Annotated in this window: 54 protein-coding genes, 1 tRNA gene and 1 riboswitch (1 of these 56 running past the window's edge); of the genes, 33 read left to right on the forward strand and 22 right to left on the reverse strand. The window is 28.8% G+C overall.

Annotation, left to right across the window (positions count from 1 at the left end):
* Nucleotides 1–54: 54 nt before the first annotated feature.
* The 24 genes from HMPREF0202_RS00025 to HMPREF0202_RS00140 all read left to right on the forward strand — a co-directional run bounded on the left by HMPREF0202_RS00025 (nucleotide 55) and on the right by HMPREF0202_RS00140 (nucleotide 24880).
* Nucleotides 55–1272 (forward strand): FtsW/RodA/SpoVE family cell cycle protein, encoded by a 1218-nt coding sequence (locus tag HMPREF0202_RS00025; protein ID WP_023049556.1) that lies wholly within the window; start codon nucleotides 55–57, stop codon nucleotides 1270–1272.
* A 160-nt stretch (nucleotides 1273–1432) separates the two neighbouring features.
* A complete protein-coding gene (pnp, locus tag HMPREF0202_RS00030) occupies nucleotides 1433–3544 on the forward strand; it encodes a polyribonucleotide nucleotidyltransferase (protein ID WP_023049557.1) in 2112 nt (703 codons plus the stop codon).
* Between the two features lie 95 nt (nucleotides 3545–3639).
* A complete protein-coding gene (rimO, locus tag HMPREF0202_RS00035; protein WP_023049558.1) occupies nucleotides 3640–4980 on the forward strand; it encodes a 30S ribosomal protein S12 methylthiotransferase RimO in 1341 nt (446 codons plus the stop codon).
* Nucleotides 4981–5004: 24 nt separating this feature from the next.
* Nucleotides 5005–5574 (forward strand): CDP-diacylglycerol--glycerol-3-phosphate 3-phosphatidyltransferase, encoded by a 570-nt coding sequence (gene pgsA / locus HMPREF0202_RS00040; RefSeq protein ID WP_040405889.1) that lies wholly within the window; start codon nucleotides 5005–5007, stop codon nucleotides 5572–5574.
* A 9-nt stretch (nucleotides 5575–5583) separates the two neighbouring features.
* Entirely contained in the window at nucleotides 5584–5838 is a 255-nt protein-coding gene (locus tag HMPREF0202_RS00045) for a YggT family protein (RefSeq protein ID WP_023049560.1), read from the forward strand.
* A 49-nt stretch (nucleotides 5839–5887) separates the two neighbouring features.
* Nucleotides 5888–6826 carry a 16S rRNA (cytosine(1402)-N(4))-methyltransferase RsmH gene (rsmH, locus tag HMPREF0202_RS00050; protein WP_040405906.1) on the forward strand — a complete coding sequence of 313 codons (939 nt, stop codon included), beginning with the start codon at nucleotides 5888–5890 and terminating at the stop codon, nucleotides 6824–6826.
* 18 nt (nucleotides 6827–6844) lie between these two features.
* Nucleotides 6845–7117, forward strand: coding sequence for a hypothetical protein (locus HMPREF0202_RS00055; protein WP_023049562.1), 273 nt, complete (start codon nucleotides 6845–6847; stop codon nucleotides 7115–7117).
* 18 nt (nucleotides 7118–7135) lie between these two features.
* On the forward strand, nucleotides 7136–8497 hold the full coding sequence (rlmD, locus tag HMPREF0202_RS00060) for a 23S rRNA (uracil(1939)-C(5))-methyltransferase RlmD (protein WP_023049563.1): 1362 nt from the start codon (nucleotides 7136–7138) through the stop codon (nucleotides 8495–8497).
* A gap of 12 nt (nucleotides 8498–8509) precedes the next feature.
* On the forward strand, nucleotides 8510–9112 hold the full coding sequence (plsY, locus tag HMPREF0202_RS00065; RefSeq protein ID WP_040405908.1) for a glycerol-3-phosphate 1-O-acyltransferase PlsY: 603 nt from the start codon (nucleotides 8510–8512) through the stop codon (nucleotides 9110–9112).
* Between the two features lie 13 nt (nucleotides 9113–9125).
* Nucleotides 9126–10127, forward strand: a complete 1002-nt coding sequence (locus HMPREF0202_RS00070) for an NAD(P)H-dependent glycerol-3-phosphate dehydrogenase (protein WP_023049565.1) — start codon at nucleotides 9126–9128, stop codon at nucleotides 10125–10127.
* 127 nt (nucleotides 10128–10254) lie between these two features.
* Complete coding sequence (locus tag HMPREF0202_RS00075) at nucleotides 10255–11079, forward strand: sigma-70 family RNA polymerase sigma factor (protein WP_023049566.1); 825 nt, start codon at nucleotides 10255–10257, stop codon at nucleotides 11077–11079.
* Between the two features lie 16 nt (nucleotides 11080–11095).
* Entirely contained in the window at nucleotides 11096–12217 is a 1122-nt protein-coding gene (dnaN, locus tag HMPREF0202_RS00080; protein ID WP_023049567.1) for a DNA polymerase III subunit beta, read from the forward strand.
* Nucleotides 12218–12317: 100 nt separating this feature from the next.
* Nucleotides 12318–12854 carry a DUF116 domain-containing protein gene (locus HMPREF0202_RS00085; RefSeq protein WP_023049568.1) on the forward strand — a complete coding sequence of 179 codons (537 nt, stop codon included), beginning with the start codon at nucleotides 12318–12320 and terminating at the stop codon, nucleotides 12852–12854.
* On the forward strand, nucleotides 12851–15706 hold the full coding sequence (locus HMPREF0202_RS00090; RefSeq protein WP_023049569.1) for a tetratricopeptide repeat protein: 2856 nt from the start codon (nucleotides 12851–12853) through the stop codon (nucleotides 15704–15706). Before HMPREF0202_RS00085 ends, HMPREF0202_RS00090 begins: the two co-directional genes overlap by 4 nt.
* The gene (locus tag HMPREF0202_RS00095; RefSeq protein WP_023049570.1) at nucleotides 15703–16035 is read left to right on the forward strand and encodes a hypothetical protein; all 333 of its coding nucleotides are present in this window, start codon (nucleotides 15703–15705) and stop codon (nucleotides 16033–16035) included. Before HMPREF0202_RS00090 ends, HMPREF0202_RS00095 begins: the two co-directional genes overlap by 4 nt.
* A 37-nt stretch (nucleotides 16036–16072) precedes the next feature.
* Nucleotides 16073–16684: a MotA/TolQ/ExbB proton channel family protein gene (locus HMPREF0202_RS00100; protein WP_023049571.1), complete on the forward strand. Its 612-nt coding sequence runs from the start codon at nucleotides 16073–16075 to the stop codon at nucleotides 16682–16684.
* Between the two features lie 12 nt (nucleotides 16685–16696).
* The gene (locus HMPREF0202_RS00105) at nucleotides 16697–17137 is read left to right on the forward strand and encodes an ExbD/TolR family protein (RefSeq protein ID WP_023049572.1); all 441 of its coding nucleotides are present in this window, start codon (nucleotides 16697–16699) and stop codon (nucleotides 17135–17137) included.
* 10 nt (nucleotides 17138–17147) lie between these two features.
* On the forward strand, nucleotides 17148–18059 hold the full coding sequence (locus tag HMPREF0202_RS00110; RefSeq protein ID WP_023049573.1) for an energy transducer TonB: 912 nt from the start codon (nucleotides 17148–17150) through the stop codon (nucleotides 18057–18059).
* 33 nt (nucleotides 18060–18092) lie between these two features.
* On the forward strand, nucleotides 18093–19484 hold the full coding sequence (locus HMPREF0202_RS00115) for a sigma-54-dependent transcriptional regulator (protein WP_023049574.1): 1392 nt from the start codon (nucleotides 18093–18095) through the stop codon (nucleotides 19482–19484).
* 24 nt (nucleotides 19485–19508) lie between these two features.
* Entirely contained in the window at nucleotides 19509–20966 is a 1458-nt protein-coding gene (gene dnaX / locus HMPREF0202_RS00120) for a DNA polymerase III subunit gamma/tau (RefSeq protein WP_023049575.1), read from the forward strand.
* A gap of 57 nt (nucleotides 20967–21023) precedes the next feature.
* Complete coding sequence (locus HMPREF0202_RS00125) at nucleotides 21024–21821, forward strand: hypothetical protein (protein ID WP_023049576.1); 798 nt, start codon at nucleotides 21024–21026, stop codon at nucleotides 21819–21821.
* Between the two features lie 20 nt (nucleotides 21822–21841).
* The gene (gene rplI / locus HMPREF0202_RS00130; RefSeq protein WP_023049577.1) at nucleotides 21842–22288 is read left to right on the forward strand and encodes a 50S ribosomal protein L9; all 447 of its coding nucleotides are present in this window, start codon (nucleotides 21842–21844) and stop codon (nucleotides 22286–22288) included.
* 6 nt (nucleotides 22289–22294) lie between these two features.
* Nucleotides 22295–23635 (forward strand): replicative DNA helicase, encoded by a 1341-nt coding sequence (gene dnaB, locus HMPREF0202_RS00135; RefSeq protein WP_023049578.1) that lies wholly within the window; start codon nucleotides 22295–22297, stop codon nucleotides 23633–23635.
* Nucleotides 23636–23650: 15 nt separating this feature from the next.
* On the forward strand, nucleotides 23651–24880 hold the full coding sequence (locus HMPREF0202_RS00140; protein WP_023049579.1) for a peptidase U32 family protein: 1230 nt from the start codon (nucleotides 23651–23653) through the stop codon (nucleotides 24878–24880).
* A 34-nt stretch (nucleotides 24881–24914) separates the two neighbouring features.
* On the opposite strand, the gene HMPREF0202_RS00145 is transcribed toward HMPREF0202_RS00140, so the two are convergent.
* From HMPREF0202_RS00145 to recQ, 8 genes are all read right to left on the reverse strand, one after another.
* Nucleotides 24915–25700 carry a peptidylprolyl isomerase gene (locus HMPREF0202_RS00145; RefSeq protein ID WP_023049580.1) on the reverse strand — a complete coding sequence of 262 codons (786 nt, stop codon included), beginning with the start codon at nucleotides 25698–25700 and terminating at the stop codon, nucleotides 24915–24917.
* Nucleotides 25701–25745: 45 nt separating this feature from the next.
* Nucleotides 25746–26519 (reverse strand): ABC transporter permease, encoded by a 774-nt coding sequence (locus tag HMPREF0202_RS00150; RefSeq protein WP_023049581.1) that lies wholly within the window; start codon nucleotides 26517–26519, stop codon nucleotides 25746–25748.
* On the reverse strand, nucleotides 26512–27357 hold the full coding sequence (locus tag HMPREF0202_RS00155; RefSeq protein WP_023049582.1) for an ABC transporter permease: 846 nt from the start codon (nucleotides 27355–27357) through the stop codon (nucleotides 26512–26514). The genes HMPREF0202_RS00150 and HMPREF0202_RS00155 overlap by 8 nt, the downstream gene beginning before the upstream one ends.
* Entirely contained in the window at nucleotides 27358–28476 is a 1119-nt protein-coding gene (locus tag HMPREF0202_RS00160) for an ABC transporter ATP-binding protein (RefSeq protein ID WP_023049583.1), read from the reverse strand. It abuts the gene before it with no gap.
* Between the two features lie 130 nt (nucleotides 28477–28606).
* The gene (hpf, locus tag HMPREF0202_RS00165) at nucleotides 28607–29167 is read right to left on the reverse strand and encodes a ribosome hibernation-promoting factor, HPF/YfiA family (protein ID WP_023049584.1); all 561 of its coding nucleotides are present in this window, start codon (nucleotides 29165–29167) and stop codon (nucleotides 28607–28609) included.
* A gap of 52 nt (nucleotides 29168–29219) precedes the next feature.
* Entirely contained in the window at nucleotides 29220–29900 is a 681-nt protein-coding gene (locus tag HMPREF0202_RS00170; RefSeq protein WP_023049585.1) for an ABC transporter ATP-binding protein, read from the reverse strand.
* The gene (locus HMPREF0202_RS00175) at nucleotides 29893–31059 is read right to left on the reverse strand and encodes an ABC transporter permease (protein ID WP_023049586.1); all 1167 of its coding nucleotides are present in this window, start codon (nucleotides 31057–31059) and stop codon (nucleotides 29893–29895) included. Before HMPREF0202_RS00175 ends, HMPREF0202_RS00170 begins: the two co-directional genes overlap by 8 nt.
* 15 nt (nucleotides 31060–31074) lie before the next feature.
* Complete coding sequence (gene recQ / locus HMPREF0202_RS00180; RefSeq protein WP_023049587.1) at nucleotides 31075–32994, reverse strand: DNA helicase RecQ; 1920 nt, start codon at nucleotides 32992–32994, stop codon at nucleotides 31075–31077.
* A 131-nt stretch (nucleotides 32995–33125) separates the two neighbouring features.
* On the opposite strand from recQ, the gene mnmH reads away from it, so the two are divergent.
* On the forward strand, nucleotides 33126–34166 hold the full coding sequence (gene mnmH / locus HMPREF0202_RS00185; RefSeq protein WP_040405891.1) for a tRNA 2-selenouridine(34) synthase MnmH: 1041 nt from the start codon (nucleotides 33126–33128) through the stop codon (nucleotides 34164–34166).
* On the forward strand, nucleotides 34129–34704 hold the full coding sequence (locus HMPREF0202_RS00190; protein ID WP_023049589.1) for a hypothetical protein: 576 nt from the start codon (nucleotides 34129–34131) through the stop codon (nucleotides 34702–34704). Before mnmH ends, HMPREF0202_RS00190 begins: the two co-directional genes overlap by 38 nt.
* Here the strand turns inward: HMPREF0202_RS00190 and HMPREF0202_RS00195 are convergent, their stop codons facing one another.
* The 6 genes from HMPREF0202_RS00195 to HMPREF0202_RS00220 are packed head-to-tail and all read right to left on the reverse strand — an operon-like array spanning nucleotide 34705 to nucleotide 41447.
* Nucleotides 34705–35271: a xanthine phosphoribosyltransferase gene (locus HMPREF0202_RS00195; RefSeq protein WP_023049590.1), complete on the reverse strand. Its 567-nt coding sequence runs from the start codon at nucleotides 35269–35271 to the stop codon at nucleotides 34705–34707.
* Nucleotides 35268–36545, reverse strand: coding sequence for a selenium cofactor biosynthesis protein YqeC (gene yqeC, locus HMPREF0202_RS00200; RefSeq protein WP_023049591.1), 1278 nt, complete (start codon nucleotides 36543–36545; stop codon nucleotides 35268–35270). The genes HMPREF0202_RS00195 and yqeC overlap by 4 nt, the downstream gene beginning before the upstream one ends.
* A 27-nt stretch (nucleotides 36546–36572) precedes the next feature.
* Nucleotides 36573–38825, reverse strand: coding sequence for a xanthine dehydrogenase family protein molybdopterin-binding subunit (locus tag HMPREF0202_RS00205; protein WP_023049592.1), 2253 nt, complete (start codon nucleotides 38823–38825; stop codon nucleotides 36573–36575).
* Nucleotides 38812–39276 (reverse strand): (2Fe-2S)-binding protein, encoded by a 465-nt coding sequence (locus HMPREF0202_RS00210; protein WP_023049593.1) that lies wholly within the window; start codon nucleotides 39274–39276, stop codon nucleotides 38812–38814. The genes HMPREF0202_RS00205 and HMPREF0202_RS00210 overlap by 14 nt, the downstream gene beginning before the upstream one ends.
* Nucleotides 39276–40070 (reverse strand): FAD binding domain-containing protein, encoded by a 795-nt coding sequence (locus HMPREF0202_RS00215; RefSeq protein WP_023049594.1) that lies wholly within the window; start codon nucleotides 40068–40070, stop codon nucleotides 39276–39278. The genes HMPREF0202_RS00210 and HMPREF0202_RS00215 overlap by 1 nt, the downstream gene beginning before the upstream one ends.
* 27 nt (nucleotides 40071–40097) lie before the next feature.
* Entirely contained in the window at nucleotides 40098–41447 is a 1350-nt protein-coding gene (locus HMPREF0202_RS00220) for a uracil-xanthine permease family protein (RefSeq protein ID WP_023049595.1), read from the reverse strand.
* A 142-nt stretch (nucleotides 41448–41589) separates the two neighbouring features.
* Nucleotides 41590–41687, reverse strand: a riboswitch (purine riboswitch).
* A 417-nt stretch (nucleotides 41688–42104) separates the two neighbouring features.
* On the opposite strand from HMPREF0202_RS00220, the gene HMPREF0202_RS00225 reads away from it, so the two are divergent.
* Complete coding sequence (locus HMPREF0202_RS00225; protein ID WP_023049596.1) at nucleotides 42105–43004, forward strand: aldo/keto reductase; 900 nt, start codon at nucleotides 42105–42107, stop codon at nucleotides 43002–43004.
* A gap of 52 nt (nucleotides 43005–43056) precedes the next feature.
* Here the strand turns inward: HMPREF0202_RS00225 and HMPREF0202_RS00230 are convergent.
* The 3 genes from HMPREF0202_RS00230 to yedF form a co-directional block, all read right to left on the reverse strand.
* Nucleotides 43057–43150 (reverse strand) — tRNA-Sec (locus HMPREF0202_RS00230).
* Between the two features lie 28 nt (nucleotides 43151–43178).
* On the reverse strand, nucleotides 43179–43454 hold the full coding sequence (locus HMPREF0202_RS00235) for a putative Se/S carrier protein (RefSeq protein ID WP_023049597.1): 276 nt from the start codon (nucleotides 43452–43454) through the stop codon (nucleotides 43179–43181).
* Nucleotides 43454–44041, reverse strand: coding sequence for a sulfurtransferase-like selenium metabolism protein YedF (gene yedF, locus HMPREF0202_RS00240; protein WP_023049598.1), 588 nt, complete (start codon nucleotides 44039–44041; stop codon nucleotides 43454–43456). The genes HMPREF0202_RS00235 and yedF overlap by 1 nt, the downstream gene beginning before the upstream one ends.
* A gap of 166 nt (nucleotides 44042–44207) precedes the next feature.
* Between yedF and HMPREF0202_RS00245 the strand changes: the two genes are divergently transcribed.
* On the forward strand, nucleotides 44208–45632 hold the full coding sequence (locus HMPREF0202_RS00245; RefSeq protein WP_040405895.1) for an amino acid permease: 1425 nt from the start codon (nucleotides 44208–44210) through the stop codon (nucleotides 45630–45632).
* 40 nt (nucleotides 45633–45672) lie between these two features.
* Here HMPREF0202_RS00245 and HMPREF0202_RS00250 read toward each other — a convergent pair whose 3' ends face one another.
* The 5 genes from HMPREF0202_RS00250 to aroB form a co-directional block, all read right to left on the reverse strand.
* Nucleotides 45673–46140: an SRPBCC family protein gene (locus HMPREF0202_RS00250; RefSeq protein ID WP_040405898.1), complete on the reverse strand. Its 468-nt coding sequence runs from the start codon at nucleotides 46138–46140 to the stop codon at nucleotides 45673–45675.
* Between the two features lie 66 nt (nucleotides 46141–46206).
* Nucleotides 46207–48048 (reverse strand): selenocysteine-specific translation elongation factor, encoded by a 1842-nt coding sequence (selB, locus tag HMPREF0202_RS00255; RefSeq protein ID WP_023049601.1) that lies wholly within the window; start codon nucleotides 48046–48048, stop codon nucleotides 46207–46209.
* Nucleotides 48049–48050: 2 nt separating this feature from the next.
* On the reverse strand, nucleotides 48051–49436 hold the full coding sequence (gene selA / locus HMPREF0202_RS00260; RefSeq protein ID WP_023049602.1) for an L-seryl-tRNA(Sec) selenium transferase: 1386 nt from the start codon (nucleotides 49434–49436) through the stop codon (nucleotides 48051–48053).
* A gap of 10 nt (nucleotides 49437–49446) precedes the next feature.
* Complete coding sequence (gene selD / locus HMPREF0202_RS00265) at nucleotides 49447–50424, reverse strand: selenide, water dikinase SelD (protein ID WP_211231148.1); 978 nt, start codon at nucleotides 50422–50424, stop codon at nucleotides 49447–49449.
* A gap of 96 nt (nucleotides 50425–50520) precedes the next feature.
* Complete coding sequence (gene aroB / locus HMPREF0202_RS00270) at nucleotides 50521–52500, reverse strand: 3-dehydroquinate synthase (RefSeq protein WP_023049604.1); 1980 nt, start codon at nucleotides 52498–52500, stop codon at nucleotides 50521–50523.
* Between the two features lie 141 nt (nucleotides 52501–52641).
* Between aroB and HMPREF0202_RS00275 the strand changes: the two genes are divergently transcribed.
* The 5 genes from HMPREF0202_RS00275 to HMPREF0202_RS00290 form a co-directional block, all read left to right on the forward strand.
* Nucleotides 52642–54234, forward strand: a complete 1593-nt coding sequence (locus HMPREF0202_RS00275) for an FAD-binding protein (RefSeq protein WP_040405899.1) — start codon at nucleotides 52642–52644, stop codon at nucleotides 54232–54234.
* Between the two features lie 105 nt (nucleotides 54235–54339).
* Nucleotides 54340–55176: a zinc metalloprotease HtpX gene (htpX, locus tag HMPREF0202_RS00280; protein WP_023049606.1), complete on the forward strand. Its 837-nt coding sequence runs from the start codon at nucleotides 54340–54342 to the stop codon at nucleotides 55174–55176.
* 65 nt (nucleotides 55177–55241) lie between these two features.
* Entirely contained in the window at nucleotides 55242–55394 is a 153-nt protein-coding gene (locus HMPREF0202_RS15025; RefSeq protein ID WP_023049607.1) for a hypothetical protein, read from the forward strand.
* Nucleotides 55395–55485: 91 nt separating this feature from the next.
* Nucleotides 55486–56334, forward strand: a complete 849-nt coding sequence (locus HMPREF0202_RS00285; RefSeq protein WP_023049608.1) for a DUF2156 domain-containing protein — start codon at nucleotides 55486–55488, stop codon at nucleotides 56332–56334.
* A 12-nt stretch (nucleotides 56335–56346) separates the two neighbouring features.
* Nucleotides 56347–57671, forward strand: the 5' portion of a protein-coding gene (locus HMPREF0202_RS00290; RefSeq protein WP_023049609.1) for a leucyl aminopeptidase. It continues 94 nt past the right edge of the window; 1325 of the gene's 1419 nt are visible here — the first part of the coding sequence; it begins with the start codon at nucleotides 56347–56349; its stop codon lies off the right edge, out of view.

Raw genomic sequence — 57671 nt, forward strand, 5'->3', positions numbered from 1 at the left:
AAGAAGCGCCATTTTTTTATTTTTTGTAAAAAGAATTTTAAGGGGAGAATTTAAATGGAAAATACAACTGGACAATTTTTTCAAGAAAATTTAAAAAATCAACAACAAAAAATTAAAAATAAAATGATTAGATTAAGACAGAGACGATTTTCATTGTTTTTTATAATAGTAATATTGATGGTTTTAAGTTCAATTAATATGGTTAGTGCAGCTTTTTATATGAAACCTGAAAATATAAAAAAACACTTTGTATACATATTAATTTTTTTTATAATATATCTTTTTATTGGTAATGCTGGAAAAATTAAAAAATTAAAATTGACATATAAAATTTTAAGTAATAGAAAGGTAAATGGATTTATATTCCTAACAAGTATTTTTATTTTATTAGGAATGTATATCGGAGGAAAAATGAATTTACCATTTATTCCCAAGATAAATGGAGCCTATGGTTGGATAAATCTAGGGCCAGTTTCTATTCAACCAGCTGAAATTTTAAAATGTGCATTTGTTATAAATATGGCAAATTGCTTGGCAAGAGCGGAAGATAATGATTTGAGTGAGAGCGTAACAATAATAAATGCTTTAATATACCTAGGAGTTTATGGTGTGTTAATTTTAGCTCAGAAAGATATGGGAACAGCAATTCACTACTTAGCAATTTGGTTATTTATGATATTCATGAGTAAATTAAAAGATAAATGGATTTTAAGGGTTAGTTGTTTAGGAGGAGTATTAGGTATAGGTGGACTAGCAGCGGTTTATAAATATGCCAGCGAAGAGGGAGCTTCCTATAAGATAATGAGAATAAAAAGTTATATAGATGGATTATTTTTTGGAAACTACTCAGATGATTACGGTTATCAGGTGAAGCAATCTGTTTATGCTTTTGGTAGTGGAGGGTTATTTGGAAAAGGGTATGCTAATGGTGTTCAAAAGTATAGTTACCTTCCAGAGATACATACAGACTTTATAATGGCTACTTTTGGAGAAGAGTTTGGAATAATGGGTATGTTTGTAGTTGTTGGATTATTTTTTGCATTATATCATTTTATAATGGTAACAGGAAGAGAGTGTAAAAATTATTTTGGAAAATACTTGGCCTTAGGAATGGGAGCTCAAATAATAACTCAAGTAATAATAAATATATTTGTAGCTGTTGGATTACTACCAGTTTTTGGATTACCAATGCCATTCTTCAGTTATGGAGGAAGTGCAATGGTAACTATGGGAATAGCTCTTGGTTTGATTCATAATATGAATGTTGAATAAATATATTTTGATTTTTATATGTAAAAATGATATACTTTAATGTAAGAATATAGAGGATAAATATAAGGTAAGTAGTAAGAGATTAAAGCTAAAATCTTTAGTTTTAGTTCCTTATTATTTGCTATATTTATCCTCTACCAATTTAAAAGGAGGAAACTTAATGTTTAATGAAGTAAGCTTAAGCTTAGAAATAGGTGGAAGACAATTAACGTTAAAAACTGGTAAAATAGCAAGACAATCAAACGGAGCTGTAATGGTTCAATATGGTGATACAATTTTATTAAGTACAGTTAACAGAAGTAAAAGTGCTAGAGAGGGAATAGACTTCTTTCCTTTAACAGTAGATTATGTAGAAAAATATTATGCAGCTGGGAAATTCCCAGGAGGATTTAATAAAAGAGAAGCTAGACCATCAACAAATGCTACACTGATAGCTAGATTAATAGACAGACCAATAAGACCAATGTTCCCAGAAGGGTTTCATTACGATGTTCATATTGTAAATACAACACTTTCATATGATGGAGTATGTACTCCTGATTTCATGGGAATTGTTGGATCATCAGTAGCTTTAACAGTATCTGATATTCCATTTATGGGGCCAGTAGCTGGAGTAGTAGTTGGAATGATAGATGGAGAGTTTATTTTAAATCCAACACCAGAGCAATTAAAAATAAGTGAATTAGATTTATCGGTGGCTGGAAGTATGGATGCCATCAACATGGTTGAAGCAGGAGCAAAAGAAATTGATGAGGAAACAATGTTAAAAGCTATAATGTTTGCTCATGATAATATAAAGAAATTATGTCAGTTCCAAATGGAGTTCCAAGCTTTAGTTGGTAAAGAGAAGATAGAGTTCCAAGCACCTGAAGTAATGCCGATAGTTAAAAACTTTATCGATCAAAATGGAGCTACTAAGTTAAAAGAAGCTGTTTTAACAACTGGAAAAAAAGCTAGAGAAGAAGCTGTAGATCAATTAGAAGAAGTTTTATTTGAAGAATTTGTAAATACAAACTTTGGAGAAGAGGAAGTTCCTGCAGAAGTAGTTGCAGAATTTGCAAAATATTATCACGATTTAATGAAAGAGCAAGTTAGAGATGCTATTTTATACAATAAACATAGAGTAGATGGAAGAGCTACAACAGAAATTAGAGACTTAGCAGCAGAAGTAAATGTTTTACCAATTGTACATGGATCAGCTTTATTTACAAGAGGAGAAACACAAGCGTTAGTTGTAGCAACTTTAGGAACTAAAGAGGATGAGCAATTAATAGATGGGCTAGATGAAGAGTATTTTAAAAAATTCTATCTACACTATAATTTCCCTCCATATTCAGTTGGAGAAACAGGAAGAATGGGTGCACCTGGAAGAAGAGAACTAGGACATGGATCTTTAGCAGAGAGAGCATTAAGCTATGTAATGCCGTCAGTAGAAGATTTCCCATACACAGTTAGATTAGTTTCAGAAATAACAGAATCTAATGGATCGTCGTCTCAAGCGTCAATCTGTGGAGGATCATTAGCATTAATGCATGCAGGAGTGCCTATTAAAGAACATGTAGCTGGAATTGCAATGGGTCTAATCAAAAAAGATGATGATTATGTTGTGTTAACAGATATAATGGGTCTAGAGGATCACTTAGGAGATATGGACTTTAAAGTTGCAGGAACTAAGACTGGAATAACTGCTTTACAAATGGATATGAAGATTGCAGGAATATCAGAGGACATTATGAGAATAGCTTTAAAGCAAGCTTTAGACGCTAGATTACAAATATTAGAATTAATGAATAGCACAATATCAAATACAAATGAATTAGCACCAACTGTTCCAAGAATTCACCAAATGGTAATTCCAAAGGATAAAATTGCAGTTTTAATAGGACCTGGTGGAAAAAATATAAAAGGAATTATAGAAGCAACAGGTGCAACTATTGATATAGAAGATGATGGAAGAGTATCTATATTCTGTAAAGGATTAGATGTTTTAGAGGATACTATAAAGTTAGTAAATGGATATGTTAAAGATGTTGAAGTAGGAGAGGTATATTTAGGAAGAGTGGTAAATATAGCTAAGTTTGGAGCTTTCATGGAAATATTACCAGGGAAAGAGGGACTTCTTCACGTATCAGAAATATCTTTAGAAAGAGTAGCTAATGTTGAAGATGTATTAAAAGTTGGAGACACATTTGAAGTAAAAGTAATTTCTACAGAAAATGGAAAAATCAGTTTAAGTAGAAAGAAATTATTACAAGAAATGGCAGCTGAATAATTTTAAAATTAAGGGGGATAACACAGAGGACTTCAACCTCTGTGTTATTTTTCCGTATAGAAATAAAAGCAACAAAAAATGAAGGATGGTAAAAAATGAAATTAGGTTTAATAAGTTTAGGTTGTAGTAAAAACTTAGTTGACAGTGAGCACTTAATAGGGCTAATGGTAGCTAGAAAAGGATTTGAAATAACAAATGATTTAGAAGAGGCAGATGTTGTTTTAGTAAATACATGTGGATTTATTGGAGATGCAAAAGAGGAGTCAATTCAAGCAATATTAGAAGTTGCAGAAAAGAAAAACTCTGGAAAAGTAAAAAAAATAATTGTTGCAGGATGCTTAGCACAGAGATATGCTGATGAATTAATTTCAGAAATTCCTGAAATAGATGCTGTAGTTGGTACAGGTGAAATACATAAAATAGAAGAGATCGTAGATACAATTTTAGAGGATTCTAAAATTGTGAGATGTGATTCTTTTGAATTCTTAGCAGATGCAGGAACAGAAAGAATTTTAACAACAAATCCTCACACAGCTTATTTAAAAATAGCTGAAGGATGTAATAGAAGATGTACGTATTGTATTATACCTCAACTTAGAGGAAATTTAAGAAGTAGAACAATAGAGGATATTGTAGAAGAAGCAAAAGCTTTAGCAGCAAATGGAGTTAGAGAAATAAATTTATTAGCTCAAGAAACAACAGAGTATGGAATTGATTTATATAAGAAGAAAGCTTTACCTGATTTATTAAAAGAATTAGCAAAAGTAGATGGAATAGAGTGGATTAGATCATATTATATGTTCCCTAACTCATTAACAGATGAACTAGTTGAAGTTATAAAAAATGAACCAAAAGTTTGTAAATATTTTGATATTCCAATTCAACATATTTCAGGAAATATACTACAAAATATGGCTAGAGCAAAATCAGGTGATCATATAAAATCAATTTTAAATAAAATAAGAACTGAAATTCCTGAAGCAACAATCAGAACTACTGTAATTGTAGGATTCCCAGGAGAAACAGAAGAAGATTTTGAAGAGTTAAAAGATTTTATAAAAGAGTTTAAATTTGATTATGTAGGTGTATTTAAGTACTCTAGAGAAGAGGGAACTGTTGCACATGATTTAGAGAATCAAGTTCCAGAAGAAATAAAAGAAAAAAGATGGGCTGAATTAACAAATTTACAAGCTGAAATTGCAGAGATAAAAAATAGAGCAATGATTGGAAAAGTTGTTGAAGTTATGATTGACGGTATTTCTTCAGAGAGTGAGTTTATGCTAGAGGGAAGAACTAGAGGACAAGCCTTAGATATAGATGGAAAAGTTTTAACAAATGATGGAACTGCAAAACAAGGGGAAATAGTAAAAGTAAAAATAGAACAAAATTTTGAATATGACTATATAGGGGCAATTGTAGAAAACGAAATAAAATAGTTTTAAAATAAGGAGGAGTCAGTCTTGAATTTGCCAAATAAACTTACAGCAATTAGATTAATATTAGCAATACCTTTTATATACTTTTTACAAGAATCAGCAGGGACTACACATCATACTTTGTATAGAATGATAGCGTTTGGTATATTTATTTTTGCATCGCTGACAGATTGGTTAGATGGATATATAGCAAGAAAATATAATTTAATAACTGATTTGGGTAAGATAATGGATCCTTTGGCAGATAAAATACTTGTTATATCAGCATTGGTAATCTTTGTAAAATTAGATTATATTCCAGCATGGATGTCTATAGTTGTTATAGCAAGAGAATTTTTAATTAGTGGGATAAGAACTATAGCTGCAGCAAAAGGGGAAGTGATTCCTGCAGGAATTTTAGGAAAATATAAAACAACTACTCAAATGATTGTGATTATAATTATGCTGTTCTTTGGGCTAGGAAATACTCCTGAAAAAGAAACTTTGTATAAAACAATTTATTTTTATATGACATTAATTCCAGTTGTTTTAACAATTTGGTCTGGATGGGAATACTCGGTAAAAGCAAAACATTACTTTTTAGGAGAGAAATAAGGAGAAAATATGGGTTTAATTTACAGAATTATAAATTTAGCTTTTGAAATTATGAATATACTTATATTAATAAGAATAGTAATCTCTTGGTTAGCTCCATATTCAAGAAATGACTTTACAAATCTTGTATATGCTTTAACAGAGCCAATTTTAAAACCTTTTAGGACTTTGATACCTATGGGAAATGTTAGAATAGATTTGTCACCAGTATTGGCTTATTTTGCTTTGAAGATTCTAAGATATATTATTTTTTATTTATTATAATAGAATAGAGAGGCCAATGGCTTCTCTATTTTTTGTAGGAGGAACAAAAATGCACGAAATAGAAAGTGAATACCACATACCAGTTTTATATTATGAAACATTAGAAAATTTAATAACAGATAAAGATGGTATATATGTAGATTGTACTTTAGGAGGAGGAGGACACTCTGAAGGTATATTAAAAGAAATTAGTGATAAAGGAAGATTAATTTCTATAGATCAAGATGATCAAGCAATAGAATTTGCAAAAAAAAGACTTGAGAAATATGGAAAAAAATGGTCTGTATATAAAAGTAACTTCGAAAATATAGAAACAGTTCTGTATATGGCTGGGGCTAATGAAGTTACAGGAATTCTTATGGATATTGGAGTTTCATCTACTCAACTTGATGATCCAGAAAGAGGGTTTTCATATAGATATGATACAAAGCTTGACATGAGAATGAATAGAGAAGAAGTGTTGTCAGCTTATGAAGTTGTTAATGAATACGAAGAAGGAGAATTAGTTAGAATTTTCTTTGAATACGGAGAGGATAGATTTGCTAGAAAGGTAGCTAGATTGATCTGTCAAAGAAGAGAGGAAAAGCCTATTGAAACAACTGGAGAACTTGTAGAGATAATAAGAAAAGCTTATCCACCAAGAAGTGAAAAACATCCAGCTAAAAAAGTTTTCCAAGCTATTAGAATTGAAGTTAATAGAGAATTAGATGTATTAAAAAATGCGATAACAAAATCTTTTAATAGTTTAGAAAAAGGAGGACGTTTAGCAATAATAACGTTCCACTCTTTAGAAGATAGAATTGTAAAAAATATGTTTAGAGATCTTTGTACAGGATGTAAATGTCCAAAAGAGATTCCAATATGTGTATGTAACGAAAAACCTAAAGGTAAATTGGTAAATAGAAAGCCAATAACTTCAGGTCAAGATGAGTTAAAATTTAACAATAGAGCGCATTCAGCTAAATTAAGAGTTATCGAAAAATTATAAAAATAAAAGGAGGACCTGATGAAGAGAAAAAAAGTTTTATTAACACTTGTTGGTATAATTTTAATCTGGTCATTTTATGGGTACCTTATAAGAACAATCTCATATTTAGAAAAAAGTAATTTGAAGATTGAAAGAGAGTTAAGAGAGCTTGAAAAAGAGAGAAGTAAAAGAATATATGAATATGACTTACTCATGGATTTAAGTAAAATAGAACAAGAAATGAATAAACAAAAAAATATGGTTATTTCTGAAAAGATAAATTTCTTTAAAATAGATGATAGCTCTTTTTAAAAATAAAGGAGAGTATTTATGAAACTAGAAAAAGGACAAATAGTTGAAATTAAGATAGAAAAAATAGTCTACGGTGGAGAGGGATTAGGTTATTACAATGGCGAGTTTGCTATGTTTGTGCCTATGTCTGTCCCTGGAGATATTTTAAAAGTTGAGATAATTTCTTTAAAAAAGAGTTATGGAAGAGCTTTAATAAAGGAGATTATAACTCCTGGAGCTGAAAGAATTAAAGATTTAAATCATGTAACTTTCGAAGATTTTCAAGGGTGTGATTTTGGAATGCTAGATTACACTGCTCAGTTAAAATATAAAAAAGAGATGGTAGAGGATGTAATAAGAAGAATAGGTAAAAATAGTGAAGTTTTAATAGAGGACACATTAGAATCACCTATTGAAAAAAACTATAGAAATAAAGTTATTGAACCATTTTCTTTTAATGGACAAGAAATTATAACTGGATTCTTTAAAAGAAAAAGTCATGATGTATTTCAAGTAGAAGATAATATGTTGAATTCAGTATTAGGAAATAAAATAATCACAGAGTTAAAAAATGTTTTAAATAAAAATAAAGTAACTGTGTATGATGAAAAAAAACATTCAGGAATATTGAGACATGTAATGGTTAGAACAAACTCTTTTAATGAAGCTATGTTAGTTTTAATAATAAATGATACAAAAGTTTCTGAAAAAATTAAAAGTATTTTGAAAGAGGTAATGGATAAGTTTAAAGAGATTACATCGACTTATATTTCGTTAAATGATAGAAAAACGAATGTAGCTTTAGGCCATAAAAATCTACTTATTTTTGGAGAAAAAACAATTAAAGAGGATATTGATAATATTCATTTTAATATATCTCCAACATCTTTTTTCCAGATAAACTTGGATCAAACAAAAAGATTATATAGTTTAGCTATAAGTATGTTTGAAAATATAGAAAACAAAAAAATTGTAGATGCTTATGCAGGAACTGGAACAATAGGAATGATTCTATCTAAAAAAGCAAAGAAAGTTTACTCAATAGAAATTGTAGAATCAGCTGTAAAAGATGGAATTCAAACTGCAAAAGAAAATAATATAGAAAATGTTCAATTTATATGTGGGGATGTAAATAAAGAGCTAGGAAAATTAATAAAAGCAGAAAAAGTGGATTCAATAATATTAGATCCACCAAGAAAAGGGATTGATGAGGAAAGTCTAATAAATATATCTAAAGTTGGAATAGAAGAGATTGTATATATATCTTGTAATCCATCAACTTTTGCTAGAGATATAGAAATTTTAGAAAGAGAAGGATATAAGTTAGTTAGAGTAAAACCAGTGGACATGTTTCCTCAAACAAGCCATATTGAAGTAGTGGGAAGATTAGTTAAAAAATAGGAGGGCTTTATGATAAAGTTTTTAATATTTGCAGTAATTGCATATATATTTGGTTCACTTCCTTGTGGTGTTTGGTTAGGAAAGGGAGTTAAAAATATTGATATAAGAGAATATGGAAGCAAAAACTCTGGTGCAACAAATGCTTATAGAATTTTAGGACCAAAGTATGGTATAATGGTTCTAATATTAGATGCTTTAAAAGGATATATTCCACTTTATATAGCAAGTTTATTTGATATTGGTGGCATATATATTATATTATTAGGTTTGGTAGCTATACTAGGTCACACTTTTTCATTCTTTTTACAATTTAAAGGTGGAAAAGGGGTAGCAACAAGCTTAGGAGTTTTTCTTTTCTTAATGCCAAAAGTGGTAGGCGTTTTGGTATTGGTATTTATACTTGTGGTAGGAATTAGTAAATACATCTCTTTAGGATCAGTTATATGTGCAGGGTTATTACCAATTTTAGCATATTTTATGCCTGTAAGAGATGACGCAACTAGACTTCCATTAGTGGTAATATCTCTAATAGTTGGAATATTTGTAATTTATAAACATAAAGCAAATATTCAAAGGCTCATGGAAGGGAAAGAAAATAAATTTAATTTAAAGTAAGGAGATAAATTAAATGGAAAAAGTAGTTGTAATAGGAGCAGGAAGCTGGGGAACAGCTTTAGGAATGATTTTAGCAAAAAAAGGTTATGAAGTTGTAATGTGGGAACATAATAAAGAGATTGCTGAAAAATTAAATCTGGAAAAAGAAAATAAGAGATTGCTTCCAGGAGTAAAATTTCCGGATAATCTGAAAGTTACGTGGGAATTAGATGGACTTTTGGCTAATGTTAAATATGTCATTTTCTCTGTACCATCACAAGTATTAAGAGGTGTAATGGCGATAGTATCTTCACAAATTGAAGAGGGTATGATATTAATAAATACAGCAAAAGGAATAGAAGTTTTAAGTGGAGAAACGTTATCTCATGTTATGAAAGATGAGATAAAAGGAAAATACCATAAAAATATAGTGATTTTATCTGGTCCAACTCATGCAGAAGAAGTAGCTCAAGAGCTACCAACAACTATAGTTGCAGCAGGAGAGCTAGAGAATGCTAAAAAAGTTCAAGAACTGTTCAACACAGAAAACTTTAGAGTTTATGTAAGTGAAGATATAGCAGGAGTAGAGCTAGGAGGAGCAGTAAAAAACTGTTTAGCAATAGGAGCAGGAATCGCAGATGGATTAGGTTATGGAGATAACGCAAAAGCTGCTTTAATAACAAGAGGAATCGCAGAGATGATAAGATTTGGAAAAGTTATGGGAGCTGATGAAAGAACATTTTCAGGATTGACTGGGATTGGGGACCTAGTTGTAACTTGTGCTAGTCAACATAGTAGAAATAGATATGTTGGTGAAAGACTTGGAAAAGGTGAAAAAATAGAGGACATCTTAAATAGTATGGTAATGGTTGCTGAAGGTGTACCTACAGTTAAGGCTGTGTATGCTAAAAAGTTAGAGTTAGGAATAAGCATGCCAATAGTTGAGGCAATTTATGAGATAATATACGAGGGAGCAAACACAAAAGAAAAGGTTAAAGAGCTAATGACAAGAGAGTTAAAAGAAGAATTTTATTAAAAAGAAATTTTGCAAGTTATACTTAAATTATTAATTACATTAAAAGAAATTCATAAATAAAAAAATTAAATAAGCAACACGGAGATTCAAAATAGAAAAAGATAACTAATGAGGGTATGGGGTGTGTATGACAGAAAAAGATTTAGTTTCATTTTATCTAGATGATATAAAAGAGTATGAAGTGTTAGGAAAAGATGAAGAGATATTACTTTTAAGAAAAGCAAAAAATGGTGATATTGAAGCAAGAGAAAGATTAATTTTATGTAATTTGAGATTAGTAGTTAATGTAGCCAAGAAATATGGAAGTAAAGGTATGAGTTTTATAGACTTAATTAGTGAAGGTAACTTTGGTTTAATTCATGCAATTGAAAAATTTGATGTAGAGAAGGGGTATAGATTCTCAACATATGCTGTTTGGTGGATTAAACAAGCTATAAGTAAAGCTATAATAAGCAAAGGTAGAGAGATAAGGATACCGTCATATAAACATGATATGTTGAATAAAATAAATAAATTTATAATGGATACCGTTATGTTAAAAGGTGATTATCCAAGTATATATGAAATATCAGATGGATTAAGTATAAATTTAGAAAAAGTTCAAGATTTAATGCTGGAGTTTCAAGAAACAATATCTCTTAGTTCTCCAATAGGAGAAGATATATGCTTAGAAGATACTATAGCTAGTGAGATGCACAATGATTTAGAGGATAATCTAATTAGAGAGATGAGTACATCTCAGATAAAAGAGATATTAAATAAATTAAACGATCGAGAAAAACAGATATTAAAACTTAGATTTGGATTTGATGGAAACCAAATTCATACTTTAGAAGATATTGGGCAAAGTTTTAGCATAACAAGAGAAAGAGTAAGACAGATTGAGCAAAAAACATTAGAAAAATTAAGAATACGTTATAGTGACTTACTAAAAGGAAACTATTACTATTAAAAGCAAGGAGGTTAAATTGATTTTAAAAGTTAATAGATTAGAATTTCTAAAGAAGATAAAAATAGTAGAAAAAGCAATCAATGAAAATAAAATTAGACCCATAATCTCTTATGTTTATATGGAAACAAGAGAGAATAGATTATGGTTTTGTGGAACAAATTTAGAGTTAACAATATCAACACATATGGAATGTGATGTAATAGCAGAGGGAAAGGCTGTTTTTCAACATAATTTAGTAGAAGAGTACTTAAAGGAAATCAAAGATGAAGAGATTACTTTAAATATAAAAGAAGATGTTTTAACAATAGAAACATCAGATTCAGCTTCTGAGTTTATGTTAATGAATGCAGAAGAGTTTCCTAAAATTCAAGAATCAGAGTTAGAAGATAACGAGTTCGAGTTTAAATTAAAAAAATTAGATTTAGCTGATTATTTTGATAAAGTAAAGTTTTCAGCTTCGATGTCTAGTGACAATTTATCAATAAATTGTATAAGAGTAGAGATTGAAAATAATAAAATAAAGTTTATATCTACAGATACTTATCGTTTAACATATTTAGAGCACGACTATTTAGATAGTGACGGAACTTTTAAAGTTAGTATCCCGATAAATACAATAGATGCAATGTCTAAATTATTAAGAAACGGAAATGAAGAAGAGATTGCATTTACACAAAAAAACAAGCAGTTATACTTTAAGTTAGGAAATATCTCAATAATAAGTAGAGTTATTGACTTACCATTCCCAAACTATAAAACAATATTAGAAGCTAGTGGATATAACAAGAAATTACAAATAAATAGAGTTGAATTCGAAAAAATGTTAAAAAGAATTCAAATTTTTGTAAAAAACAATTCAGAATCAAAGTTTGGAGCAATATTTACCTTATCTGGAAATGATATTGAAATTGAAGGAATAGGAGAGATTGCAAAGGCTAAAGAGATTGCAAAAGTAAATTATGAAGGAGATAATCTTAAGATTTCTTTAAATGTGAAGTTCTTATTAGAGTTTGTTCAATCAAGTGATAAAGATATTATCACATTGGAGTTTACAACATCAAATAGTGCTGTAAGAACAAGAAATATACAAGAAGATAATTATACTTATATAGTAATGCCTTTAGCTTTGAAAGACTAGATCATAAAAACTAGCTTACAGAGTGAGCTAGTTTTTATTTTGCAAAGATAAATTCTTTATGGTATAATTTGGATAATATTTTTTCATTTAAGGAGAAATAATGAGCAAATTTTATATACTAAAAATTATATATGAACTTCAATACTTCAGGTATTTACTATTGGAATATATAACTAAAAATCCATATGATAATAATAGCGCAAAAAAGTTTATAAATTTTAACAATAAGAGAGTCTTAAAAAAAATAAAAAAAGAGAAAATAAAAAAGATAGCAATATTATTACCTCACTGTATACAAAAGTATGATTGTAATTTAAAAATAACAAATAATATAGAAAATTGTAAAATGTGTGGATTGTGTGATATATCTGAAATTATAAGATTAAAAGATGAATTTAAACATATTAGCATAAAAGTGGCTACTGGTGGAACATTGGCTAGATTATACTTAAAAGAAGAGAGACCTAACTTAGTAATAGCTGTAGCTTGTAAAAGGGATTTAACTTCTGGAGTTAGAGATTCATTTCCAATACCAGTTTACGGAGTTTTTAATAAAATTATAAATACGCCGTGCAAAGATACTAGAGTAGCCGTAGATGAAATAAGAAAGGTATTAAGAGAGGTGGGGACAACGTGAGAAAATTAAAACTATTTATTGCTGGACTTTTAATATGTTCTGGGTTAATTGCCTCAGAAAAAGAGGATATTAAATTTTTGGATGAGCTGTTTATTCAGAGAAAATATTCTATGGCACTTCAAGAGTCTAATAATTTTATAACAAAATATCCACGTTCTAAATATATAAAAAATATAAAAATAAGAATGGGACAAGTTTATTACGTAGAGGGAAGATATCAAGAAGCAATAAACACTTTAAACGGGTGTTTAAAAGATTTAAAATTAAATCAAAATGAAAGTAATAATATATATTTATATTTAACTAAATCTTATATAGGGTTAAAAGATTTTGATACAGCATCTAAAGCAGCAAATTTAATAGTTAGAACGACTCCTGAAGGGAAAAATGACTATGAAGAAGCTTTATTATCAATAGGAAAGGGTTATATGGATAATAAAGATTATATCAGGGCTCAAAGGGAGCTTACAAGTGCTTTAAGTGTACAAGGAAAGAACTATGAAGATGTTGTGCTAAATCTTGCTTTAGCAGCATATAATAACTCTCAATATATAAAAACTATAGTTTATTTAGATGAATATTATAGAGGTGCAAAAGTTGGTACAAATAGAGACTTAGTTAATTATCTATATGGATCTTCTTATTATAAGACAAATGAAACATCAAAAGCATTGGAGTATTTCAAAAAAGTAAAAAATAGCAATGTAAGTTCAGAATATAAAACTCTATCAGTTTTAACAATGATAGAGATTTACTTAAAGCAGGGTAATGCTAAAGAAGCTGAAAATATATTATCTAGTTTATCATCGGATCCAAAATTATATAATACAGCATTAAAAAGTTTTGGTGATTTCTATTTAGTTAGAGGATCAAGTGATGTCGCATTATCTTATTATAATAAAATAACAACTAAAGATATAGATGTGTGGTATGGAATAGCACTTTCTCAATATAGGTTGAAAGATTATAAAAATTCTTTAGAAAATTTTAGAAAATTATACCCAACAAAATATAAAAATGAAAGTATATACTATCAATTATCTATTGAGTATTTAAATAAAAATTATAAGTGGGTTTTAAATAACAGAAACTTAGCAGTTGGATTAAATTTAAGTAGAGAAGAAGAGATTGCAATAAATAATCTAATTGGAACTTCGGCTTTCCAAGAGGGAGATTTTAAAATAGCAGAAGAATATTATGCTAAAAATTATAATATATCTCCTAATAAAGAATCTCTTTATAAAATGATTGTAACCTTGAGTAAAACAAAGGATAGAGTAAAGTTAAATAATCTGATAAAAGAGTATAATACAAAATATCCAAGTGACCAAGAATATAAGAAAAATATAACGATAATAACTTCAGATAATTTACTAGCAGAAGGCAAAGGAGAACAAGCTATAAATCTTTATAAAGAATATTTAGCAGTAAATAGAGATCCTGAAATTGTTTCTAGTTTGATAGAAGTTATGATAGCTCAAAAAAAATACAGTGATGTAATGCAATATTTAAACATTCAAGATGCTTCTTTAGAAAATACTTATCAAAAGGGAATTGCTACTATGGGAATGGGAAGATACGATGAAGCAGAAATGTATTTTAATCAAATTTTAAATAGTGGAGATAACGTTGATAAATCTCTTTATGAAAAATCAAAATACAATGTAATAAAAAATTATTTTTTATGGGAAAAGTATTCAGATGCAATAAATTCAGGAGAGGCTTATATAGCTGGAGATAACTTATATGCATTAGAGGATGTTGTTGATAAAGTTGCAATTAGTTACTTTAGACTAGATAATCCAGAAAAAGCAAGAGAGTATTTTGAGAAGTTAAAATTAGTTTCAAATATGGGAGATTATGCACAGTTTCAAATAGGAGAAACATATTATAGTGAAAAGAGATACCAAGATGCAATAGATGCATATAGAATAAGTGCACAAAACTCAAAAAATCCAGAATATAAAGAAAAAGGATTGTATTGGGAGATTTCATCTTTATATCTACTAAAAAATACAAATGAGTTTGATGCTAAAAGTAAAGAATTTTTTAAATCATATCCTAACTCAAAATTAAAAGATAATATTCTTTTAATGGAGGGGGAGCTATATGGAATTCAAGGAAATAATACAAATAGTTTAAAAACTTATGAAAAACTATATGGTGAAACTAAAGATGATGTTTTAAAAGAAAAATCTCTTATGAAAATAATAGAGTTATCTGAAAATACTAAAAATATTCAAAAAGAATTAGAGTGGATAAATAAAATAACTAATGATAACAAAAAAAGTTACTATATGGCAAAACATCTTCAAAGAGAGAAAAAGCATGAAGAAGCAAAAGTTGAATTTGAAAAATTAATAGTAACCAATGATTATAAAGATTTTGGAGCATTAGGACTAGGAGATTATTATTATTCTAAAAAAGATTTTTCAAAAGCAAAGGAATATTATGAAAGTATATTAGTTTTAGAAAATAGTGCATATAAAGATAAAGCATTGTATCAAGTGGCTAATATTGAAAAAAATACTGGATTAACAAAAGAAGCTGTTAGAAATTATACTAAACTTTATGTTTTATATCCTACAAGTGAATACGCACTAGAATCAAAAATAAGATCAGCAGAGGGATATGAGAATTTAAATAATTTTAAAGATGCAATAGCTCAATATGATGAATTGTTAAGAACAGAAAGTAAAAATAAAGATTATTTCTTAGAGAAATTAATATTTTTAAATTTAAAAATTGAGAAAAAAGATTTAGCAAAAGTATATTATGAGCAGTTAAAAAGAGAGAATTTAAAACTTTCTGAAAAATATAAAGATTTTTTTAACGGAGGAGAGAACATATGAAGAAATTAGTTATTACAGGTTTAATGGTTTTATCTTTAGGGGTTTTTGCTAATGAGGATGTAGTTATTGATAAGCAGGTAACTGGTGTAAATAAAGAGCAACTAGAAAGTTATCCAAAAGAAAGTAATGTACAGTTAGAAAAAAAAGTTATAAAAATAGATGATAAAAATATAACTGCAGATAAGTTTAAAGATCAAAAACAAGTTATTCAAATAAATGAAACAAACGATTCAATGAATAAGAGTCTAACTGAAACTGATAGCGGAACTCCAATTTGGAAGTACATAATAGGAGTAGTTGCATTAGTTACATTGGGAATAGCATTATAATTAAAATTACAACACAAAAGATTAGGAGGTCTATAGAATGTACTGGTTAGTTAATGGTGGAATACTTATGTATTTTATAGTTTTTATGTCAATATTAGGGTTGTATGTAATAATAGAAAGAGCAATTTATTTTAGAGTAAATGAGAATATAGATATGTCTAGAATAAGACCTATATTACGTAGTGCAATTGAAAAGAACGATATTAAAGGGGCAATTACAACTTTAGGAAATCAAAAAAGTTCAACTGCTAAGGTTATAAAGGAAGTTTTAATCTATTGGTACAAAACAAGAAGTACAAATGTAGAGACATTAGAAGAGAAAGCTAGAGAAGTAGCTTTAGCTCAAGTTCCAAAATTAGAAAGAAATATGTGGCTTTTATCAGTAGTTGCTCATACAACACCATTAATTGGTTTATTAGGAACAGTTACAGGTATGATAAAAGCATTCCAAGCTGTATCATTACATGGAACAGGAGATGCATCTGTATTAGCAAGTGGAATATCTCAGGCTCTATTGACAACTGCAGGAGGATTATTTGTTGCTATTCCATCAATTATTTTATATAACTATTTTAATAAAAAAATTGATGATCAGATTAATGATATGGAAAAGGGTAGTGCAGAGTTAATAAACTACTTTAGAAAATAAAGGAGGGGGAGCATGAAACTTAATAGAATTAAAAGAAGATCAGGTAATTCTTTAATACTTGAATTAACTCCCTTAATAGACGTAGTATTTCTGTTGCTAATATTCTTTTTAGTTGCTACAACTTTTGAAGATGTTAATAGTAGTATAAAAATAGATTTACCTACATCTACGGTAAAAAGTACTAAGCCAGTTAATGAGTTGCAAGTTATTGTAACGAAAGATAAAGAATTTTTTATAAGTTATAAGGATAAAGGAAAAAGTAAGAGGGAAAAAGTAAGTGCAAAAGATTTAAAAGAGGAACTTGCACAAAAGCTTATTGAATCAGAAGGTAAAAATGTTATCATTAGTGCTGACAAAAGTGTTAATCATGGTATAATTGTAGATACGATGACAGCAGCTAAAGAGGCAGGAGCTATTTCTTTAGATATAGATACAGCTTCGCCTGGAAAGTAGGTGCGAATCTATGAATAGACAAAATAATGATTTAAAAATATTTATAGCATCGGTAATCATAAACCTTCTTATTTTATTTTTGATTCCTGGAATTAAAATAGATGAAATAGTTGATAAAAAGTTAAAGGTTGGTTTAGTTTCTCTTGAAACAAATACTAAAAGAACAACAACAAAGCCAGAGCCAAAGAAAAAAGTTACTCCTATAAAAGAGGAGAAAAAAGAGGAAAAGAAAGTTGTTAAAAAAGAGGAACCTAAACCAGTAGAGCAAAAACAAGAGATAAAAGAAACTAAAAAACTTTCATTAGATGATTTAGCAAAAAGTATTTCAAAGAGAGAGACAGAGTTCTTAGCCATTGATAAACCTTCAACTAGAGAGATAAATAGTGATTTAAAGAATGAGTTATTAAATAAAAAAGATTTGCAAGAAGCTGAAAAAAAATCTTCAATAGATCCAACTAAAGATATAACAATATCTAAAGATGATACAATTTTAGATAAAAGCGTAGATTATCAGTTAGATGAAAGTAGTAAAGATTTAGCTTTTCAAGGAGAGGGAGAAGAGGAGCTAGGATTTAAAACTATGGTAGAAAAAAACGGAGCTGATGGACTTCCAAGTGGTTATAGATTAGGAGTAGAAGATGGAGATGTAGTTGCTAAATGGGATCAAGGAAATAGAGAACCTAGATATCCAGAAGCTGCTCAGCTAAGAGGTATGCAAGGTAAAGTATTATTAAAAATACAAATAGATGAAACAGGTAAAGTTACATCAGTATTTATAGAAAAGGGTAGTGGAGTTCCAGAAATAAATATGGCTATAGAAGAAATTGCAAGAACTTGGAGAATCTATTTAACAAAAAATGGATTAAATATAAAAGGGAATGTTAATTTAGAATATAGTTTTAAACTTTTAGGAGCTTCATAAATAGAAGTAAAAATTAGAGGATGGTGAAGAGATTTGACTCTTTTAGGATTTAGATTAGAAAATGAATTAAAAGATGAGTTAGAAAGTAATTTTGAAAATGAATTAAGGTTTGCAGAAAATATTAGTTCTTTTATGGAGCTATTAAAAGAGAGAAAATATGAGGCTGTTGTAATTGATGAAACAAATTTACAACAAGACGCATTAGTTAACCTTGTTAAAAAAATTACAGAAACACATAAAAGATCAGTAATTATAATAATGGGAGAAACTTCAAACTTAAAATTAGTTGCAGGTGTGATAAAAGCAGGTGCTTATGACTATATTTTAAAACCAATTAGTCCAAAAGATGTTAATAAAATCTTAGAAAAAGCAGTAAAAGATCACAAACTTTTAGCTGAAAGAGTAGACAGAAATAAAAATACTGGAGACAAATTAATAGGACAAACAAAAGAGATTGTAGAAGTATATAAGATGATTGGAAGAGTTGCAAATAGTAGAATTCCAGTTTTAGTAGTGGGAGAGAAAGGAACTGGAAAAAGTAGTGTGGCAACAGCGATACATCAATTTAGTGATTGGAATACAAAGCCATTTTTATCAGTAAATTGTACATCTTTTCAGAATAATCTTCTAGAAAGAAAGTTATTTGGTTATGAAAAAGGAGCCTTTGAAGGAGCAGCGTTTTTACAAATAGGAGATTTAGAAAAAGCTAATGGAGGAACGCTGCACCTAGGAAATATAGAGTCTTTAAGCTTAGATATGCAATCAAAGATTTTGTATTTATTACAAGAGGGAGAATTTTTTAGAATGGGTGGATCTGAACCTATCGAAATGGATATAAGAATAGTAGCTACTACAAGTGAAAATTTAGAAGAATTAATTAATAAAAAATTATTTATTGATGAATTGTATAATAAATTAAAAATATTAGAGATTAATATACCACCACTAAGAGAGAGAAAAGATGATATTCCATTTATAATAGATCATTATTTATCTAGTTGTAATGAAGAGTTACATAAAGCTGTAAAAGGTGTAAGTAAACCTGCAATGAAAAAAATAATGAGATACGATTGGCCAGGAAATGTAAATGAATTAAAAAATGCTATAAAGTCAGCAGTAGCTCTTTGTAGAGGAAGCTCTATTCTAGTTGAAGAATTACCTGGAAATGTAACAGGAAATAAAATATCTAAAAGAAAAGGAGATAACCAAAGTTGGGTATTAACTGATTGGATAGAGGGAGAGCTTCTAGGATTAAAAAATAATAAACAAAATAACTATTATGGGATAATAATATCAAAAGTAGAAAAAGAGTTAATACGTCAGGTTTTAGAGATAACAAGTGGTAAAAAAGTTGAAACAGCTGAACTACTTGGAATAACAAGAAATACATTGAGAACAAAGATGAATAACTATGGCTTAGAGTAAAACTCTAGGCCTTAGGAGGAAAAAATGCACGTAACATTATATAGAAAATACAGACCAAAAGGTTTTGAAGAGATTGCAGGAGAGCAAGAGATTGTTCAGACTTTAAAAAACTCATTGAAATCTAATAGGTTAGCACACGCTTATTTATTTACAGGACCTCGTGGTGTAGGAAAAACATCTATAGCTAGACTTATGGCAAAAGGTGTAAACTGTTTAACAAATGGTATAACAGATACACCTTGTAACGTATGTGAAAATTGTAAAGAGATTTCTATGGGAAATTTTTTAGATTTAATTGAAATAGATGCAGCTTCAAATAGAGGAATCGATGAAATAAGACAATTAAAAGAAAAGATAAATTATAGCCCAACTAAGGGAAGAAAAAAAGTTTACATAATAGATGAAGTTCATATGTTAACTAAAGAAGCTTTTAATGCTCTTTTAAAAACTTTAGAGGAACCTCCAGAGCATGTTCTATTTATTTTAGCTACAACAGAGCCTGATAAAATTTTACCAACTATCATCTCAAGATGTCAGAGATATGATTTTAAAAGTGTTAATTATAGAGATATGAGAGAGAAATTACTATATATAGTAGATAGCGAAGGATATAAAATAGATGAACCTAGTTTAGTCGCTATTTATGAAGCTTCTGGTGGAAGCATGAGAGATTCAATATCAATTTTAGAAAGACTTATGATAAATACAGAGGAAAAAAATATTGTAATTGAAAAAACAGAGGATGTATTAGGAATAACTCCTTTGAAAACTATAGATTTATTTATAGAAGCTATAGAGAATAAAAATCAGTCTCAAGGAATTGAACTTTTAGAAGATATCTGGAAAAATTCTATAGATATAGAGTTATTTTTTAAAGATTTAGCCAAAAGAGCTAAAGATAGAATTATAAAAGGTGATTTAGAAACTGAAAAAGGTCTAGAAATAATTGACACAATTTATGATATTTTATCGAAATTTCGTTATGAAGAGGATAAACGTCTAATTGGATATGTTATTTTAAATAGATTAACAGAGAGAAAAGAAAAAGAGGTTATAGTTGAGAAAATTATAGAAAAAGTTCAAGAAGTTGATAAGGATGTAGTAGACATTTCAGAAAATGATGTTAATCAAGAAATTGTATCTAAAGTAACTTATGATGAAGTAAAAAAATCTTGGAATAAAATAATAGAAGAGTCTAAAAAAGTAAAAATGACATTTGGAGCATTTTTAATTAAAGCATATTTTAAAGATTTTTCAAACAACACTTTAACTATTGGGTTTCCAGAAGATCAGGGATTTGCAAAAAATATGATGGAAACAGAACCTTATAGAACATTGTTCTTAGATGTAGCAAGAAAAGTTCTTAAGTCAAAAATTATGATAAAATATGAATTGCAAGAGGTTAATAAAAATAAAGATAGAGGAGAAACTGAGGATTTTTCTAAAAAAATAATAGATTTTTTTGGAGGAGAAATAATATAGCTTAACAAAACTCTACCTTTATGGTATAATTATCCTGATAAAGTTTTAGGAGGATTAATGTTTTTAATAACAGGAATAATAATAGCAGCATTATTTTTAGTTTCTACCTCGATGCCTTTTTTAAGTTGGATTTTACCATATTATAAAATCAAAAAATTAGAAAATGCAGATTTAAAAACTAAAATTATAGCCAATGTAGTTGCTTTAGTTGCTATAGGTTGGATAGATATACATTTTTTAGTAACTTATATTGGAGTTTTTGTTTCAATAGAAGTTCTTTACTATATATTAAAAAGATATGACAGAAAAACACAATATTTTGATAGAATATTTATAACAAGCTTATTGATAGGTATTGGAGTTTGTATATACATATATTTTAATAGAGTTGGGTTAAATATAGGATTTGAACAATTAAAAAGTTTATATTTACAAAAAACAACATTTACTCAATATGAAGTAGATATGGCATTTAAGTATATTAAAGATAATTTTACATATTTAGTATTTGCGTATTTAAATATGACAGTATTTTTAACATATTACTTTTTAAATAAAGAAGATTTCTTTAAGTGGGAAGCTTCATATTTATGGTTAATTCCTTATATAGTTGTATTTTTTATAGAGAAATATACTTCTTTTGGAGGAAATTTAACAAGTAATATATTAGAAGTTTTAAAAATAGTTTACATAATGTATTTTATGAAGATTGTTGCAAGTATATTAAATGAAAAAGTAAAAAAACAATCTTTATGTTTTACAGTAGGTGTATTTTTAGCTTTAATATCTCCAGAATTTGCATTTATTTTTGGAGCATTAGCTAGTGGAATAAAAATTAAAATAGTAAAATCATAAAATAATTAGGAGGAGTTTTTATGTCAAAAATACAAGTAATTTTAACAGCGGATGTGGCAGGACAAGGAAGAAAAGGAGAGATTGTAAGTGTTTCTGAAGGGTATGCAAAAAACTTCCTATTAAAAAATAATAAAGGAATTGTAGCAACTCCAGAGGAGTTAAAAAAGATAGAGAATAAAAAAATAAGAGATGCTAAAAAAGCTGAAGAAGAAAAGAAAAAAGCGATTGAAGTAAAAGCATTATTAGAGAGTAAAAAATTATCAATAGTTGGAAAAACAGGAGATAATGGAAAACTATTTGGAGCAATAACAAATAAAGAGATTTCTGCTGAATTAAAAAAAGAATTTGGACTAGATATAGATAGAAAAAAAATAGAGTGCACTATTAAGAGCTTAGGAGAACATACAGTAATTGTTAAATTACATACAGATGTAAAGGCTGAGGTTTTAGTAGTTATAAAAGGATAGTGAAATATGGAAGATATAGAAAAACTTAGAAAAATTCCAAGTAGTTTAGAAGCTGAAAGGTCGGTTCTAGGTGGTATTTTTTTGAAGCCAGATATTTTTAGTGAGGTAATAGAAATTATTACCTCAAGTGATTTTTATAAAATGGCTCATAAATTGATTTTTGAAGTTATGCAAGAGATATATGGTTCTGGGGAATCAATAGATCCAATTATAGTTATGGATAGATTAAAAAGAAAAGATAAGTTTGATGATATTGGTGGAGAAGCTATCTTTTATGAAATTATAGAAGAAGTGCCAACAGCAGCAAATATCTTGACTTATGCAAGAATTATAAAGGAAAAGGCAACTTTAAGAAAGCTTGGAGATATTGGAACTAAAATAGTAGAAATGACTTATGAAGGATATGAAGATGTGGATACTATATTAGATAAAGCTGAAGGAATGATATTTAAAGTTGCTGAAAGTAAAGAGTCAAAAGACATTGTTAGTTTAAAAGAGGTTGTAACAAATGAATTTGAAAGATTGGAACAACTTTTACAAAATAAAGGTGTAACAACAGGAATCTCAAGTGGATTCAAACATTTTGATGAAATGACAAGTGGATTTCATCCATCAGATTTAGTAATTTTAGCTGCTAGACCATCTATGGGAAAAACAGCCTTTGCGCTAAACTTAGCTTTAAATGCAGCTATGAAAGCTGAAAAAGGTGTTTTAGTATTTAGTTTGGAGATGTCGAGTTCCCAATTATTACAAAGACTTTTAGCTATAGAAGCTGGTATAGGATTACAAAAAATCAGAAATGGATTTTTAGGAGAAGATGATTGGGGAAAATTAGGAATTGCCAGTGGTAAATTGGCAAATGCTGAAATAAATATAGCAGATGTTCCCAATGTAAATGTTTTAGAGATTAGATCTATAGCAAGAAGATTAAAAGCTGCTGGAAAATTAGACATGATTTTAATTGACTATTTGCAACTTATAAAAGGAACAAGTGGAAAATCAGATAACAGACAGCAAGAAATCTCAGATATCTCAAGATCATTAAAAGGGATAGCTAGAGAGTTAGATATACCGATAATTGCATTATCACAGCTTTCTCGTGCTCCAGAACAAAGAGCTGATAGAAGACCAATGCTATCAGACTTAAGAGAATCAGGAGCAATTGAGCAAGATGCTGATATGGTTGTATTTTTATATAGAGATGATTATTATAATGATGAGTCTGAACAAAAAGGTATAACAGAAGTTATCATAGGAAAGCAAAGAAATGGACCAGTTGGAACTGTAAACTTGAAGTTCTTCCACGAAATTACCAAGTTTGGAGATTACACAACTAAGGTTGAATAGAAAGGTGAGAAAAAAATGAAAAGAGCAGAATTATTAGCTCCAGCAGGAAATATGGAAAAGTTAAAAATGGCTTTCCATTATGGAGCAGACGCAGTATTCTTAGGAGGAAAAATGTTTAACCTAAGAGCTGGAAGTCACAACTTTAATGATGAGGAGTTAAAAGAGGCTGTTGAATATGCACATTCAATGGAAAAAAGAGTATATGTAGCTCTTAATATAATACCTCATAATAATGAATTAGAGTTATTACCAGATTATGTAAAATATTTAGAAGAGATTGGAGTAGATGGTGTAATAGTTGCAGACTTAGGAGTATTCCAAGTTGTAAAAGAACACACTAACTTAAATATAAGTGTAAGTACTCAAGCAAGCAATACTAACTGGCGTTCAGTAAAAATGTGGAAAGATTTAGGAGCTAAAAGAGTAGTTTTAGCAAGAGAAATATCTTTAGATAACATTGCTGAAATAAGAGCTAAAGTACCTGATATTGAGTTAGAAGTATTTGTTCACGGAGCAATGTGCATGTCAGTTTCTGGAAGATGTTTACTAAGTAACTATATGACTGGTAGAGATGCTAATAGAGGAGATTGTGCTCAATCATGTAGATGGAAGTATAATTTAGTTGAAGAAACAAGACCAAATGAGTATATGCCTGTTTATGAGGATGAAAGAGGAACGTATATATTCAACTCAAAAGATTTATGTACAATAGAGATTATAGATAAAATTCTTGATTTAGGAGTAGACTCTTTAAAAATTGAGGGTAGAATGAAAGGTATTTATTATGTTTCAAATGCTGTAAAAGTATATAAAGAAGCAATAAATAAATATTATGCAGGAGAATATGAGTATGACCCAACTTGGATGGAAGAGATTCAATCAACATCTAATAGATCATACACTCAAGGGTTCTATCATGGGCAACCAGGAGCAGAAGCTAATAACTATAATGATAGAAATTCTTATAGTCAAACACACCAATTAGTTGCTAAAATAGAGGAAAAAATTGGAGAAAATGAATATGTTTTAGGAATTAGAAATAGAGTTTTAGCAGGAGAATCTTTAGAAGTTATAACTACTTCAGGAAAACCTAGAGTTATTGTAATGCCTAAGATGACTTTAATAACTAAAGCAGGAGAAGAAGTTGTAGAAGCTGCTAATCCAAATTCAACTGTAAAGGTAGTTTTAGAGGGTGGATTTGAAGCTATGGATATGATTAGAAGAGTTAAAGAAACTCAAGAGTAATAAAAAAAGAGGCAATGCCTCTTTTTTTATTTAATTAATTATTTTTTGAATCTTTTATTTTTTTCTCAGTAGCTCTTATAAATCTAGGAATGAACCATTCCTTTTCTTCTTCTTCTTTTTGATCTTTCTTTGTATAAATTCTTTGAAGCTCATCATAGTATGCTTGAGATTCTCCACTGAATTCATTTTTATCCTTTATAGGATATTTCTTTAAATTTGGGAAATTTTTATCTAATGTAGCATTCCACTCTTCTACTTGTGCTTTATGTAAAGATAAGAATAAATCAACATCTCCTGTAAATTTAATCTCTTTAATAACATCTCCAACTTCTAATTTTTTGATATTGTTGAAATCTTTTTCTTCAATATATTCTCCAAATATAGTATGCTTATTGTTTAGCCAATCAGCAGGATAAAGAGTAAAGAAGAATTGAGATCCTCCTGTTTCAGGTCCTGTATTTGCCATTGCTAACATTCCTGGTTGATAGAAATCTAACCATTTAGAGAATTCATCAGGAATAGAATAACCAGGTCCTCCATCTCCTCTTCCAGTAGGGTCTCCACCTTGAACCACAAAATTTTCTACAGCTCTATGAATTTTTGTATTGTCATAGAATCCTCTTTTTGCAAGGTTTATAAAATTAGCTACAGTTACTGGGGAAGCTTCTGGATATAAATAGAAACTAATATCCCCTTGTGTTGTTACAAAAGTAGCTCTAATATCGTTATATTTTACTGCTTGAGTTTTACTAGTAGATGAACAACTCACCATTACAGCTAACATCACTACTAGAGATAGTAATTTAATGATTTTTTTCATATATGCCCTCCTGTTTTTTCTGCTAGTATTATACTATATAAAAACCTATTTTACAAAGTACTTTTGTAAACTTTTTGTAGATAGGGTTAAAGCTATGGATAAAACAATAAGTAATACAGACAATGCATTTACAACTGGAGAAACTCCTAACCTTATCATAGAGTATATTCTTAATGGTAATGTAGAAGATCCAGGTCCAGCAACAAAGAACGTTGTAACGAAATCATCAAATGATAAAGTTAAAGCCATTAAAAATCCAGATATTATAGCAGGCATTAACATAGGTAAAATTACCTTTTTCAATGTTTGAAACTCATTAGCACCAAGATCATAAGCAGCCTCAACAATAGAGTAGTCAAACTCTCCAAGTCTAGATAAAACAATAAATAAAACAAAAGGTATATTAAATGTTGTATGGGCTATAAAAATACTAGTTAATCCTAATTCTAACTTTACTGTAGCAAACATAATTAAAAGAGAAACTCCTAGAATTATATCGGGAATAACTAAAGGTAAAAAAGTAATAACTTTTAAATAATTTTTATGTTTAAAGTTATACCAATGTATACCAATAGCTCCTAAAGTTCCAATTAGTGTCGATATTGTACTAGATAAAACTCCGATTATTAAACTATATTTAAAAGCTTTCCAAATATTATCAGAATATAAAAATAGCTCTTTATACCATTTCATTGAGAACCCTTGCCAAGTACTAGATCTACCTTCGTTAAAGGAATACATAACAAGAATTACTAGTGGTAAATAAAAGAATATCATAGAAAGAATAAAGAAAAATAAAGATGTTCTTCTTCTATTCATCACTTACCTCCTTAGACTTTTTTTCAGCTCTCATAAAAATTAATAGAGCAATTGATGTAACTAAGATAAGCATAGCAGATATAGCAGAGGCTAAAGGCCAGTTTCTTGTTACAGTTAAATGTTGGGCAATGATATTTCCAAGCATAGTAGCCTGAGTACCACCCACAAGCTTAGGGATTGCGTATGATCCCATTGCAGGAATAAAAGTAAATAAAATAGCTGTAATGATACCAGATTTAATATTTGGTAAAAATACTTTTCTAAAAGCTTGACTATTAGTAGCTCCTAAATCTCTTGCAGCTTCAACTAGAGAAAAATCAAATTTTTCAATAATTGCATAAAGTGGTAATATAGCAAAGGGTAAACTAGTATAAACAGTTATTAAAATAACCGATCCAGTATTATATAATAGCTTTAATGGAGTTTCAATTATTCCTAATTTAATTAAAAATGTATTTAAAAATCCATTTGAACCTAAGATTGATATCCAAGCATATATTCTAATTAGAAAATTAGTCCAAAATGGAATAATAACAAGGATAAGTAATTCTTGTCTAAATTTAGACCTAGCAATAAAGTATGCAGTAGGGACAGCTAAAAGTACTGTTATAAAAGTCACAGCTATAGATATATATATTGTTCTAAATAATATTTTCAAAAATATAGGCTCAAAAAATACATTGAAATTTTTGAGAGTGAAGATCATTTGAACTCCACCATAAGTTCCTTTTGTTAAAAAAGCATAACTTAAAACAATAAGCATTGGAATGACAAAGAATACAGACATCCAAAGAGTTAAAGGAATACTGTAAAAACTTCCAGAAGATATTTTTTTCAATTATATCACCTCAACTAAGAAGCTATCATCAGCATGCCAAGATATATAGGCATCTTCATCCCAGTGTATTGTATCATTGTCTTCTTCATCAAAATAAACAGCGTGCTGTTTAAAAGCTTTAAATAGAATATTCTTATCACCATTTACCCAAACAAAATATTTACTTTGGAATCCTGAGTAAATAAGTTCGTCTACATAAACTTTTAAAGTATTGTGTTTATTTGAAAGTCCAGTAGGTATATGTTTAGAAACTCTAATTTTTTCAGGTCTTATTGAAACTCTGATTTTATCTCCAACTTTAACAGGTTTATCTAATTCAAAAATTAATTCACCTAGAGATTCACTTTGAATTTTTCCATATGTTTCATCAAAAATTTCAGTTACCACACCTTCAAAAAAGTTATTTTCACCAATAAAATCAGCTACAAATGAATCAGCAGGAGCTTCATAAACTTCAGCAGGAGTTCCTACTTGTAAAATCTCTCCTTTATTCATAACTGCAATACGATCAGAGATCGATAGTGCTTCTTGTTGATCGTGTGTAATGAAAATAAAAGTTATTCCTACTTCATCATGAATATTATCAAGCTCAATTAAAAGATTCTGTCTTAACTTAGCGTCTAATGCTGATAAAGGTTCATCTAACAGTAAAACACCAGGTTTATTGATAAGAGCTCTAGCAATTGAAACTCTTTGTTGTTGTCCACCAGAAAGTTGATTAGGCTTTTTGTACATATGATCTTTTAAATCAACAAGTTCGATGAATCTTTTTACTTCAATATCAATTGTTTTCTCATCAACCTTTTTTAACCTAAGAGGAAAGGCTACATTTTCATAAACTGTTAAATGAGGAAACAAAGCATATTTTTGGAAGATTGTATTTACGTTCCTTTTATTTGGGGCTAATTCAACTATATTCTCATCTCCTAAATAGATTGCTCCACTATCAGGAGTTATAAATCCTGCAATCATTCTTAAAAGAGTAGTCTTACCACATCCAGATGGACCCAAAATAGAAAAAAACTCTCCATCTTTAATATTTAAGTTAATATTTTTTAAAACATCAACTCCGTCGAAACTTTTCTTAATATCGACAATTTTAATATCTGTTTTTTTCAATTTTACCTCCTAATATATAATAAATTTGTTCACAATAATAATATTCTATCACATTTAACAAATAAAATAAACCAGTTTATTTGTTATAAATAAAAAAGAATCCTAGCTAGACTAGGATTCTTAAATTTTTTTAGAAATGAGCAGGTTCTACGTGACCGTAATCTCCATTTCTTTTTTTATAAACGATATTCATATCACCAGTTTCTGAATTTGTAAAAACATAGAAGTCTTTATTTAAAGCTTCTAATTGTAATATAGCTTCTTCTACATCCATAGGTCTAGGATTAACTGTGATACTCTCAATTTTTTTCGTAAATTCAACAGTAATTGAGTTATCAGAAGATTCGAATGTAATTTTTTTAGCAGTAGGAATATTAGGTGAAGAGTGGTTATTATCTCTTAATTTTTCCTTATGCTTTTTAATTTGTTTTGCTAAAATTTCAGTTACACGATCTATTGCATTATAAAGGTCGTCATCTGTATAAACACCTTTAATCACATTTCCGTTTACATGAACTCTGGCATCGACTCTTTGTAGAGGTCCTGTTTTTGATTTTGTAGCAGATAAAGTAACGTTTACAGTTAAGATGTTATCGAAGAATTTTTTTAATTTAGAAAAATTCTTTTCACAATGACTTTTGATGGCGTCAGTAATAACAAGATCTCCGTTAGTATTATAGTTTATTCTCATACAAACCACCCCTTATGGATATTTATGTAGCTTTCTTACTCTATCTATACCTTTATTCTGAAAGAATTCCTTTTTTTAAGAATAATTTTTTATTAGATATCTCAGCAAGCTCTCTTGAATGTGTTACTGTTATAATTGTTTGACGTTTTTTGCTATTAATTTGTTTGAAAATATTAAAAATTTTTTCACTTGTCTCATTATCTAAGTTTCCAGTAGGCTCATCTAAAAGTAAAATTTTAGGATTGTTTATTAGAGCTCTAGCAATAGCCACTCTTTGTTTCTCTCCACCAGAAAGTTCAGTTGGTTTATGATTGGCTCTATGATCGACTCCAACCTCTTTAAGAAGTTCAAGAGCTCTTTTCTCAATCTCTTTCTTTTTAGAATAATCTTGAGTTAGAGCGGGTATCATAACATTTTCTAAAGCAGTGAATTCTGGTAAAAGATAATGAAATTGAAAAACAAAACCAATTTTTTTATTTCGTACTAAATCAATATTAGAACTATTTACAGAAATATTTTCATTATCAATATAAATATTTCCAGAAGTAGGAGAATCTAAAAGACCAATTAAGTTTAATAAGGTAGTTTTTCCTGAACCAGATTGTCCAAGAATAGATATAAAATCACCCTCTTCAATTTGTAAGTTTAAGTTTTTAATAATTTCTAAAGTTTCTGTTTTAGTTGAATAGTTTTTACAAATATTTTTTAATTCAAGTACAATGTTTTTAGTCATGTCTTAAAGCCTCCACAATTTTTAATTTTCCAGCTCTATATGCAGGAAATACACTAGATAAGAATATCAATAATATATTAGCTCCTACAATAGTTAGTAACTCTTTTAACGATAACTCTATTGGAACTTTTGTTAAATAATATATAGAAGATATACCTGGAAGAGAGTATGTTTTAATATACCAAAGTAAAAACAAAGATATAGCAACTCCGAAAACAATTCCAGTTAAACCTAAGATTATTCCTTGGATTAAAAATATTTTAATAATAGAGCTATGAGATATTCCAACTGATCTCATAATTCCTATATATCTAATTTTTTCTCTTACCATTGTATTTAGAATTACCCAAACTACAAACCCAGCTATAATAACAATTAATGAGAAACCTATAATCATTACTGTTTTTTCAAGAGTAAGAGCTTTTAAAAGATTCTGATTTAGACTTCCCCAAGTTCTATTATAAAGACCTGTATCAGAATAAATTTTATTAGAAATTTTATCAGCATCATATGGATTTTTTAAAATTAAATCGATTGAACTAATTGTTCCATCTCTTTCTGTTATATACTGGGCAGTTTGAAGAGGTAAAATAATCATTGATAAATCATAATCGTAGTATCCACTTTGAAAAGTTCCCATTATTTCTAATTGTAATTCCTTATTATTTGCAGAAATTATATTAATAGGATCTCCAATGTTACCACCAATTCTATTTAAAAGTTCTTCTCCAATTAAAACACCTTTTTTATTTGATAAATCAATACTTCCTCTTTTTATTTTACTTTCTAAATTAAGAGCAGGAATAGCTTTTTTTAAATCTAATCCATCTAGTTTAACTCCAGAAACATAAGTTCCTAAAATTCCGTTATATTTAACAATTCCTTGACTAGAAACTTTAGGAATTACTCCTTTAACTTCTGGATATTTTTCAAAAGTATTTTCTAAAGAATCATAATTTTTTAAGTTTTCATTGCCAATAACAGTAACATGACTAGATAGAGAAAGAATACTATCGATCATATTTTTATTTAATCCATTTGAAATACCAATAGATACAGTAAGAACTATAATACCTATAGCAATACCAATAATACCAATAAAACTTTGTTTTTTATGTTCGCAAATATGTTTTTTAGCTATAAAAAATTCAAATAACATTAGTTCACCTCGTAGTTAGTTAGTAAAAAGAGTTTTTATTAAAATCTCTTTTAATTCATCAGTTGTAATTTCAGTATTTAAAGCTTTTTTTAATTCTATGAGCTGTTTATTACCTAAATACTTTTCATCAATAATATTATCTACATAAAGCATATCGATTTCTTGGGGAGAAAGTTTATTAATTGTCTTTAAAAAAAGATCTCCGTAATTTTTAAACTTTTGATTACCAATTCCTCTAATTTTTAACATTTCCCAACGATTTTGAGGCTTTTTTTCAGCCATTTCCATAAGAGTTAAGTCTGAAAAAATAATATAGGGAGGAACTCCCTCTTTTTGAGCAATCTCTTTTCTTAAGTTATTTAATGTTTCAAAAAGTGGATCTTCAAAATAATCAAATGTTACAGATTCATTTACTCTTCTAAATACAGCTTTGATATTCTTTAAAACTTCAAAGGCTTTAGGAGTTAATTTGAGTGTGGGAAAACTTCCGGCACTTTGTTCTAAATAGTTTTCAGATATAAGATAGTATATAAACTCTTCAAGATTAGTTCGATTATAAGAGGACATAATTCCAAATGTAGTAAGTTTAAAATACTCCTTTCTTTCAATTTTTGTATCAATTTTTCCCATTAAAATATTAGTTAGAGTAGAGATACCAATACTTTCTTTTGTACGACCGATGCATGAAAAAACCTTTTGTGCATCTAGGGTAAAAGATTTAACATCTTTAAAATTTTTACAATTACCACAATTGCCACAGTAATTTTTAATTCTTTTATCACCAAAATACTTTAAAATGTATTCTCTATAACAACTTTCTAAGTAAGCATAATCAATCATTTGATCGAGTTTTTTTCTTTTTGTATTTTTTAAATGATTTGAACTTTCTTCATTTTGTTCAATTAGAAACTCTTGAGTAGAAACATCTTCTTCGAAGAAAAGTAGTATTGCCTCAGAAGGCGCACCATCTCTTCCGGCTCTTCCAGCTTCTTGATAGTAACTTTCCAAATCTTTTGGAATATTTCTATGTATTACATACCTAACATTAGATTTGTCAATACCCATTCCAAAAGCATTAGTAGCAATCATAACTTTAACGTCATCTCTTAAAAATTTATCCTGAAACTCTGTACGTTCTTTTTCATCTAAACCAGCATGATATTTTCCCACACTAAATCCTTTAAGTTGTAAATAACTATATAAATTATCAACTTCTTTACGAGTAGCAGCGTATATTATTCCAGATTTTTTTGAATTTCTTTTTAAATATTCACTGATAAATGCTTCTGGAACAACTCCCTTTTCAACTTTAAAAGTAATATTTTCTCTGTCAAATCCATCAACAGAAACTTTAGGATTTTGTAAATTAAGTTTTTCAATTATATCTTGTCGAACTTTACTTGTAGCAGTGGCAGTAAGTGCTAAAATTTGTGGTCGTTGATTGATTTTATTTAAAAAATCTGGAATTTCTAGATAACTTTTTCTAAAGTCATGTCCCCATTGAGAAATACAGTGAGCTTCATCAACAGCAATCATAGATAGTTGTATATTTTTTATAAAGTTTATAAATTTTTCATTTGCTAATCTTTCTGGTGCAATATAAAGAATTTTGATACTTTTATTTCTAACTCCTTGAACTAATTTAAGATATTCCTCTTTACTCAGTGTAGAGTTTAAAAATCCAGCTCTTACACCTAAATATTTTAAAGAATCTACTTGATCTTTCATTAAGGAGATAAGAGGAGAGATAACAATGGTAAGGTGAGGATAAATTAAAGCTGGAATTTGATAGCAGATAGATTTTCCACCACCAGTTGACATAACACCTAAAGTATCTTTTTTAGAAAGGATATTATTTATAATTATATCTTGTCCTTTTCTAAAATTTTCATATCCATAAATAGTTTTTAGTAACTCTTTTGCTTTTGTTTTCATAACTTCCTTTCTTTTTAAAAGTTAATTTCTTAATAGATTTTATCATAATAAAGATATTTTTTATATAAATAATATTCAATTTTATTAAAAATCATAGTAAAATATAATAAGCATAAAAAATGGAGGAAAAAATGATTTTAGTAAAATATGAGGATTTGTTGAAGGAGAAGAACTACACTTTGATAGATGTAAGAACTCCAAAAGAGTTTAAAGAAGAGCCTATTCCAGGAGCTATAAATATACCATTACTTTTAGATGAAGAGAGAGTAGATGTTGGAACTGCTTATAAACAAGTTTCACCTGAAAAAGCTAAAGAATTAGGGGTTGAAGCTATTGCAAAAAGATTACCTGATATATTTAGAGAGGTTCAAAAACATGCTAAAGGTAGACTAGCATTTTATTGTGCTCGTGGTGGAATGAGAAGTGGATCTATGTCAGCTTTATTTGAAGCTTTAGGATATACAACTTGGAAGTTAGAAGGAGGATATAGAGCTTATAGACAGTATATTTTAGAGAATATAAAAACTTATAATAAAGATGTAAAGTATATTATTTTACATGGAAAAACAGGTATAGGAAAAACAAAAATTTTACAGCAATTAGAGAATAAGGGATATTCAGTTTTAGATTTAGAAAAGATGGCTAATCACAAGGGTTCATTTTTTGGTGGAGTTTGTGAAAAAGAGGAGCAGAGTCAGAAAAAATTTGATTCTTTAATATTTGATTATTTTTATAAAAATAAACCTCAATATGTAATTGCAGAAAGTGAAAGTAAAAGAATTGGAAATGTATATGTTCCTGAAGATGTATTTCAATCTTTAGGTAATGGAGTACATTTATCATTAGAAACAACAATAAAAAATAGAGTAGAAGTAATAAGAGAAGATTATGCAGGTGCAACAGTAGATGAACTTCAAAAATGTTTAGATAAAGTAGGAAGATATATTGGTAAAGAAAAATATGAAGAATACTCTCAAATGTTAAAAGATAATAAAATAGATGAACTTTCAGAAGTACTAATGTTAGATTACTATGATCCTCTTTATCAAAAGAGTATTGAAAAGTATATTTATGATTCAGAGATATTTTATGAAACTATAGATGAGGGAGTAGAGAAAGTGGTGAGATATCTAAATGAAAAAGGTATTTTTGGAAAAGAGGTCACTGAATAAAATATTTATAGTTTTAGCATCATTTGCTTTAGCCGTTTTAATATATTTACTTTTTAGAAGTAGAAAGCTTTTTTACTATCAAATTGTAGAGTTGATGAATTTAGATTCTCATGTTAGATCAATAAGAAAAGTAGTATGGGTTTATAGAAAACACATACCTAATTGGGTAATATACTCCTTACCAGATGGGTTATGGTTATTTTCAATGGGTGTATCCATTTTACATAATAGAGTTTTTTACAAAAAGGCTCAAAATATATTTAATATAATATTTTTTACTATGATTGGAATAGAAGTGTTTCAAGGGATCTATGGAGGACATGGTACTTTTATAGGAACCTTTGATGGAGCAGATGTAATCTGCTATACAATAGGATACATAATGGCCTCTATACTGGGATATTTAAGTTGGGTTAAAAATTCTAAAGAGATAAAAATTCAAAATGAAGATGAGGTTTTAAAAAAAGAAAGGAAAAAAATCCTAATAATTGTAATTGTATTTACAATATTAGGATTCTTTCCAGCCTTGGTTACTTAATTATCTTAAAGTAATTGTATTATCTTCTAAAGATTCAATAATAGCAAGGGATTCAAGGTGGATTCCTTGCTCTTTTAATATAGTCCCACCTGGTTGAAATCCTTTTTCAATAACAATTCCAACACCTTCTAGAGAAGCTCCAGCTTGATCAATTATATTTTTAAGTCCAATAATAGCATTTCCCATAGCTAAAAAATCATCAACAACAAGAATACGATCTTCAGATGATAAAAACTCTTTAGAAACAGTTATATTATAGTCTGTTTTCTTTGTAAAAGAATGAACATTAGCGTTGTAAGCATCTCCCATAGTAGAAGGTTTCTTTTTCTTAGCAAAAACCATAGGAACTTTGAAAGCATAAGCAGCAGCTATACCAATAGCAATCCCAGAAGCTTCTATTGTAAGAATTTTATTTATATTTTTTCCTTCAAAACGTTTTTTTAATTCTTCTCCAATCTCTATCATTAAAACAGGATCAATTTGATGGTTGATAAAGCTATCTACTTTTAAAATAGAGCTATCAGTAACTGACCCGTATTTTTCAATATATTCTTTTAATAATTTCATATTTGTTCCTCCAACATTTCTAATTTTTTTAAATCATTTTGTGTATCTATATCAAAAAACTCCAAAGAGTTTTTAAAATTACATTTTATAAAGTTTTCTTTTTTTAAAATTTCACGTCCTCCACTATCACCTTTGAGCTTGACAAGCTCATTACGATAACGCTTTGGAAAAAGTACAGGAGCCTTTTTATTTCCATCAATAAATGGAACTATAATTTGATTATATTTTTGAAATTCATATATCAATTTTAATAGAGTGCTCTTTGTTAGGAAGGGCATATCTCCTGGAATAAATAGATAACCAGATAAAGATGAGTTTAAAGTTCCTAATATAACAGAGTAACTTTGACCAAACTCAGGATTAGGATTGATTATATAGGTATAGCCATATTTATGACTTAGCTCATCATGAAAAGAGTTTTTTCCAATAAGTATTTTCTCTTTAAAATTTATTTGAGAGATATTTAAAAGAGTTTGCTCTAATATGGTTTTTCCATTAACCAATTTAAAATTCAATTTATCGCCTAAAAATCTTTTTGAAAAACCTGCTGCTAAAACAATTGGGGTAATATTTTTAAAAGAAAAAAATTCATTTTTAAAAATAGATCCAAAATAGATTTTAGAGGTAATATTAACTTTATTTACAATATTAAAAAACTCTTCAAATAAATCAATAGATTCAATTTTATTAAAAAATAGTATTTTTTCATTTGAAGTTCCTTTAAAAAAGGTATTTGAATTAATATAACCTATATAATCATTTTTTTCAATAGTTTTATTAGAATTAAAATATTGTTTTTGAAAAAGATCAAATCTATGAATAGTATTTTCATTTTTCTCTTTATGTAAAGCTGTTATATCAATAATAGCGATAGTTTTAGTAGAAGCAGGATAAATTACAGGCTCGTTATTCTTCCATCCTTTTAAAGCTTTACTAGCACTTCCATCAGCCTCTATTAAAATAAAATCAAAACGATTTTTAAATTTATTTAACTCTTCAAAAGAGGCACTATCAATTTTATCATTTTCAATCTTTGGACAAAAAATGTGTATAAAATTATCCTGAGGAGATATAAAATCTATCTCCTCAGGATATATGAAAATAAAACTATTATTTTCTGTGCACTCTGGTTTAAATATTTTAGTGGTTGTAGCTATTAAGACAGTTCCTCTTTTTTTTAATTGATTTGCTAGATAAAACATTAAGGAAGTTTTACCACCAGCTCCAGTAATAGATATAATATCTCCTTTAATGATATTAAAAAGTTCTGACATAAAAATCTCCTCCCACTTTGAATAGTTTTAGATATCTAAAATTCCCATTAAAACTTTTTCAGATGTTACAGGTAAATTTCTAACTCTAACTTTAGTTGCTTTATATACAGCATCTACAATAGCAGGTGCAGGAGTATTTACAACAACTTCACCAACAGATTTAGCTCCAAAAGGTCCTGTTTTTTCATAAGAGTTTGAAAATTCAACTCTTATATTTTTACAATCAAGTCTAGAAGGAATTTTATATTGCATTAAAGAGTCGGTCATAACTCTTCCCTTTTTATCATACTTAATATCTTCAAAAAGAGCAAGTCCTATTCCTTGAGCAGCTCCACCTTCAACTTGAACTTGAACTAAGTTTGGGTTGATAGGAGTTCCACAATCTACAACAGAAAGGTAGTCAGTAACTTCAACTTCTCCTGTTAAAGTATCTACTTCGACCTCAGCAAATCCTGCAATAAATGGTGGCGGAGAAGTTTCTCCTCCCCAAGTTCCAGTTGTAGTAATTTGATTCATTCCTTCAAAAGAGATAGAACGTTGAGCAAACTCTTCTAAAGAGATAATTTTGTCAGCTATTTTTAGCTCAGTTCCAAGATAATCAATATCACCAATTTCAACATTGAACATTTTAGATGCACCTTTTAAAATTTCCTCTTTCATATTATTTGCAGCAATAATTACAGCATTTCCAGTAACATAAGTACCACTAGATGCATATGCTCCAGGATCATATGGAGATAAATCAGTATCAGCTGAATGAATAGAGATTCTATCCATAGGAACTTCTAAAACTTCGGCAGCCATTTGAGTAAGAACCGTATCACATCCTTGTCCCATATCAGTAACTCCAACCATAAGATTAAAATCACCTCTATCTCCAAGCTTTATTGTTGCAGCAGCAGTATCGATACCACCAATTCCAGATCCTTGCATTGTAACAGCCATTCCAGCAGCTCTAACTTTATTAGGAGCTACTTCTCTAGGAATTGATTTTTCTGCCCAATTAAATTTTTCTTTACCAATTTCAATACATTTTTTAATATCACCACTTGTAATATACTTTCCTTCACCTGGTTCAACAAGATTTTTCATTCTAACTTCAGTAGGGTCAAGTTTTAGATGATGAGCTAATTCATTAATAATAGATTCTACAGCAAAAGTTCCTTGAGTAGCTCCGTATCCTCTAAAAGCACCAGCATTCATAGTGTTAGAATAAACGATATTAGCATTAAATCTCATAGGTACAGTATCGTAAAGAGGAAAAGTTTTGTATGAAACAAGAGAAGTAACTGTAGGGGCGTGCTCACCGTAAGCACCAGCATTTGATAAAACATTGATATCAATAGCTTTGATATTTCCATTTGTATCTGCTCCTATTTTAACATCAAGTTTCATTCCATGTCTTGTAGTTGTGCAAGTATGTGTTTCTTTTCTGTTGTATACTATTTTAGATGGTTTTCCTGTTTTTAAAGTAACAAAAGCTGAATAAATTTCGCAAACAGCTGTTTGCTTACCACCAAAACCACCACCTATTCTAGGTTTAATAACTCTTATTTTACTACTAGGCATCTCTAAAGCTCTAGCTAAGTGTCTTCTAACATGAAATGGAATTTGTGTTGAACTTACTGTTGTCAATCTACCATTAACATCAAAGTAACTATAAGATCTATAAGTCTCCATCATAGCATGCATTTGCGGTTGAGTATAGTATGTTCTTTCAAGAATAATATCACTATTTTCAAATCCTTCATCAACACCAGGTTTTTCAGCATAAGCTTTAGAGGCTATATTTCTCTCTCTTTCGTACCCAATTTCAAAATTAGTATGAACTTCTTCTGGGTGAATAATAATATGAGAATCAATAGATTTTTCAAAGTCTAAAATCGGTTCTAAAACTTCATATTGAACTTTGATTAGTTTCATAGCTTTATCAGCAGCTCTTTCATCTTCAGCAGCTATAATAGCTACAGGATCTCCAACGTACCTAACATATTCATCAAGAATTCTTCTATCATATGGAGATGGTTCAGGGAAACTTTGTCCAGCTAAGGTAAATCTAGTTTTAGGAGTATCATTATGTGTAAAAATAGCTTCAACACCAGGAACCTTTAAAGCTATTGATGTATCAATAGCTTTAATTTTAGCAAAAGGATGAGGTGATCTTAATAATTTTATAGTTAAAACATTATTATTTAAAATTAAATCTTCAGTATAAGCAGGATTTCCTGTAACAACTCCCATACCATCAACTTTTTTAACTGATGTATTAACAATTTTCATTTTTTATCTCCTCCATAAAATTTCTAATTGCTCTAAGTTGAGATACATATCCGCTACATCTACAAAGATTTCCATTTAAATAATGCATAATTTCGTCATCAGTAGGGTTTTGTAATTCTTTAATCATTGCAATAACAGTTAATGTGAATCCAGGAGAACAAAAACCACATTGTTCAGCCCCTTCGCTAGTCATAAAAGAAGCAAATTTTTTAGCTTCTACTGGAAAATGTTCAATTGTAGAAATTTGTTTTCCTTGTGCTCTAGCTGCAAGAGTGCTACAAGAAAGTGTAGGAGAACCATTTAAAAGAACTGTACATAAACCACAAGCTCCAGTGTCACAACCTCTTTTAACACTTAGGTATCCCTCTTTTCTTAAAACATCAAGTAGATAATCGTCATCTTTTATAAGAATCTCTTTTTTTCTACCATTTATAGTAGTTGTTAATAACATTAATTTAAAACCTCCTGAATTCCTTTTCTAAGTAATGCTGCTAGAAGAAGTTCTCTATAAGACTTTGAACCTCTCATATTTGAATCTAAAGGAATTTCATTTCCAATATATTTCATAGCATTGATAATTTCATTTTCAATATTTTCACTATGGTTAAAAATATCCATAGTTTTTCTAGCCAATATAGCTTTTCCAGGTCTTGATCCAACAGCAATAGTTATACTATTATCAAATTTACAAATAGCTAAATTTATAATAGAATAATCAGTTTTACTTTTTCTTACACATTGAAAAGATGTTTTACAAACTTTTTTAGGTATTAAAATCTCTACTAGTATATCTCTTCTAATATCTGATTCATTTAAAAACGACTCTAATGTTAAGATCCCACCATTGAAAAGCTTAACTTTACTATCTAAAGCAAGTAAAACTGGAATTAAATCAGAGAAACCATACTTACTAAAAACTGTTGCTCCAACAGTTACATTTGTTCTAAATTGTACACCAATAATATCCTTTAAAGCAGTATTAAAAATTTCTCCAAAATAATCTTTTAAAAGAGAGTTTGTTTCAAGAGATCTAAAAGTAGTCATAGCGCCAATTGAAATAAAATCCTCTTTTTCTAAAATATAATTTAAATTTAAATTTGATAAATCAATAGCTGTATTCCAAGAGGTATTTCCCATTCTTAAATAAGAAGTTCCACCTAGAATAATATTTTTTTTATTTTTTAAAAGTTCTGAATAAGCTTCTTCAAGAGAAGAGGCTAGAAAAAATTTTGAAAAAGAAAACAAGTTAAAACCTCCAATTAATCTAATTTATTAAGCAACTTTTTTGGCTAATTTAGCTTCTTCAGTTACTTTTTCTTCAACTGTTTCATTCTCTGGAGGTAAAATTATATTTAAGAATACAGCAATTGTACCAGAAACAACAATTCCAGATCCACCAAATATAAGTTTTATACTCTCAGGGAAAACAGTTAGAGCCTCAGGAACATTTCCAAGTCCATATCCAAGTCCTAACGAAACAGCTAATATAACAGAATTTCTACCTTTTAAAGGTTCTTTAGTAATTAAATTGATACCACTTATTGAAATCATAGCAAAGACCATAACTAAGCTTCCACCAATAACACTAGCAGGAATGATTGTGAAAAGAGCACCTATTTTAGGGATAAAAGCTCCAACAACTAGGAACATAGCTCCAGTTGCAACAACGAATCTACTCATAATACCAGTCATAGCAATAATACCAGTATTTTGACTAAAAGATGTAGTAGGTAAAACAGAGAATACTGCAGCTAAAGCACTTCCAAGTCCATCAGCAAGGATTCCACCTGACAGTTCTTTATCAGTTGTTTCTCTACCAGCACCACCCATAGTAACCCCAGACATATCTCCAACAGTTTCAACAGCAGAAACGATAAACATTAAAATCATAGCTAAAATAGCATCAAAATGAAACGCAAATCCAAACATTAAAGGTCTTGGTACAGTAAGATAATCAGCTTGAATAAGAGGTTGTAAATTTACTTTTCCAAATATTAAAGCTACAATAAAACCAACAATTGTTCCAATGAATATAGAACCAGTACTTAAGATACCTTTTGTAAATTGTTTAAAGAAAACAACAGTAATAAGAACAACCGTTCCAATAAGTAAATTTTCAACAGAACCAAAATCTGGAGCACCAACACCACCAGCAAAACTTTTAATCCCGACAGGTAAAAGAGAAAGACCGATAGAAAGAACAACAACACCTGTAACAATAGGTGGAAAAAACTTTCTTACCCTTTTTATAATAAGACCTAAAAGTCCTTCAAAAATTCCTCCAATTAATGCAGCACCTAATACTCCTTCAAAACCATATCTTGTTCCAATAGAGATAGCAACAGGAACAAAAGCAAAACTAGTTCCAACAACAATAGGTAGTTTAGCTCCAATAGGACCAAGAGTATATGCTTGAATTAAAGTATTTAATCCTGCAACAAACATTGAAGCTTGAATAAGAAGCGTTTTTTGCTCAGATGAAATTCCTAAAACACCAGCAACGATTATGATAGGTGTAATATTACTTACAAACATTGCTAAAATATGTTGTAAACCTAAAGGTAAAGCTGTTTTTAACTCTGGAACTCCATCTAAGTGATAAGGTGATCTGTTTTTTTTCATTGATAATAATCCTCCTAAAATTCTTTTTTGAATTTTACTCAAATATATATTTGGGATTAAACTATTGTAGAAAATAAAAAAAGATTATCCTTTTTCATCTTCTACAAGTGAAAAATAGATAATCTAAAAAAACTAGACTAAAAAATCTATTTATTTCACCCATAGTGGCTAATTTAAGGTTAGCCGTAGAAACTTCCGACCGTATTACGGATATATATGAGTAATTCTTTAATTTCCTTTGAATTTACTTCAAAGGTATTACATACTATACTTAAAACTTGCTCTTAAAAATAAACTAGTAAATGAATTAATCAAATTTTAGTGAATTTAAGAACGTTTACTTAGGAAAAATGATACCATAATTTAGTTAACTTTTCAATATTTTTTTACTAAGTCGACAAAGGCAAAGTATAATTATCTAAAACGAAAATAATGATTAACAAATTATTTTATATAAAAAGTTTGACAAACGAATTATTTTGTTATAAACTGTTAAAGTAAATGCTGTTATTTACGCCAACCAAAAAATTAGTTAAAAATTGAAGACCCTTCCCAAGGTCTTCTTTTTTATATTGATTTATTTTATTGTTTGTTTTGACAATTATATATTTTAAGAATATACTAAGTATAACCAAAACTAATATAAGGGGGCTTTTTATGAACTATACACAGTTAAGTGAAAAATTAAAGATGTCAAAAATAGCATTAGGATTTTGGCGTTTAAATGATTGGGGAATGTCTAAAGAAGAGTTATCAGAATATTTAGAAAAAGCAATTGATTTAGGTGTTACAACATTTGATCATGCAGATATTTATGGACGTTATACTTGTGAAAAAATTTTTGGAGAGGTTTTAGCTCTAAAACCAGAGTTAAGAGCAAAAATGCAATTAGTAAGCAAAGTTGGAATAAAACTAGTATCAGAGAATATGCCTGAAAATACATATCATTGTTATGATACAAGCTATGAACATATAGTTAAAAGTGTAGAAAAATCCTTAAAAAATTTAAATACAGATTATTTAGATTTAGTATTGATTCATAGACCTGATATGTATATGGATGCTGATGAAACAGCGAGAGCTTTAACTGATTTAAGAAAGGCTGGGAAAGTTTTAGAATGGGGAGTTTCTAATTTTTTACCATCAGATTTTAATCTTTTACAAAGTAGATTGGATTTCAAACTTGTTACTAATCAAATAGAGTTATCACCATTAAAAACACAACATTTTTATGATGGAACAATAAACTTAATGCAGGAAAAAAGAGTTCCTATAATGGTTTGGTCTCCCTTAGCAGGTGGAGAAATCTTTATTTCTGGGGATGAAAATGCAGTAGAGTTAAGAAAAGTTCTAGAGAGATTATCTAAAAAGTATAATTGTAAGTCTGATACGATAATCTATGCTTGGCATTTATCTCATCCAGCAAATTTAATACCAATTTGTGGAAGTGGAAAGATAGAAAGATTAGAGTCTGCTGTGAAAGCGTGTAATATAAAATTGACAAGAGAAGAGTGGTTTGAAATATTAGTAAATGGAATGGGAAATGATATTCCATAAAATGATAGAAATAAAAAAGCCTCACTATTTAGTGAGGCTGAACTTTTAAAATTGGCGGAAGCGTATAGGAATCGAACCTACCAGCGATTTAACTCGCCAAGACAGTTTTGAAGACTGCTGAGTACACCAGTAACTCATCCGCTTCCAATTTCATATTTATTATATCATAAATATTTAAAAATTAAAAGTAGAAAAGTTCTTTTTAAAACCATTTTTTTCACAAAGATAGAAATTGTATATATTTTTATCTATATTATTTTCAATTAAAAGTTCTAATATTTTATGTGCATCTTCAATATTTGCTTTTAAAGAAAGACCACAGCTAGCTTTTAACTCACCAGGTAGTGGTATGATTCGAACATCTATTCCACTATCAACTAAGAATTTTTCTACCTTCATAACTAAATGAGTTGAATCGATTGTTATAATTAAAAAATTTTCTGAGTTCATTATGGTCTAATCACCTTATTTGCTTTCATTTGTTTTTCTATTATATTGTACATATTTGTGATGCTCCCGACAGCAATATTGTTTTCTAAATGGTAGAAATTAAGACAAGCTCCACAAGATAGAATTTCAACTCCTCTTTCCTCAAGAATTCTTAAGTCTTTTATAGTAGTCTCATTAGAAGCTGTTAAAAAAACACCTTTATTATAGAAAAGAATAGCTTTTGGCAGAGATTCCATTTCAGTAAGAGTATATATAAAACCTTTCATTAAAGTTTCACCAAGAGCAGTTTCACCATCACCCATTTTATCAGAAGCAATAACTATAATAGTGTTATTTTCATCATTAGAAGTACTAGAATTTGATAAAGCTTCATTAATTGTTTTATTTATTTGAATAAAAAATATTCCATTTTCTTCTCTAGTAGTAAATGAAAACCCCATCTCTTTAGAAAACTTTTCAATATTTTCCTTAGAAATTTTGTTATCTATAGAAACTTCAATTGAACCTTCTGTTATTTTTTTTAAAGCATTTTTTGTCATAATAACTGGTATAGGACAAGTCTGTCCAATAGCATTAACTTTTATCATTATTCCACACTCCTTGAAAATTATACTTTTTTTAATTATACAATATTTATACAAAAAATTATACTTTAAAATTGATATAATATAGACAATAAAAAAATTGATTTTTAATGTAAAAGGTGTTATTATAAAAATTGTTTTAAATATAATACAGTACGAGGAGTTGAGAATGAAAAAGAAGTATCTATCTGTGTCATCACTAGTAATGATGATATTCTTGGGAGTATTTGGATTTGGAAATATTGCCAATAATTTTAAAGAAGTAGGAATGTCATCCGCCACAATGTTGGTAATAGGAATATTATTTTATTTCTTACCACTTTGTTTAATAATGGCAGAATTTGGAGCGTATGCTCAAGATAGAACGAGCGGAATATATTCATGGATAGAGATAGGATTAGGAAAAAAAATGGCCTATTTTGCAATTTGGTCATATTTTATAGCAAATATATTTTATTTACCAACATTGGCAACAAGAGTGCCAACATACTTTAGTTTTGGACTATTTGGAGATGCGAATATATCAAATATACAAACAGCTACTTTATCTTTAGTAGCATTGGTTATATCATTAATTATTGGTGTGAAGTATCAAAAAGCTATTGGAGCTCTTTCAAAGCCTATAGGTTATATTTCTTTATTTACAGTTTTAATATTTTTAGTAGCTGGAATATACCTTCATTTAACAGGTCAAGGAGCTACAAACTTAACAACTGAAATGTTTATAATAAAAACTACATCTAAATCTGATTTAGCTAGATCTTTAGGAACGTTTTCATGGATATTATTTGCATTTGGAGGAGGAGAGGTAGTAGGACCATATGTAAATCAAGTAGAAAATCCAGAGAAAAACTTTGTAAAAGGATTACTTGTAGCCTCAATGTTAATAGGAATACTTTATGTTTTAGGAATTGTTTCAGTTTCAGCATTTGGAACGCAAGAGGATTTTTCAAAAATATCTTTAATAAATGCAGTTTTAGCAGGTTTTAAATTTATGGGAGATAAGATAGGATTAGGAATTTGGTTTGTTAAATTAATGGGAATAGCTTATTCATTAATAACGTTAGTTGCTCTTATTCTTTGGGGAAGCTCTCTGGCTGCTGGAGTATTCAGTGAAGCACCAAAAGGAACTTTTCCAGATTGGTTAACAAAGAAGTCTGATAAAAATGGAATTTTAAGAAATGCCTTAATATTCCAAACAATATTAGCATTTTTATTCATAGCTCTTACAACTTTTGGTGGAGAAGCAGCAGGAGAGCTTTACTATAGAGTATATGATATGACAACGATGGCTTTAATTGTGCCGTATTTTTGTTTAGGAATAAGTTATATATTCTTTAGAAAAAGAGGTTATGTATCACCGTTTCAAATATCAAAAGGGAACTTAATACCTATTTTAGCAGGAGTATCAGTTTCAGCAATGACATTTATAGCTTTTATTTTTGCAGGATATGACTTTACAGTACCAGTAGTGAAGCAATTAGATAAAATGAAGCTATATTATGGTGGTCTATTAATGTTTATGTTAATAGGTTTAGTTATTAAATTTTTAAGTGGAATAAATCATAAATCTAAAGAAAATAAGAAAAAATAGGTTAAATAAAAATGGAAGAACTTGAGTTCTTCCATTTTTGTTATTTTGTTTTATTAAATTCAGTTTCAGCAACAACTTTTAATCTAGTTAGTTGATCTTCTAGAATTCTTTTATTAAAAACATTGAAAAGTTTATGTAATGAAGTTCCTTTTAATGTCCAAGCTGTTAGTATTAAATGAGTTTTAGTTGGATTAACCTCTTCAAAATCATATTCAAGTTTAAAGTCTACCCATTTATCGCCTACTTCAATTTGGTACATTTTCCCTTCTTCATAAGCTAAAACTTTTCCACAATACTCCTCTTTAAAACCATACATTTTTATTTTTTCACAGAAAGTAGAACCAGTAACTTCTGGTGCATCTGTATGCTTTTCGTCTTCTAAACCAGTAATCCAAAGAGCATGCTTACTGTAATCAGATATAAGTTTAAATACAAAATCTTTTGGGGCTTCAATATCAATACCTTGAACAAAAAATGGTACTTTTTCGTTTAATTCTTTTAGTTCCATACAAATCACTCCCATTTAATAGAATATATTATATTATTAAGTGATTTTATGAAATTTCCTTCAAGATTAAATATTATTTTTTATTCTATAACTATCAATTTTTTTAGTAACTTTTTTTTCATCAAAATTTTCAAGGTATACAAGAGCCATTTTACGGCTAGTTTTGAGAAGATCTCTAAACTCTGCTAGTGTAATTTGAGTATTTAATATAAGGAAGTTATCTAATCTATTTAAAGCTTCTTGATAAAAACCTTTTAAAAGAAAATATTCATTTAATTTTATAATAAGCCCTTCTCTAACTAAATATTGAAAAACTTCTTTAAAATTTAGATTTTTATGAAAATAATCATTTAACTTTTCAAAACTTAATCCATTAAACTCCTGTTTTTTTAATAGAATTAAAATTTCATCTTTTATTTTTTTTTCATCTTTTGAAAGCTTAACTTTAAATGTTTTAAGTGAAACAAAGTTATCTTTTTCTTGAAACTCATCTTGAAACTCATTTATTAAGTTGATTCCTTTAAAAAATAGGTTGTTAATAGTTGCTAAAGGTACCCCTTTTCTAAGAGGGTTTTTTAAATGAAAATCATTTAAATATAAATTAATTTCATTTTTAAGATTTTTAAGATTTTCTTTATGAATAATAGCTTTTATTGTTTTAAAAACAAAAATATTATGATCAAAACTATTTTCATTTAAAGAGAGGTTAAACTCTTTATTCAAATCGTTTATATAAGTAAAACTTCCCTTATTTAAAAGATACTCTGAAACATTAAGTTGTTTATTTAAAAGATAGTTTAATTTTTTTAAATAAATAGAATTATTTTTTTTAGTAGGAACTCCAAAAGGTGTTAGAATTCGAGCTCCTCCAAGTAAAGCGGATGTACTAAGAGTTCTTAATATACCAATATCGTCAAAATCGACAGGAATTTCTTTGTCCATTATAAGTTGGAAAAAGGTTGATTCCTCTTCAAAATCTTGAAGATATTTAATCTTTCCATAATACTCTCCAGTACCAATATTCAATCTTATTTTAGTATTGTTTTTAGGAATAGTTCCTTCTGATAATCTATTGAATACTACATCTATTATTTTGCTATTTGTAATAGTTTTACTGTTAGTTAAAAGGTTACCTCTTTCAAGCTCCTTTGCTGTTACTCCAGTTATATTTAAGGCACATCTTTGTTGAGATGAAATGTATTCTAAATCTTTTCCATGATTTTGAATTCCCTTTATTTTAATATTAATTTTTTGAGGATAAAGAGTTAAAGTATCCCCTTTATTTATATTACCAATAGTTGTACCACTAACAATAGTTCCAATTCCTTTAGGAGAATAGATTTTATCAATATCTAGTCTAAAAATATTTTGAATATTATTAGATGAAGAGAAATCAAAATTTTCAATCTCTTTTAAAATTAAATTATATAGGTTTTCATAGGTTGAACTATCTTTTAGGCTAACTTCAACAATAGGAAAATCTTTAAAAAACTCCTCTTTAAACTCTTGAGAAATTTGAGCTTTAACTTCGTCAACTCTTTCAGAAGTAACTAGATCTCTTTTTGATAAAACAATAATTCCATTTTTTATTCCAAGAAGTTTTAAAATCTCTTTATGTTCTATTGTTTGAGGCATAATACCATCATCACAAGCTATTAAAAAAAGCACAAAGTTAATACCTTTAGCACCAGCAACCATATTTTTTATAAATTTTTCGTGCCCAGGAACATCAATAATACTGATAATATCACCAGAAGGAATATTTAAAGGGGCAAAACCAAGATCAATGGTCATCCCCCTTTCTTTTTCCTCTTTCATAGTATCGGTATTTATATTTGTCAGCATTTTGACTAAAGTTGTTTTTCCGTGATCTATATGACCAGCTGTACCAATTACTATATTCTTCATATCTATACTCTCTCTAAGAACTTTTTAAAGTTTTTTATGATTATAGAGTACTCATCACTGTGAATTGTTTTTAAATCAATAAAAAATTGATTGTTTTGAACTCTTCCAACAATAGGTGTATCCTCTTTTAAAAAAGCTGTTTCAACTTGTTTTCCATCTAAAGAAGTGATAGCGACACCATAACTATCGATAGTTGCATCAGGCATAGAGCCTCCGCCAATTATAGCTTTTGTTTCAATGATTTCACTATCGATTTCAATATCTTTTAAAAGATTCTTTAAAATCTCTGCTCTTTTAAAAACTTCGCTTATAGGTTCTAAAATTCTATTTAGAGTAGGGTTTTTTTCGATTGCAACCTTTTCATCAACATATTGTTTAAAAGTAAATTCTAAAGCACTAATAGTCATTTTACAAACTCTGAAAGCTCTTAAGAATTGATTTTTTTTCAATTTTGAAATTAACTCTCTCTTTCCAATAATCACTCCACATTGTGGTCCACCTAAAAGTTTATCCCCACTAAAAGTAATTAAATCAATACCAGAGTTTAAAGATTCAAAAATTGTAGGTTCCTTTTTTTGTCCATATTTAGAAAAATCTATTAATACACCACTTCCTAAGTCTTCCATTGAAATTATTCTATGTTCTTTTGCTAATTCAGCAATCTCTTTATTAGACACAGATTTTGTAAAACCAGAGATATGATAGTTAGATGTATGAACTTTTAAAAGCATTGATGTATTTTCATTTATTGCTTTTTGATAGTCAGCTAGATGAGTTCTATTAGTAGTTCCAACTTCAACAAGTTTAGCACTTGAGAGTTCCATAATATCTGGAATTCTAAATGAGCCACCAACTTCAACAAGCTCTCCTCTAGATATAATAACCTCTGTATTTTTACTGAATTCATTTAAACAAAGCATAACAGCAGCAGCGTTATTATTAACTACTAATGCAGCTTCAGCGCCAGTAACTTTTGCGATAAGATCTTCTACATGAGAGTATCTACTTCCTCTTTCACCTGTTTTTAAATCAAATTCAAGATTGCTATATCCGCAAAGTGAATTTTGCAGATGCTCAATTAATTCTTTTGAAAAAAGAGCTCTTCCTAAGTTTGTATGTAGGATAGTTCCTGTACCATTTATAACTCTTTTAAAATTAAACTCTAAATTTTTAGTTAGAGATTTTGTAATTTCATTTTCGATATCTTCAATAGAGTATTGAGTGATAACTTCCTCAAGAATTCCTTTTCTAAAAAAGTTAATTCCTTCGTTAACAGCGTCGTAAACCTCTTTATAAGGTTTATCTTTAAAAAACTCCTTTTCATTCAGTAGATCGATAACTTTATCTACTTTAGGAAGATTTCTTAAAAGAGTTTGTTTATTAGTCATAATATTCCCCTTATCTAACTACAATATATTTTCCATTATATTTATCTACAGTTCCAATTAAAGATGACTTTATTTGAAGAGTATTTAGTTTTTCCATAACCTCTGATGCATATTTTGAAGAAACAGAAAATAGTAATCCACCAGATGTTTGTGGATCTAGCATAATCTCTTGTAACCAAAATGGAACTGCTGAAATATCAACTTTATCATTTAAATAGTTTCTATTTTTTTGTCCCATAGAGTTTATATAAAACTCTTTAGCGAACTCTTTAGCAATGTCTAAATATGGAATAAGTTCTTGTTCTAAAACGAAAGTTTTTTCAGAAGCTACTGCCATTTCATATGCGTGCCCTAAAAATCCGAATCCTGTAATATCTGTACAAGCAGTTATTGGATAGTCTCTTATAATTTCAGCAGAGTATTTATTTAAAGTTGTCATTATTTCAATCCACTCAGTTTTTACTTCATCAGAGAGAGTTTCAACTTTAGAAGCTGTAGAAATAATACCTGTTCCAAGAGGTTTTGTTATGATTAAAACATCTCCTTCTTGAGAACCGTAATTTTTAAAAACTTTATCAGGATGTACAAGTCCAGTTACAGAAAGACCATATTTAATCTCAGGATCATGAATAGAGTGTCCACCACTTAGAACAGCTCCAGATTCAGCAATTTTTTCAGCTCCGCCTCTTAAAATTTCTCCTAAAATTTCGATATTTTCCTTTTCAGGAAAACAAACTATATTCATAGCTGTTCTAGGTTCTCCTCCCATTGCATAAACATCACTTAAAGAGTTAGCCGCAGCTATTTGTCCAAATATATATGGATCATCAATCATAGGTGTAAAAAAGTCTAAAGTTTGGATTAAAGCTATATCATCTGTTAATTTATATATAGCAGCATCATCAGATTTTTCAAAACCAACAATTAAATTTTTATCTTCCACACTTGGAAGATTTTTTAATAAACTTGAAAGAACCTCCGGTCCTATTTTGCTTGCTCAACCACCAATTGAGCATCTATCTAATAAAAGTTTCATTTAGCGCCTCCTTATTCATAAAAAATGAACCTATAAATTATACCACAATTATATATTTAATACCATACCGCCTTCTAAATTATCAACTGTTGAAACTGTGATGCTATTTTTATTTAAAATATCTAAAAGAGTTAATAATATTAGATTTCCAGCAATAATAACATCAGCACGGTTAGGTTCTAAACCAATAATTTTTTTACGATCTTCTAAAGTTTTACTTAAAAATAGATATAAGTTTTCCTCTAAATCCATTTTTGTTAAAACATAGCCATTTATCTCTTTCTCATCAAACTTAGGAAATTTTTTAACAATAGAAACATTAGTTGTAACAGTACCTGCAACTCCTATAATTTTAAAGTTATTACCTTCAAATTTAATTAATTCGTTAAAAAATCCTTTTAAATAGTTACGAGCAGATAAAAGAGTTTCCTCATTATAGTTTTCATCTGAAAAAAACATCTCTGTTAATTTAACAACTCCAATGGGGAAACTTTTGATATAGTCAATTCCATTGTAATCACCAATGGTAATTTCACTACTACCGCCTCCTACATCAATAGTTGCTATTTTTTCTCTATAGATATTGCTATTTCCATTAAAACTTAATTTTGCTTCAATCTCTCCAGGAATAACTAAAGTATTTATATCAAATTCATTTTTTATTCCTTGAACAAACATACTACCATTACTAGCTTCTCTTGTAGCAGCAGTGGCAAATGCAATAAGCTCAGTTACACCCATAGAATCAGCTTTTTCTTTAAATCTTTTAATAATATAGTATGTTTTTTCAATAGATTCTTTCGAAAGAACACCAGTTTGATTAAGGTTCTTTCCTAATCTAGAAACTTCTAAATCCTTATATAATGGTGTAATAATCTCTATTTTATTATCAGTTTTTTCAATCTCTGCAATAAAAAGTCTACACGAGTTAGTTCCTATATCTATAACACCTTTTAAAATTCTATTTTTAAAAGAGTGGTTAACTTCAGAGATAACTTCTTTAGAAATTGGCATATTTTCAAGAGTTCCATTTTTATCAATAATAAATTTAATTTTATCATGGGTATTTTTTTTATCTTTTTTCATAACATTTATTAAAGTTTCTTCCTCTATATATATAGGAGTAGGATCAATTTTATAAAGACTGAAAAGTTCTTTGATAGAATTAATGTATTCTTCTGTAGCAAAACCTAAAAATTTAGAGATTTGCATTTCAAAAAGTATACCTTTAGCTACTCCTTCGCCGTGAGAGATATGTTGATAATCAAAAAGAGTTTCTAAAGCATGGCCATAAGTATGACCTAGATTTAAGAAGGCACGATCACCTTTCTCAAATTCATCTTTTTCAACAAACTCTTTTTTTATTTTACAAGATTCATAAATCATTTCAATTAAAACTTCAGGTTTTAACTTTAAAATATCTCTATATGACTCAATTAAGAAGTTAAAATAACTTTTATCTTTTGCGATGATACTATGCTTAATAACCTCTCCCATACCTGATTTAAATTGGCATAAAGGTAGAGTTTTTAAAAAATTAATATCTATAATAACTCCAATAGGTTGTTTAAAAGAACCAATTAAGTTTTTTCCAAGAGAGTGATTAATAGCAACCTTACCTCCAATACTAGCATCAACTTGAGCTAATAAAGAAGTGGGAACTTGTAAAAAATCAAGACCTCTCATAAAGGTAGAAGCAATGAATCCTCCTAAATCGCAAACAACTCCACCACCAACACATATGATTAAAGAGTTTCTAGAAAAATTATTCTCTATTAAAAATGAAAAAATTTCCATAGAAGTTTCCATATTCTTATATATTTCACCGTCTTCAATTTTATAGACATAGGTTTTTTTCTTTGGAAGATTACTTAAAATCTTTTGACCATAAAGTTCACCTATAGTTTTATTTGTAAGTAGTAGTATTTTGTCATAATTTTCAGTAAAATCATTAAGTCTATCTATTGTATTTTGTCCAATAAAAATGTCGTATGAATTTATAGAAGTCTTCATAACTAAATTTTTCATAATATTGGTCTCCTTTTGTTTAATTTTCTATAGTTAAAGTATAATATTTTTATAAAAAAAAAGCAAATTTACCAAAAAAATGTTTGCAGAAAAAACAAAAAATATTATAATAAGAACATATAAATGATTTTGGAGGGGAAAATGAAAAGGAAAGTCTTATTTTTTACAGCATTGAGTGTACTAGCGTTTGGTCAAAGTGAGAAATCTTATATTGGAAAAGGAAATGGTTATGGTGGTGAGTTAAAAGTAAATGTAAAAACAAAGGGGGAAGAGATTGTTGATTTAGAATTAATATCTCATAAAGAAACATCACCAGTTGTAAAAAGAGCATTTCCTGTTATTAAGGAGAGAATTATAGAAGCACAAAGTCCTATTGTAGATAATGTATCAGGGGCAACTTATACATCTTTTGGAGTAAAAAGAGCAGTAGCACAAGCTTTAAAAGCTCAAGGAAAAGACTATGGTAAGATTACAGTGAAAACAGGTGGACCAAAAGAGGAAATAGCATATTTAGAACCGGTAAATACAGATATAGTTATAGTAGGAGGGGGACCTGCAGGTCTTGCAGCAGCAATATCAGCTAAAGAAGCGGGAGCTAAAAATATAATATTAATAGAAAAATTAGATATTTTAAGTGGAAATGGAAAGTTTGATATGAACTTTTTTGATTTAATAAATTCAGAAGCACAAAAGAAAAATGGAACATTTGATACTGTAGAAGCTTTTGTAAAAGATAAAGCAAATAAAATGGATACAATTGAAAGAACTCAAGCTCAAGCTGAAGGAGCATTTAAACTTGATGCTTGGTTAAGAGGTATGGGAATAGAATTAAATCATAACTACGGTTTAAGAAATCATATGGCTGAGAAAGATGCGTATGCTGGAGAAGAGATTCAAGATGGGTTAGAAAAGAAAGTAAAAGAGTTAGGAATAGATGTAAGAACAGGAACAAAAGGTTTAGACTTAATTGTAAAAGATGGAGAAGTGACAGGGGTTAAGGTTCAAAATAAAAATAAATTTTATGATATAAATGCTAAGGCAGTTATTCTTGCAACAGGAGGATTTTCTCATAATAAAGAACTACTTGCAAAATATGCACCTGGTTCAGAGACATTAGCAACATCAAATCAAATGTCAGCAACAGGAGACTTTATTCCTGTATTTGAAAAGAATAATTTAAAGATGGATAACTTAGATGTTTTAAGCATATTCTCTTTTATACTTGTTCCAAGTAGAGATTTAACAGGAGGAGGAGACGGTTATATACTAGTTAACCAAGAGGGAAAAACATTCTTAAAAGATAAACCAACGAGTATGGAAAGAGCTAAATCTATTGAAGCTCAAACTGGTAGTTATGCTTATTATATATATGATCAAGATCTGTATGATTCTTTTTATCGTTTACAAAAACATAATAATTTAGGACTTCATACAAAGGCTGAAACAATTGAGGAGTTAGCTAAAAAGTTAAATATTCCAGTGGAAGAGTTAAAAAATTCAACAAAAACATTGAGAAAAGAGGGACCTTATTATGGAGCTAAGGTTCAATCAGCTATTCATATGACAAAAGGTGGAGTAGTAGCTGACGAGAAAACACAAGTTGTAAATACAAAAGGTGAAAAGGTAAAAGGACTTTATGCAGCTGGAGAAGTTACAAGCACTAGTGCAGCATATAGTGCAGCAGTTGTATTTGGACGTATTGCAGGTGAAGAGGCTGCAAACTCTATAAAATAGCTAAAAGAAGAGGGATATTAGATTAAATATATCCCTCTGTTTATTTACAAAAAATAAAAAATATGGTACTTTATAGAAAAAAGTCAAAAAGACTGGAGGTAAAAAATGCAAGGTTTTAAAACGTTTATATTAATGCTAGTAATGACCTTATTGCTATTATTTATAGGAGGAGCTATTGGTGGAAAAACAGGAATGACAATAGCTTTAGTTTTAGCAGGAGTAATGAATTTTGTATCATATTGGTTTAGTGATAAAATTGTACTATCAATGTATGGAGCACAAGAGATACCAGAAAATAATAAAGTTTATTGGATAACAAAGAAGTTAGCTGACAATGCAGGATTACCTATGCCAAAAGTATATATGATAAATCAAAGTCAGCCAAATGCATTTGCAACTGGAAGAAATCCTCATCATGCAGCGGTTGCAGTGACAAGAGGATTAGTTGAACTTATGGATGATAATGAGTTAGCAGGAGTAATAGGACATGAATTAGGACATGTTTCTCATAGAGATATACTAATTCAAAGTGTGGCAGCAACTTTAGCAGGAGCTATTGCATATATGGCTAATATGGCAAAGTGGGCAGCTATTTTTGGTGGAGGAAGAAGAGATGAGGACGATAATCACGGAGGAATTTTTGGGTTATTGGCAATAAGTATTTTTGCACCTTTAGCAGCAATGTTGGTTCAAATGGCTATATCTAGAAGTAGAGAGTATAAGGCTGATAATTTTGGTGGGAAAATTTGTGGTCATCCAAGATATTTAGCAAATGCTTTAAGAAAATTAGAGTCATATGCTACAAGGATTCCCATGGATGCAGCACCAGCTACAGAAAATATGTTTATTGTTTCACCTTTAGCAGGAAGTAAGATGGCAAATTTATTTAGTACTCATCCAAGTACTGCTGATAGAATAAGAAGATTAGAGGAAATGGAATAAAATAAAATTTGACAAATCCAATAATATGAAGTAAATATAAAAAGTAAAGAGATGGAGGAATAGTTATGGAAAAAACTGTTATTTCTCAAAAGATTCTACTTATATTTACATTAATATTATTGACTTATCTTATTGTTGTTTTATTTGAAAAAGATATAAACACCTTTGATGAATTAGAAAGAATTCTTCTTTTTAGACATTTTAGGCTACATATGTAGAGAGTCAGAGTTATATCTGACTCTTTTTAATTTGACACTAAAGCCTTATTGGTATATACTTGCAATAGTATATTAAGGCGGTGTAGAATAAATGGACTGGAAAAAATTAACAATAGATAGTAGAGAGGAACTACAAAAATTTTTAAAAAATAAGTTTGAAACTTCAGATATGAATTTTACAAATCTTTTTTTATGGAGTTTTAGTGAAAATATTCAATATGCAGTTGAGAATGAGATACTTTATATAAAAGGATTTTATGAAGGTAATGAATATTATTTTTCACCTGTTTCAAAAGATGATAATAAAGATAAGATAATAACTGCTGTAAAAAAAATTAAAGAAAAGAATGGAAAGATAGTTTTCATTCCTGAAAGCTATAAAGAGTTCTTAAAAGAGGATTTTATAGTGACAGAGGAGAGAGATTCCTTTGACTATATCTATTTACAAGAGGATTTAGCAGAACTTAAAGGAAGAAAATTTTCTTCTAAAAAAAATAAAATAAATAAATTTAAAAAAACATATAACTTTACTTATGAAAAAATATCAAGAGAAAATATAGAGGATATAAGAATTTTTCAAAGAGAATGGACTGAAAATAGAAAAGAGGATACAATTATAATATCTGAAACTATGGGTATAGAAGAGCTTCTTAATAACTATGAAATTTTAGAATTAAGAGGAGGAGTTATAAAAGTTGATGGAAAAATAGTGGCTTATGCTATTGGAGAAAAATTAACAGAAAATATGGGAGTTATCCATATTGAAAAAGGGATATTTGATTACCAAGGAAGTTATCAGATGATAAATATGTATGTTGCAAAAGAGGAGTTTTCAGATGTTAAACTTATGAATAGAGAAGATGATTTTGGAAGCTTAGGATTAAGAGAAGCAAAACTTTCTTATCAACCAATTGAATTTATAAAAAAATACAGTATATAGAGGAGGAGTGCTATGTTTAAAGTTATCAACAAAATTGAAAAAGGTTATGATTTAAATATTGTATTATGTTTTGAGGGACAAGTTAATATTTGTGAACACATATCTTCAACAAACAAGGATTTAATAGAAAAGTTAATAAATAAAAAAGAGTTTACAGGGAAAAAAGGTGAAACTTTAAAAGTTGAATTTTTAGAAGGAACATACTTAATTTCAATGATTTTTGTAGGAATGGGTAAAGAGGAAGAGTTTAATTTAGATACATATAGAGAAGTAATGTTTGATGTATTGTCTAAAGAGAAAGGTTCAGTTTTAATATCAGCAGAGAATGAAAAATTACTAAACTATAATGTTTTAGGGGAAATTTCATCAAATGTAAATTATAACTTTGATACATTTAAAGAGAAAAAAGGTGAAACTTTAGAAATAGAGCTATTTATTCCTGGAGAAGAAAAAGATTTTTCAGAAACAATTCTTTTAGGAGAAGCAACAGATATAGCTAGAGATTTAGTAGATCAACCTGCAAACGTTATTAATCCAATAACTTTAGCAGAAAAAGCTGTTGAACTTGGGAAAAAATACGGATTTGAAGTTGAGATTTTAGATGAAAAAGAGATTGAAAAATTAGATATGAATCTTCTTTTAGCGGTTGGTAGAGCATCTATAACAAAACCAAGACTTATTGTAATGAGATATCTAAATGGAAAAGATAACAATGAAAAGATAGGATTAGTAGGAAAAGGATTAACATATGATACAGGTGGACTTTGTATAAAGCCAGCAGACTCTATGTTTGAAATGAAAAGCGATATGGCAGGAGCAGCTTCTGTAATAGGTGCTATGTGTGCTATTGCTAAAGGAAAAGTTGAAAAGAATGTAGTTGCAATAGTTCCAGCATGTGAAAATGCTATAAATGAGAATGCTTATAGACCAGGAGATATTATAAAATCAATGAATGGAAAAACTGTTGAGATTATAAATACAGATGCAGAGGGAAGATTAGCACTAGCAGATGCATTAACTTATGCTGTAAGAAATGAAAAGGTGACAGAAGTTGTTGATTTAGCAACACTTACTGGGGCAATTCTTGTTGCATTAGGAACAATTACAACAGGAGTATTTTCAAATAATGATGAAAAATACGCTATGTTAGAAAAAAGTAGTAAGCTATATGGAGAAAAAGTTTGGAGAATGCCAATATTCGATGAGTATAGCGAATTATTAAAATCAACTGTTGCAGATGTAAAACATACTGGTGGAAGAATGGGTGGATCAATAACTGCAGCTAAGTTTTTAGAAGGATTTGTTGAAGGATTACCGTGGATACATATGGATATAGC

The sequence above is a fragment of the Cetobacterium somerae ATCC BAA-474 genome (genome assembly GCF_000479045.1).
GTDB classification, from domain to species: Bacteria; Fusobacteriota; Fusobacteriia; order Fusobacteriales; family Fusobacteriaceae; genus Cetobacterium_A; species Cetobacterium_A somerae.

Excerpts from the sequence above, each read along its gene's own strand:
- HMPREF0202_RS00025 (WP_023049556.1), top strand. The coding sequence starts at position 55 with ATGGAAAATACAACTGGACAATTTTTTCAAGAAAATTTAAAAAATCAA.
- pnp (WP_023049557.1), top strand. The coding sequence starts at position 1,433 with ATGTTTAATGAAGTAAGCTTAAGCTTAGAAATAGGTGGAAGACAATTA.
- rimO (WP_023049558.1), top strand. The coding sequence starts at position 3,640 with ATGAAATTAGGTTTAATAAGTTTAGGTTGTAGTAAAAACTTAGTTGAC.
- HMPREF0202_RS00045 (WP_023049560.1), top strand. The coding sequence starts at position 5,584 with ATGGGTTTAATTTACAGAATTATAAATTTAGCTTTTGAAATTATGAAT.
- rsmH (WP_040405906.1), top strand. The coding sequence starts at position 5,888 with ATGCACGAAATAGAAAGTGAATACCACATACCAGTTTTATATTATGAA.
- HMPREF0202_RS00055 (WP_023049562.1), top strand. The coding sequence starts at position 6,845 with ATGAAGAGAAAAAAAGTTTTATTAACACTTGTTGGTATAATTTTAATC.
- rlmD (WP_023049563.1), top strand. The coding sequence starts at position 7,136 with ATGAAACTAGAAAAAGGACAAATAGTTGAAATTAAGATAGAAAAAATA.
- HMPREF0202_RS00070 (WP_023049565.1), top strand. The coding sequence starts at position 9,126 with ATGGAAAAAGTAGTTGTAATAGGAGCAGGAAGCTGGGGAACAGCTTTA.
- HMPREF0202_RS00075 (WP_023049566.1), top strand. The coding sequence starts at position 10,255 with ATGACAGAAAAAGATTTAGTTTCATTTTATCTAGATGATATAAAAGAG.
- HMPREF0202_RS00085 (WP_023049568.1), top strand. The coding sequence starts at position 12,318 with ATGAGCAAATTTTATATACTAAAAATTATATATGAACTTCAATACTTC.
- HMPREF0202_RS00095 (WP_023049570.1), top strand. The coding sequence starts at position 15,703 with ATGAAGAAATTAGTTATTACAGGTTTAATGGTTTTATCTTTAGGGGTT.
- HMPREF0202_RS00100 (WP_023049571.1), top strand. The coding sequence starts at position 16,073 with ATGTACTGGTTAGTTAATGGTGGAATACTTATGTATTTTATAGTTTTT.
- HMPREF0202_RS00105 (WP_023049572.1), top strand. The coding sequence starts at position 16,697 with ATGAAACTTAATAGAATTAAAAGAAGATCAGGTAATTCTTTAATACTT.
- HMPREF0202_RS00110 (WP_023049573.1), top strand. The coding sequence starts at position 17,148 with ATGAATAGACAAAATAATGATTTAAAAATATTTATAGCATCGGTAATC.
- dnaX (WP_023049575.1), top strand. The coding sequence starts at position 19,509 with ATGCACGTAACATTATATAGAAAATACAGACCAAAAGGTTTTGAAGAG.
- HMPREF0202_RS00125 (WP_023049576.1), top strand. The coding sequence starts at position 21,024 with ATGTTTTTAATAACAGGAATAATAATAGCAGCATTATTTTTAGTTTCT.
- rplI (WP_023049577.1), top strand. The coding sequence starts at position 21,842 with ATGTCAAAAATACAAGTAATTTTAACAGCGGATGTGGCAGGACAAGGA.
- dnaB (WP_023049578.1), top strand. The coding sequence starts at position 22,295 with ATGGAAGATATAGAAAAACTTAGAAAAATTCCAAGTAGTTTAGAAGCT.
- HMPREF0202_RS00140 (WP_023049579.1), top strand. The coding sequence starts at position 23,651 with ATGAAAAGAGCAGAATTATTAGCTCCAGCAGGAAATATGGAAAAGTTA.
- HMPREF0202_RS00145 (WP_023049580.1), bottom strand. The coding sequence starts at position 25,700 with ATGAAAAAAATCATTAAATTACTATCTCTAGTAGTGATGTTAGCTGTA.
- HMPREF0202_RS00150 (WP_023049581.1), bottom strand. The coding sequence starts at position 26,519 with ATGAATAGAAGAAGAACATCTTTATTTTTCTTTATTCTTTCTATGATA.
- hpf (WP_023049584.1), bottom strand. The coding sequence starts at position 29,167 with ATGAGAATAAACTATAATACTAACGGAGATCTTGTTATTACTGACGCC.
- HMPREF0202_RS00170 (WP_023049585.1), bottom strand. The coding sequence starts at position 29,900 with ATGACTAAAAACATTGTACTTGAATTAAAAAATATTTGTAAAAACTAT.
- HMPREF0202_RS00175 (WP_023049586.1), bottom strand. The coding sequence starts at position 31,059 with ATGTTATTTGAATTTTTTATAGCTAAAAAACATATTTGCGAACATAAA.
- recQ (WP_023049587.1), bottom strand. The coding sequence starts at position 32,994 with ATGAAAACAAAAGCAAAAGAGTTACTAAAAACTATTTATGGATATGAA.
- mnmH (WP_040405891.1), top strand. The coding sequence starts at position 33,126 with ATGATTTTAGTAAAATATGAGGATTTGTTGAAGGAGAAGAACTACACT.
- HMPREF0202_RS00190 (WP_023049589.1), top strand. The coding sequence starts at position 34,129 with ATGAAAAAGGTATTTTTGGAAAAGAGGTCACTGAATAAAATATTTATA.
- HMPREF0202_RS00195 (WP_023049590.1), bottom strand. The coding sequence starts at position 35,271 with ATGAAATTATTAAAAGAATATATTGAAAAATACGGGTCAGTTACTGAT.
- yqeC (WP_023049591.1), bottom strand. The coding sequence starts at position 36,545 with ATGTCAGAACTTTTTAATATCATTAAAGGAGATATTATATCTATTACT.
- HMPREF0202_RS00205 (WP_023049592.1), bottom strand. The coding sequence starts at position 38,825 with ATGAAAATTGTTAATACATCAGTTAAAAAAGTTGATGGTATGGGAGTT.
- HMPREF0202_RS00210 (WP_023049593.1), bottom strand. The coding sequence starts at position 39,276 with ATGTTATTAACAACTACTATAAATGGTAGAAAAAAAGAGATTCTTATA.
- HMPREF0202_RS00220 (WP_023049595.1), bottom strand. The coding sequence starts at position 41,447 with ATGAAAAAAAACAGATCACCTTATCACTTAGATGGAGTTCCAGAGTTA.
- HMPREF0202_RS00225 (WP_023049596.1), top strand. The coding sequence starts at position 42,105 with ATGAACTATACACAGTTAAGTGAAAAATTAAAGATGTCAAAAATAGCA.
- HMPREF0202_RS00235 (WP_023049597.1), bottom strand. The coding sequence starts at position 43,454 with ATGAACTCAGAAAATTTTTTAATTATAACAATCGATTCAACTCATTTA.
- yedF (WP_023049598.1), bottom strand. The coding sequence starts at position 44,041 with ATGATAAAAGTTAATGCTATTGGACAGACTTGTCCTATACCAGTTATT.
- HMPREF0202_RS00245 (WP_040405895.1), top strand. The coding sequence starts at position 44,208 with ATGAAAAAGAAGTATCTATCTGTGTCATCACTAGTAATGATGATATTC.
- HMPREF0202_RS00250 (WP_040405898.1), bottom strand. The coding sequence starts at position 46,140 with ATGGAACTAAAAGAATTAAACGAAAAAGTACCATTTTTTGTTCAAGGT.
- selB (WP_023049601.1), bottom strand. The coding sequence starts at position 48,048 with ATGAAGAATATAGTAATTGGTACAGCTGGTCATATAGATCACGGAAAA.
- selA (WP_023049602.1), bottom strand. The coding sequence starts at position 49,436 with ATGACTAATAAACAAACTCTTTTAAGAAATCTTCCTAAAGTAGATAAA.
- aroB (WP_023049604.1), bottom strand. The coding sequence starts at position 52,500 with ATGAAAAATTTAGTTATGAAGACTTCTATAAATTCATACGACATTTTT.
- HMPREF0202_RS00275 (WP_040405899.1), top strand. The coding sequence starts at position 52,642 with ATGAAAAGGAAAGTCTTATTTTTTACAGCATTGAGTGTACTAGCGTTT.
- htpX (WP_023049606.1), top strand. The coding sequence starts at position 54,340 with ATGCAAGGTTTTAAAACGTTTATATTAATGCTAGTAATGACCTTATTG.
- HMPREF0202_RS15025 (WP_023049607.1), top strand. The coding sequence starts at position 55,242 with ATGGAAAAAACTGTTATTTCTCAAAAGATTCTACTTATATTTACATTA.
- HMPREF0202_RS00285 (WP_023049608.1), top strand. The coding sequence starts at position 55,486 with ATGGACTGGAAAAAATTAACAATAGATAGTAGAGAGGAACTACAAAAA.